The sequence below is a fragment of the Thiomicrorhabdus sp. genome, assembly GCF_041583835.1.
Lineage (GTDB): Bacteria > Pseudomonadota > Gammaproteobacteria > Thiomicrospirales > Thiomicrospiraceae > Thiomicrorhabdus.
In genome coordinates this window covers 1-47318 of the sequence record NZ_JBFHFC010000017.1, presented here as the reverse complement: position 1 = coordinate 47318, position 47318 = coordinate 1, and the positions used below count along the sequence as shown (strand labels likewise).

Here is a 47318-nt window from a genome sequence, read left to right as displayed (position 1 = left end):
TGGGGCGGAATCTCTGGTCGAAGTTACAACCCTATGCAAAAAAGCTTTCTCCTATTGAGTCATTACCTCAGGCATGGTGGTACGGAATGGTTTGGGGTTGGCTACCATGCGGTTTGGTGTACAGCATGCTGATTATGGCTTTGAGTGCGGGTAGTGCATTGGATGGTGCATTGGTTATGCTGGCATTCGGGCTGGGTACTTTGCCAAATTTATTGTTAATGGGGGTGTTTGCCTTTTATTTCACTCGATTGGCGCGTAAAGATTGGGTTCGAAAACTGGCCGGACTGGGAGTGATTTCAATGGGAGTTTGGCAGATCTATTTGGCTGTTATGTTGAAAGTATAAATGCCCGGAGGGTGATCCCCCGGGCAGCAGTTAATTAATAATCCGTGTAATCGCCTTCGGCTTTTACCATGTCTAAAGAGATATTCAAGTTATCCAGTAACGTACCCATACCGTTTAAGATACGGTATTTCGATATTTTATACTCACTCTCACTGCTGACTAAGGTTCTAAGAGCACTAATGTATTCGTCTTCCGTGTTCAGTAGATCTAAAAGTGTTCTGCGACCTAAGCTGAATTGCTTGCGGTAGCCGACCAAAGTTTCGTGCGTAAGTTTAATATGGGCTTGTGTATAAGAGATTTGCTCGCCGATGTATTGATGAGCGCTCCATGCATAACGTAAATTCTCAATGGCTTGTCGTCTTGAGTTGTTACGAATCTCAATCGCTTGATGCATAGCACTGGCAGTACGGCTTCTTTCCGCTTTGTCTTTTCCGCCGTTATAAAGGTTATAACGCAGTCGTAACATAGCTTGAAGATATTCGTTTCTACCTTCGATGCCCGCAAGATTGTGGTCATAGGTTTTTTCGACTTCCAAGTCGATGCGAGGGTAGTAAGCACTCTTTGATAAGTCGTACTGTGATTGTGCTTCAGCGATATCGGCATTAGCGGAACGGATGGTCGGGTGATTCATTAACGCATCACTGATAGCCTGCTCTTCGTTTTCCGGTAGAGTGGCGTCGAAAGTAGGCGGAACCAAGTCACTGTCAGGCATACGGCCTAACACACGTTGAAAACGCGACAGCGTGTCTGAATAGTTGTTCTTTTCAGCCATTAGATTTGATTTGGCCAAGGCAAGACGGGCTTGAGCTTGATCAACTTCCACTTGGTTGCCAATACCGGCTTCTTGTCGTTGAATGATTTGATCAAGGATTTTTTGGTGTGTCTCAACATTGTCTTCAGATAGCTTGACGAGTTCTTTTTCCTTGATCAGGTTGATATAAGCTTCGGTCATATCAAGCGCAATCTGATTCGCTTTAGATAAAACCGTATAGGAAGCAGCATCAAGTCTGTGTTGTTGGCGTTTGATTTCGTTTTCGGTCGCAAAACCTTCAAAGATGTTTTCGGTCAGTCGGATCGCACCTTCTCTTCGAGTCAAACCGTCACCGCCGGTATTGTCCAATCTAGGGTTTTCTTTATCGACTTCTTCATAGCCAAGGCCGGCAGAGAGATCGATACGAGGATACCAGCTACCTTTTGCACCTGTTAATTCCGCTTCAATCGCTCTATACGCTTTTATCTGTTCGCGTACTTCCGGGTTGTGCATAATTGCGTCTTCGACGGTTTCTTGAAGTTCTAAAGCGTAAGCAGGGCTAACTAAGCTTGAAATTGGAAAAACTAAACAGCTCAAAAGAGCTAGATAGGACTTTTTAAATATTGCCTTCTGATTGAAATTCATTTTTTGTCTCCTTTCAGAGATTTATTGAGTTGATTAATTCTTTTACTACTACCCGTAGTTTTACGTTTTTAATTAAAACCGTTCTTAATCTGTCCAATTTTGAACCTTGAGTACCAAGCTTAACCTATCCTTAACGGAGAGTTTTTGAAATATGTTTTGCAAATGTGCCTTTACTGTGCGTTCGGTGATATCAAGTAATTGCGCAATTTCCTTATTGCTCTTGCTTTTTGCAACCCAATTGGTAACTTCAATTTCGCGCTCGGTTAGATGTTGTTTCCATCCGTCGTGAGGCTGCTGGGTATGCGAGACGGATTCAATCATAGCCTGCATAATATTTTGTCCTAACCATATGTTGCCGACTTGAACAGTTTCGATTGCTTGTTTAATTCTGTTTTTATTTGCGAAAGTGTTTAAGTATCCTTTTACTCCCAATTTAAAGAATTTCAAGCTTTCTTCAACGGAAGGCTTGTTACTGAATAACAAAATATCCAATCCTCGCTGTGACAGATCTGAAATTCTTGACTCAATTTCTTCGTCAGCCTTGTGTAATAACAGTAGACATTCGCCCAATGCTCTATTCATTGATTCAATGTCATCAAGGTTGTATAGGATTTCAGGTTCCGTCTCGCATGCACTTAACCATGTTTCAAGAGCACTTGGATTTTGTACATAAATGAGAATTGGTTTCATCTTAAATTTGCTCTTTAATTAAGCAATCCTAAATTTTCTGAATTATTATAGCAAATAATACGTATTAATAAGGATCATTAAATGGGTTTATTTCAGGATTCTCTTAAGGCCAGATCTCTGGCTTTTATAATCGGTTTCAGAATGTAATCAAGCACAGTATGTTTTCCTACTACAATGTCCACACTAGCCGTCATCCCAGGTAATAAATACAGTGGATTCTGTTTGGTTCCCAAATGGTTGTTAACGGTTTGTATTCTTGCAATGTAGAAGCTTTTACCTTCTTCGTCGGTGATGGTATCGGCGGAAATTCGAGTAACAATCCCCTCCAAACCACCATAGATTGCGAAATCATAGGCGGTGAATTTGACCTTGGCTTTCAAGCCCGGGTAGACGAACCCGATGTCAGCCGGCAGGATTTTGGTTTCCAGAACCAAACGGTCGTCATCAGGTACGATTTCGACAATGTCGCTTCCGGGTTGAACGACGCCGCCGATCGTATTAACTAAAATCTGTTTTATAATCCCGTTGACGGGAGATCTTATCGAAGTACGGCTTACACGGTCTTCTAGTGCCGTATTCGACTGTTCAATCTGGCTCATTTCCGCAAGCACATCATTGAGATCTTGGTGCGCTTTGTTCATAAACTCTTCTTTAGCTTGTTTGCGTTTATTTTCCGCTTCCGTAATGATTGATTGCAGACGAGGTATCGAGTTATTAGTGGTTTTCAATTTGGTGAGGGCGTCGTTTTCTTCGCGTTGTGTTTTCAATAGGTCGACTTCAGATGCAATGCCCTGTTTGACCAAGGGTTTTAGCATGTTGATTTCCCTTGTTAACAGAGTGTGCGAGCGTGTTAGTTGTATTTTTTGGCTGTACGCTTCTTGTAGATCGATTTTGTGTTGTTCGATTTGAGCGGCTAAGATCGAATCGCTGGTTTTCAGCTGCTGTTGACGCGATTGATATAAGTTGTATTCACGGTTAATCAAGGCTTGCATCACAGGGTCTTCCAAGTCTTTCTCAGGCTTGAATTGGCTGCCGAAGGCTTCCGCTTCCAAACGTTGAGCCTGCGCTTTTAATTGCATGGCACGGATTCTACTTTCGCCAAACGAGCTGGCAAACTGGGTATTGTCCAGCTTGATGAGCGTATCGCCTTTTCTTACTTTATCGCCGGGCTGGAAAAATATGTCTTCTACAATGCCGCCTTCAAGGTTTTGGATGATTTGGATTTTAGTAGAAGGTACAACTTTACCTTCCCCGCGAACGATTTTATCGAGTTCGGCATAGTTTGCCCAAGTGATCAACCAGATGACAACAAGAAGAATAACCCAGACGACCAGTTGTGATTTTTTAGTCGGTTTTTCCAATGCAGCCTGGCTTAAGCTCGACATGAACTCTAAATCCTGCTGATTCGATTTCTTATTGGGTTTAATCATGGTTTTGGGTTCGTGTTTGTCGTTCATGTTGGATTGCTTTTGTTAATTCTGCCTGTTTTTAATGCTTCCAGTACAGTTTTCTTTTCGCCGTCGGCAATGACTTTACCGCCATCAAGCACCATTAAACGGTCTGTTAATTGTAGTAAACTCATTTTATGCGTGACTACGATAGTGGTATTTTGGATGGTGCCTTTCTTCAGACGGTCAATCATGATCTGTTCGGATTTTGCATCTAATGAATTGGTCGGCTCGTCAAATAGGTAAATGGGGGCCTCAAGAAGTAGTGCCCGTGCAACCCCGATACTTTGGCGTTGTCCACCTGACAATGAACTTCCGCCTTCGTTAATTTTTAAGCTGTATCCGGAAGGGTGTTGCTTAACAAAATCGTCAACGCCGGCAAGACGAGCCGCTTTAAGAATGACATCATCCTCAATGTATGGCGCTCTATATGCAATATTGTCTCGAACATCACCGCTGAAAAGCGTAACTTCTTGGGGAACGTAGTTTATATTGCGTCGTAATTCAGCAGGATCTAATTGGGTAATATCAATGCCGTCGATCAATATGCTCCCCTCAGTTGGTTTATAAAAACCTAAAATGAGCTTTTCTATGGTTGATTTTCCCGAACCTATGCGGCCGATAACGCCCACTTTTTCTCCAGGCCGGATTTTAAAACTGACATGGTTCAGTGCCGGTTTGCTTTCGCCCGGATAAGTGAAGCTGACATCGATAAACTCGATTGAACCTTCAAAATGAGGGTGTTGAATGAAGCGTTTATTGTCAGGGCGTTCAATTTCTTTTTTCATCAATTCGTTGAGCGTGGTGAGCGCAACTTTAGTTTGTTGATATGACGAAGTGAGGCTGGCGAACTGACCCATGGGTCCGATCGCTCTTTGACTGATCATAACCGTGGCGATTAATCCCCCCATAGTGAGATCACCCTCTTTAATGAGATATACACCCGATAAGACGATGACGACCGTGCTCATTTGTTGCATGAAACCGGTCATTCGGCCAATCGAACTTTGTAGCATTTTTGAACGAATGCTGGCTCGGGCGATTTCACCGACGGCCTGTTCCCATTTCCATTGAGAGTGGGCTTCGACGCCTAACGCTTTGATGGTTTCGATAGCAGTTAGGGTTTCGATAAGAACGGCATTCTTTTGACTCGAAGCTTCATAGGAGGCCTCGATGCTACGTTGAATCGGGTTTTTTAGAATGAAACTGTAGATGAGGATAATCAAAATGATGGCGATTGGAACCAGGACGATGCTGCCAGCAATGTAAAAAATGACCGATAAGAAAATAATGACAAATGGCAGGTCGACTAGAGACGCAATGGTCCCGGAAGTAAAAAAGTTACGGATACTGTCGAACTCGCGAAGGTTGTTGGCAAAAGCCCCAATGCTTCCCCCGCGGTTTGCCATTGTCAGCCCAAGGGTTTGTTCAAAGAGTTTTGCCGACATTAGTACATCGCCTTTTTTCCCGGCAACTTCCAAGAAATAAGAACGTAAGAACTTGAGGACGATGTCGAACATGTAAACGACGCTGACGCCGATCGCTAAGACCCACAGGGATTCAATGGCATTATTTGGAACGATTCGGTCATAGACGTTCATGACAAACAGCGGGTTTGCCAGTATGAAAAAGTTGATTACGATGGATGCGATGAGTACGTCTCGGTAAATCGATCGTGCAGACCAAAGAGTGCTCCAAAACCAATGTCCTTTCTTGAATCCGATTAAACTCTCTTCATGGTTTTCATGGAAGGTTTTTTGCGTCAGGTAAATGACATAGCCGATGTAGTCTTCTTGTAAGGTTTCAAGGCTTACTTCCGTACTGCCTTCTTCGCTGTCGGGGAAAATCAAGGTGGCTTGCTGATTTTCAAAGTCGATTTTTTCGAGTAGACAAGCTTGGTTATCCTTGAGTAACAGGATGCAAGGCAGAACTAAATTCGAAATTTCTCCAAGACGTTTCTCTTTAAAACTTGCTGCCAACCCGGCGCGGGCGGCGGCACGTTTGAATAGTTCCGGTGTGATCGTTTCGTCCTGAATGGGGAGGCCGGCTGTTAAAGAGTCTTTAGATAGAGGGTTTCTATTTAACTTACTATAGATAACCAAACAATCCAGGAGGGGGCTGTTGATACCATTAAACGATGTGCCAGACTTTGGATTCATGTCTTCGTTGTCCGTGAAAGCACTGGGTGTGGAGCTGACAGTCATTGTTTTTTTAGTATCCTGTTAGTAATATTCACAACATCCGTGACTTTATATGAGACTACTTAATAATTCAATGGTTATAAAGCCGTTTTTTTCAGTGATGTTGTTTTTAATGTTATTGATTAATAAAGTTATTCGATGGTTAAAGGTGTTGGAGCACCGTAAAAATATCCCTGGAAGAGAGGAACGCCCAATTCCGTAAAGGACTCAAGTTGGGTTTGGTTTTCAATCGCCATGGCAATGACCTTGATATCCAGACTGTTTGCCATCTCGCACAAACTCGAAACATAAGAACGTGTCTGTTCGTCGTTTTCAATTGCTTTACTGAACGCGGAATCCAGTTTGACGAAATCCGGCTGAAGTTCTTGAAGCAAGCGGAAATTGGCAAAGCGGCTTCCGAAGTTGTCTATCCCGATTGCGATTCCAAACTCTTTCAGTTTTTTCATGAAAGCAAGGGTTGTTTCCGGGGATTCAGAAATCAATCTTTCGGTTAATTCAAATGACAAGTTTCCGCAATATTCACTTGATGCTTTCAATGTATCCAAAAGCCAATTCTGTAACTCTTGGTTTTGGATGATCGACCGGGTCAGGTTAACGGATAGGCGATGATTGACTCTGCCTTGTTTAAGGTGTTTAAACACGAGTTTGACGACCAGTTTGTCAAGCTCGGCCATTTTGCCAAGCTGTTCGATCGCCGGCATGAAATAGCCTGCCGAATGAATGGAGCCGTCGATATCTCGAAGGCGAACTAATATTTCTTTGTCATTGATCTTTTGGGCTAAAGAGTAAGTGTTTTGTTGGTACAGCAAGAAGCGTTCTTCTTGGATGGCTTTGTCGATCAAATCGTTCCAGATAGAGTTTTGCTTGCCTTCTTGAGCTTGGTCAGAGTAATAGAATGGAGTATTTTGCTGTTGTTCGCTTGCTTGGACAACGGCATAGTCCAGCGATGATAAAAGCTTCCCTCTGCTGTCGCCAGGATGGTAATCCATAAACGCCATAGAAACGGTGACAAGTGTTTTATCGGCATTGAGTTTACTCAAGCAGTCGGATACATTTTGTGGAATTGCCTCAAGCCCCAAACGGATTTTTTCTTGTGTATCGGAAGGGTTGATAACGACGAGCTCCGTACCGTTTAATCTGGCAAATAACGCTTCCGGTGAGGATAGCTTGCTCTGTAAGCTGTCAGCGATGTTTTTAACAAGTTGGTCACCGATGAGATAGCCGAATTGATCATTTAATTCTTTTAAACCTTGAATTCGAATTAACGAGATAAAACCGGGCGTTGCATCTTCTTTGGGGTCAAGCAGGCTGTCGACAATCATTTCAAAATGACGACGGTTACTTAGGCCCGTTACGTTATCCTGGTAGGCCATTTTTTGCAGCTTTTCAGCCGTTTTTGCGTCGCGTTCAAAGACTTCTTTCATTTTTTGAACCATCGCATTCATAGCAACGACGACTTGCCTGAACTCAATGGTATTCGGCAGGTGCTCTTGTACTAGATACTCTTTTTTAACGATTGCTTCCGCTTGTTTTTCCATCTGTTTTAGTGGCTTAAGCATAAGCTTAAGAGCCGTGACGATAATCAAAATAGCAATGAGGGCCGCGAGTGCGAACCACGTAGAGAGATTGATAAAGGCTTTCCAGAGTTCAATATAAGCATAACCGGCATGACTGGTGACTGTTAAGGTGCCCGTAGGTATCCAGCCCGATTGAACGACGGCTTCGGCGGGAGGTGCATTTAAGTCGATTGTATGAATAAACCAAGCCGGAACGGCTTCCATCTCTTTTGGATTGATGCGCTCGTAAAGTAGGTTGCCATCCATGTCCGTTAGGGTGATATTTGAATAATACCCTCGATCGAATACCGCATTGATCATGGTTTCCATGGTGGAGAGATCGTCCGGATCGGCGTTACTGCTTAACGATAAGCCTAAAGAGGTGGCCGTATCTTGAGCGTGCGAGCTTAACTGATCCTGAAGAAAGTTTTTGGTATTTGAAAGGTTAAGCGCAAATGTACCAATGAGTAAGATCAAAAGCATGGATGCGATAAAGATCATCATCTGTTTATTTAAGCTCATATATGTTTCCTTTCTATCCAGATATCACTCAATATTGTATGAGAGTACGTTTAATTATTTTCCAGCTTTTTCAGTAGAATATTCCACTTTTTCAAGCGCTGAGTGCCGCCTTTGACTTCTTTCCCTTTGCCGCGTTGTTTGGACAGCCAGAGGCCGTCACCGTTGAAGCTGTAGATCGGTACCAGGTCGTTACGTTTCGTTGCCGGGAAAATACGTTTGTTTATGTTGTCTAAGACCAGCGGGATGGACTTAGGCGTTTCAAAATAGGTTAAGACCATGTGGGCCTGATTAAGGCGGATTGCCTTAACGTAGGTCAAATAGAGCTTGCTTTCAGGGATTCCAATGGCTTTAAGTGTGAAGTACTTGGCAATAACGTAGTCTTCGCAATCGCCGGCATCCGTTCCCAGGAACTCAATGGGCGTCGCCCAATAGTCGCTTTGTTTCCAGTGAATTTGATCGGAGACAAACTGTGCTTGGTTGAAAAAGTCATTGACTGCCTTGAGAGCGGTTTTTTCCGGAAGGCCGATATTTTCGTCTACCAGTTTTTGCCACGCAATTAATCGCCTTTTGGCGAGAAGGCCATATTTTTGGCTTGCTTGCGCAAGTTGCTCTTCGGTAAAAACCCGTGACGGGCTTTCTACGTTGGCGCTAAGAAGGCCTGTGACCAGGCCTATAGCTAATATGGATAGGAACCTAACCCCAGTGGTCATAAGATGCCTTTTTGGGGATTAGGTTATTGAGCCTGTATTTAAATTTGAATGCTTTTACAATTGCATTACTTTTCAAATTTTGCAGGTATGCGGGTAGTCGCAGCATCTGGCACGTCACTTCTAGGAATCACTTTAAGTTCAATGCGGCGGTTTGTCTGTCTACCTTCTGCTGTTGCATTGTCAGCGATCGGAGCATCTTCACCTTTACCAAGGATATAAAGTTGATCGTCTTTAAGGTGCATTGCTTTCAGTAAGAATTCCTTAGCACTGTCAGCACGACGCCATGAAAGCCATAGGTTGTAACTCTGTTTACCCATGCTGTCAGTGTGACCGGTTACTAAGATGACTTCAGTGCTTTTCAGTGTTTTTAAGCGACTCGCATTCTGTTTCAGAACACTAGCTTGATCGTTTCGAATTTCCGAAGAATTTGTATCGAAAACGATATTACTTAAAACAAGGACTTCGGGTTTACAGCCGTATTTGTTAACTTTCACGCCTGGAGGCGTGCCAGGGCATTGGTCATCGTCGTTAAAGACTCCGTCACGGTCTTCATCCATGTCCAAAGGGCAGCCTTTTTCGTCTACCGGTGTTCCTAGAGGCGTGTCGGGACAAAGGTCGATTGAGTTTGCAACACCGTCACGGTCATCGTCCGGTTCGCAGCCCATTGAATTTACTTTTACTCCCGGCGGTGTGCCCGGGCATTGGTCGTCTTTATCATAAACGCCGTCACCATCACTGTCTAACTCACATCCAAACGAGTTTACCTGGATGCCAAGTTTGGTGTTTTGGCAATGGTCTAGCTTGTCAGGGACGCCGTCTTGGTCCAAATCTTTATATTGCTTTTGAACTGCGTTAGGATCGTCTTTATATAGAACTTCTATAGCATCCGACGGGTATTCTTTAGTTTCTTCTGTAGTTGAACAACCACTTACCCCGGCCATAAAAGCGAGGATAAGCATTAGGCAAAATTTTGACTGGTTTGGAAAGCGTATCATGGCTAGCTCCGGGGATTTTGTGGGTTATTTTTTAGTGTTCGATAGAATATCAGCGTTAAATGTATGCGAAATTATACGTTCTGTCAAAAATGCGTATCTCATTACTTCGAATCATTCTAACGCAAATATTTTAAGAAGACTAAATAAATTCTTTTATAACACGAGGGTTATTGCTTTGTGCAATTGACTATCGCTTAATACTACCGGATTACCAAGCATACTTCCGCTTCGACAGCTTTGAATGACAGGTGCTATATTTTCCCGGGACAGTCCAAATTCACTCAAACCTTGTGGTGTATAAGTCAGCGCATATTGTTTAAGTTGTTCCACTAATCCGGTTAATTCATGGCCATTTTTTATGTCGGGATTGAGTAATCGAGCGATTTGAGAATATTTATCGAGCGTTTGCCTGCTTTGATTCGATTCTTGTTGTTGAAGTGTTTCGATATTCATCTCGGTGATTGGCGCCAGTAATTTAGCGCAGACGATCCCGTGAGGGGCTTCAAAGAAGGCGCCGATCGGACCGGCCAATCCGTGAACGGCTCCAAGTCCGGCATTGGCAAGTGTTGTTCCGGAAAGTGACGCGGCCAGCATTAAATGGCTATAACCTTGTTGGCGTTGATCTTCGTCATCGCTTTCGATCGCTTCGAACGCCCCCTTGAATAGGGTCATGCCTTGCCAAGCAAGTGCATCGGTAATCGGGTTGGGTTTGAGAGTGGTGTAGGACTCAAGCAGTTGCGTGAACGCATCCATGCCGGTTGCATAAAGTATATCTCTAGGGCAGCTTAGCAACAGTTCCGGATCCAGCCAGGCTTCTTTGGCCAGTAGCTTGTCACTGCGAAAGGATTTTTTGAATTCCCCTAAGCGGGACAGGACGGCGTTTTTTGTGGTTTCGCTGCCGGTTCCAGCCGTGGTCGGTACGGCTATAAACGGGCAGGTGTCGACGTCAAACGCTTTTCCCGAGCCAACGCCTTCCAAATAGTCCATGACCGAGGTTTGGCTGGGAATCAAGCCGGCAATCGCTTTAGCGGCGTCTAGAACGCTGCCGCCGCCGATGCCGATGACCGCTTCGGTATCCGTTTTGCATTGGCTGACGATATAGTCGACTAAATCGGGAGAGGGCTCTCCGGACACAGTGAAGTGGTCAACCAACCGGTTGTTTTCCATGAGCGTGTCGCGAACGATTTGTCCGAACTCGCCGGGTCTGCTTAAAAAGTTTCCGGTAATCAAAACCACTCGACCCGGGTAATTCGTTTTCAAATGTTCGATTAGCTGATGGCGGATTCCCCAGCCGAAATGAATGTGTGGCATGGGGGCGAATTGAAACGGGGCAATGGTTTGAGGCATGAAGTGAATCCGTAAATAGGTTTGGATGAATACTTATCAGGCAGTTTAATCTTTTTTGAGAAACGATTTCAAATTCGCCAAGTGGGCGTTCCCCGTTTCCAAATGTTCCTCTTTGCTGATCACTTGTCCCGGTTTACCCTCCCACTTGAGGATGTCCTGAGGCAGTTCTTCCAGAAAGCGGCTGGGTTCGCAGGCCATGTCTTCACCGTATTTACGTCGTTTGGAAGCGTATGTCATGGTCAGCGTCTGTTGGGCGCGGGTAATTCCTACGTAAGCCAGACGGCGCTCCTCTTCCAAACCGGGAGATTCCAGGTTTTGCTTATGAGGCAGTAGTTCTTCTTCCATGCCGATCAAGAAAACATGCGGAAACTCTAGTCCTTTTGAAGCATGAAGGGTCATCAAGCTGACCATGTCGTGTTCCTTTTCGGATTCGTTACGTTCCATCATATCCATCAAGGTCATGTGAGTGACGATGGTTTGCAGTTTCTTCTCTTCGCCGTCTTCCTCAATTGCTTTTTTGATGATGCGTTCAATCCATAGTACCAGTTCGCGCACGTTGTTGATTCGGCGTTCGGCAGTTTTGACGTTACTCGCGGTTTCGTGAATCCAGTTGTCGTATTCCAAGGTCTCGATCAGCTGGCGTACAAACGAAACGACCTCTTCACCTTCGGCCGCATCGGCCTTTTGAACCCAATCTAAAAGCTGTTGTCCAAAATGCTGGACACGTTTCAAGGCTTTGTCCGAAAGGATGCTGGTCAGACCGAATTCTTGTGTGGCGTCAAATAGACTGATACCGCGTCCGGTGGCGTAGGTCGCCAGTTTTTCCAGGGTAGAGGCGCCGATTTCACGACGTGGAGTGTTGACGATTCGCAGGAAAGCGGCATCGTCGTCCGGATTTACGATGAGTTTCAAGTAACTCATGATGTCCTTAATTTCGGCATGGTCGAAAAAGGACTTTCCGCCGGAAATTACATAAGGAATGTTCTGTTCGCGGAGGGCGCGTTCCATCAATCGGGCTTGGTGATTGCCTCGGTACAGGATAGCGTAATCTTTATTTTTGGTGCGGTGTTTGAATTTATGGACGATGATTTCCGAGACCACGCGTTCCGCTTCCTGGTTTTCGTTGGCGCAGGCGATGACTCGGATGTGGTCGCCCAATCCCATATCACTCCATAACGCTTTTTCGAATACGTGTGGGTTGTTGGCGATCAATTGGTTGGCCGATTGCAGGATACGGTTGCTGGAGCGGTAATTCTGTTCCAACTTGATCAGTTTCAATGCCGGAAAGTCTTCCTGCAGCAACGCCAGGTTTTCCGGCTGGGCGCCACGCCAGGCGTAGATCGATTGATCGTCGTCACCGACCACGGTAAAACGTGCTTGTATGCCGACCAGTTGTTTTACCAGTTCGTACTGCGAGGCGTTGGTGTCTTGGTACTCATCCACGAGTAGATAGCGAACCTTGTTCTGCCATTTGTCGAGTACGTCCGGGTTTTCATTGAAGAGTTTTACCGGCAGGCCGATCAGGTCGTCAAAATCCACGGCATTGTAAGCATGCAGCTGTTTCTGATAGGCTTGGTACAAAATAGCGCGGGCCTGTTGTTGGGCGTCTTCTGCACTTTCCAGTGCTTGCTGCGGCGCGATGTGAGCATTTTTCCAGTTGGATATGTCCCATTGCACACCGTCCAATACTTCTGGGTCGAGTGATTGCTTGTGCATTAACTCTTTTAAGATCTGGCCGCTATCGGCTGCGTCCATAATCGAAAAGTTCGGCTTATAACCCAGTGCTTTGTATTCCTGGCGAAGGATATTCAATCCCAAGTTGTGGAAGGTCGAGACGTTCAAGCCTTTTGTGTTTTCATCTTTTAGAAGTTTGGTGACACGCTCCTTCATCTCCTTGGCGGATTTGTTGGTAAAGGTCACGGCGTAGATGTTGTGCGCTTTATAGTCATGCTTACGAATCAAGTAGGCGATTTTTTCGGTGATGACGCGGGTTTTTCCGGAACCGGCGCCAGCCAGCACCAGGGCTGGAGTCTCTATGTGTATAACCGCTTCATATTGTCGTTCGTTAAGGCTATGCATTCTGGCTTCGGTTCTTCTTTAACTACTTCTAAATCTGTTTAATAGGTTCTGATGCTTTTTGAATTAATAGGTCAGCAGAAAAGGTACAATATGATAATTCAAATCGAGAAGAATTACTTTAGGAAAAAACCAGTATGGCCACCATTCACGAGTTAAAACAAGATCTGCACATTGATGCGAATTTGATGGATAAACCTTTGCGGTTCGCCACCACGTGGGGAATTTTCAGTCCGCGTGAAATCGATTCGGGAACCGATCTGTTTTTGCGTTATCTGGATGTAAAGGAAGACGAAGTCGCTTTGGATATTGGCTGCGGTTACGGTCCGATCGGCTTGGCGATCGCCGCCAATGCACCGAAAGGTGAAGTGCATATGGTCGATAAGGATTTTGTGGCGGTGGAATATGCCAATAAGAATGCAGAGATCAATGGCTTGCCGAATGCCAAGGCTTATTTATCGAACGGTTTGAGTAACGTGCCTAAAGACATCGAATTCACCACAGTGGTATCCAATATTCCCGCTAAGGTCGGTAAGGAAATGTTGAGCATTCTATTGCACGACGTCCATCAGCAACTGGCTCCGGGCGGTCAGTTCGTGGTCGTAACCATCAACGGTTTGCGTCAGTACATTAAGCGTAATTTCATGGAAGTGTTCGGCAATTACGAAAAGGTTAAGCAGGGGAAGGATTACACCATCTCGCGCTGTGTTAAGGAATGAGGAAGAAGCGATAGCTCTAGGATGATTGATGTCTGGGCTTTTGTCAGGGATGCAATATTGAAAAGAGGGGCTTTCATTTTAATGAAGAGCCCCTTAGCTGAGTCTAGCTACAAACAAAAAACAGAATAGTTCTTGCAAGTGCGGGCAGTGTTTTTAGTTTTATTCTTATCTAACTCTAGTCTTAGAAGTTGTAACCAACACCTACGTTAAGCGAGTTTTCATCAACATCATATTCCGAGTCATAAGTAGTGTAAGAAACAGACCCGTAAACCTGGCTATTGATGTCATATTGAAGCCCAAGCGTTCCAAAATAACGGTCATCGGTGAAGTTCGTATTTGAGGCTTTCATTTCACTCCACGCGTATCCAACTTTAGCAAACCCTTTAAGATCTTCGGTAATATTGATTGAGCCTTTAAGGTTTAGTCCGTAAAGATGGTTGACTGCGTATTTGGCATCACCTGGAACATTGTCTTTAGAAAGACCTGTGCCCAAAAAACCTTCAACGGCAAAATATTCGTTTAAATTTTTACCGAATGTAGCAGTTAATAGCGGAATTTCCACTGTGTTGTTTGATGCTTTTATTTCGATTTTGTACAGACTGAAGCCCGCTTCCGCATAAGTACCGGCCATTACGTTGCTAGAATCTTCAGCCATTGCAGAGGAGGTTGACGCAGCTAAAATAGCTGCAGCAATTAAGCTTTTTTTCATTTTATAAACCTTATTATTATTTAATACGTTCTACCTTTTGCATAATTTCGCAAATCATAAGGGATTTTACGTAGAATGTAGAGGGTGTCAACCCGTTGGTTTTTAGGGTTATAGGGGGGTGCTTTATAACAAGGTTGGGTGAGCGCTTTGAAAACACGGAAAAGGGAATGTTTTTATTACCTTGTCATTGTTATAAGCCTTGTCTAGAATACCAAGTGGTCTTATCGGGTATTTTCAATATTTTGGAGTTTGTGTAGTGAGAAAGTCTTGGCTTGTAATGTTTGCGTTTTTATTTGGTATGGTGGCAATCTCTCAGGCGGCAGAAGCCGCCCGTTTGGGAGGCGGTTCCAGTTTTGGATACTCAAAATCCATACCTTCCAAGTCTTATAGCACAGCTCCTAAATCAACCACGACTAAACCGGCGGCAACGACTTCGACGACAACCAAACCCGCCAGCGGCGCTTCAAAGTGGCTGGGGCCTTTGGCTGGATTGGCGGCAGGCGGTTTGTTGGCGGCGATGTTATTTGGCGACGGCTTTGAAGGCATACAGTTGATGGATATACTGATCTTTGCGCTGATCGCTTTCATGCTGTTTAAAATGTTTGCTTCGACTCGCGGACGCCAAGCCCAACAATCCGCGTATAGCCGACAGCCGGAAGATTCATATGAAGCCCGTGCTCAAGCGGATACGACGTACCAGCGTCAATCCCATTCCGATTTCTCAAATCAACCGTCTTATAATCCGCATCAGAGTGAATCGATTATCGGTTCCGCTTTAGGTGAAGGAATTTCCGAACAGGCCGTTACAGTTAATGAAGTGCCTGCTTGGTTTGATGCACAACAGTTTGTTGAGGGGGCGAAAGGTCATTTCGTTACTTTGCAGAAGGCGTGGGACGATTTAGATTTAAGCGAAGTCGAGTCATACTGTACTTCGGAATTGTTTTCAGAGATTAAGCGACAGGCTCAAGGACGAGTACCTGGCGATAATGTGACCGTTGTGGATACTTTGGATGCGGAAATTGCCGATATGGCGATTGACGGCCAATATTTTGTAGTCAGTATCCGTTTCAGCGGTTTTATTCAGGAAGAAGCTAATGCCGATGCTCATGCGTTCCATGAGGTTTGGCATATTCGTCGTGATGCTTCCGATCAAGGTAATTGGTTGGTTGCAGGCATTCAGCAGGTGCATTAGCGAATACAAAATTCATTATCAAGCGTAAGCGAAGGAAGTGGCGTGGTCAAAATAACGAGCTTTGTTTTTGGTTTGTTGATTATAACCAGTGGAATGTTAAGCGGCTGTTCGAAAGAGCCAATTACTTTAACGTCAGCTCAAATCGTTGCCGATCTGGATAAAGGGTCGGGTAACTTTGATCGTGTTTTAATGATTTGTTTCAATCATCCTTTGACGGATACTTATTACCATAAGGTAACGATATTGACGAAAGAGTCGGTGAAGATTTCCGGTGAAGGGGTGTTGCGACCTTTAGCTTCGGATCCCGACAACAAATGTCAGTTGAGAAACATCTATACTTATATTAATAAAGATTCACCGATTGGCGCACGTGAACTGATTCGGGATTATGTGATTCCGGGTAATGTCAGTCAGGTTTTGATTCAGGTTTATGAATCGGAACCGGAAGGCAAAGAACGACCACTTACCGAACGTGTGTTTAAAAATCTATAACATTGCCTTTAACTAAATCAATAGGCCTGGTATGAACGATTGTTTCCGTACCAGGCCTTTTTTAATTGGTCGATAATGGCCTGAGTATCAAAAATATGTATGAATTTCCCCAGCCTTTAATGGACAGTTTGGCTTATTCCTATGGTGTGCCGAGCTGTTCAGGTGTGTATAAACTTCATCCTGAGGATTTTGTGGTTGAAGAGCAAATCGCTTTTGAACTGAGCGGAGAGGGAGAACATTTGTGGTGTTGGGTTGAGAAATGCGGAGAGAATACCGACTGGGTTTTGCAACAGCTGGCTAAATGGGCAGGGGTTTCGCCAGCCCGCATCGGTGTGGCCGGACAGAAAGACCGGCATGCTGTGACTCGGCAGTGGTTCAGCATTCAATTGCCTGGGCTGGCCGATCCTGATCCTGAAGCGCTGGGAATTGAAACTGTCCGAATTCTTAAGATGGTGCGCCATCAACGCAAGCTGCAAACCGGCGGTTTAAGTGGAAACCGGTTCGAATTGGTGATTCGTCAACTTGAAGCCAACCCGGAAGAATTGCAAACGCGTTTACAGCAGATTCAGCAGTTCGGTGTCCCCAATTACTTTGGTGAACAACGCTTTGGTTTTAGAGGGAGTAACCTGGTCAAAGCCACTGATTTTTTACAGGGTAAAATGCAACGTGTTAAGCGCAATCAGAAAAGTTTGTATATTTCCGCAGCACGTTCTTGGTTATTTAATCTGGTGTTGAGTGAGCGGATACGGTTGGGCAATTGGAATCTTTTTGTTTACGGTGACGTTATGCAGCTTGAGGGCTCCACGCGCTGGTTTGCAGAAGACGGTTCCGACGAACTGGCACAAAGGGTCGAATCCGGCGACCTGCATCCTACAGGTCCTTTGGTAGGAAAGGGGGAGTTACCAAGCCGTCAAGCGGTGCAAGCTTTGGAAGAACAAATTATTCAACCGTATGAAGTTTGGATACAAGGTCTGGAGCAACTTGGCTTGAAGCAGGATCGTCGTGCTTTGAGGGTTTTGCCGAAAGAGTTCGAGTGGCAGTGGTTGAATGACGACAATTCGGAAAATAATACAGCGGCGCTAAAGGTAAAATTTTCGTTACCGGCCGGAAGTTATGCGACGATGGTTCTGCGTGAAATCTGTCAGATTCAAGATGCGCAAATCGCTTTAAAGGAGCGTAATCTAAATCGCTCCGGTGATTGAGTCATTTTTTACATGGATGTGGAATAGAAATGCTATGCTTTCTTTGTAAAGTTTGCCGAAAAAACTACTTTTCTAGGCTCAAAAGGTTATAGGGGTTACTTTGTTTCTGAGTAAGTTAACGAAAGTTGTGCGGTCGTTTTTCAGATCGGTTTCACCCGCTTTTATCGTGGGACTCGTTCTCTTTGCGTCCGCGATTTATTTTGGCAGCCAATACCTAAAGAAAAGTTTTTTTGAACATTTGGAAGAAACTTCTCTGGTGACGACCAATGGCGTAACCAGTTCGATTACGGAACGTTTGAACCATTATCAGGCAATGGTTCGTTTTATTGCCGAAAAGAATAAAGAGCAGATTTTGAATTTGGCGTCCGGCAGTCCTAGCGCTAGTGTTCATGACTCTGATCGAATAGCTAATGACGTTGAGGCTCTATTTACTGACGTAAGATTGTTTGCCGTAATTGACGGGCACGGTCAGCCCAAGTTCGTTAGTCGAGGAGGGTCGTTGGGGCCTAAATGCCTCAAGCAGATTAACCGTGAATTAAGTAATTTTGATTTTAAACACGACATTGAACTTCACCGTTATTCAAATGGCCCCCATTTTGATGTGATTGTGAATCTTAAGCGCGGAGAGCAGTACGTTGCTCTATTTGTCAGTTTCTCTCTCGATTATTTTCAACATTTACTGTCGCAGTTTGATAGCCCTGAATTGAAATTGGTATTGGTTCAGGCCGAGGATTTTAAAACCCCCATTTTGACTTCCGGTGATTTCGATAATATTGGAAAAACAGCCTTTTCCGACGATAAATTGAAAAATGCCCTCGCTGTTCAAATGATTGAACATACCCACTGGTTAATGATGGCCTTGCCGAATGACGAGGTCATTGCGAAGCATTCTCGACAAATCGATTATATTGGAATGGGGCTGTTTTTCGCCATTCTATTCTTATTGTCCGCTTTCTTATATTATCTGAAACGGGTGAACTCAGCGCGTTTCCAAGCTGAGCAGAAAGCATCGTACAGTGCTTTGTTCAACGCCGGACCAACGGTATTGTTTGAAAAAGACTTTGAAGCGGGCATGTCGATTGATTACGTTTCGCCGAATGTCTTACAACTCTTGGGTTTCACGGATTCCGAGCTGATGTCCGAGCGAAGCTTCTACGACCTGATTCATCCTAAAGATTTACAGAATTTCAAATATCACATGTTGCAGGCCATTCGCAACCAAGAACCTTCGTTTGAGTTGGAATACCGATTAATGTGCTCGGATTGGCACTATATCTGGGTTTACAGCTTGATTCATATTAATCGAAACGGTCGTGACAGAGTTCAAAAGGTTCAAGGTTATATCACATCGATTCACGCTCAGAAACTTGCCGAGCAACAAGCGACGACGTTGATCGAAAATGCACCGGACGCAATGGTAGTGACCGACGGTCAAGGAAACATTCAAAGTTTGAATAAAATGGCCGAGTCGTTATTCGGGTATACCAAGGAAGAGTTGATCAATCAATCGATGGGACGACTGATTCCGACTTATATGCGTGCGGTGGAAGCGCAATCCGTTCCGCAGATACTGCCGTACCGGGAGTGTGTAGGGGAAAATAGTGATGGACGCGAGTTGGCTCTGTCTTTGAGTATGAGTCGTTTGCAGACTGCCGATGGAGTCGTCATTGCCACCGCAATTCGTGACGTTTCTATTCAGAAAGCGGCAGAAGAACAAATGTTATTGGCGAAAGAGCGTGCGGAAGCATTGGCGCAAGCCCGGAGCCGATTTGTGGCAATGATCAGTCACGAGATCCGTACGCCTATGAACGGTGTTTTGGGGATGGCTGACTTGTTGACGGATACTCCATTAAACGACACGCAGAAAACTTACCTGGAAGCCATTCGTGAAAGCGGACGCTCTTTGGTGACGATATTGAACGACGTGTTGGATTTCTCCAAGCTTGAGCAAGGCGGTATCCAGCTGTATGAAGAGCCTTTCAGCTTGCACGATGTGGTAAACAACAGTATACGCTTGTTGACGCCCTTGGCTAAGGTGGGAGACGTGTCGTTGCAGCAATCGTTCGATCATGACTGTCCTGAATGGGCAGAGGGGGATCCGCTACGACTCAGGCAGATTTTGCTTAATCTGGTGGGCAATGCCATCAAATTCAGCCCTAAGGGGCAGGTGTTGTTGAATGTGTCTTCTTTGAAAGAAGACGACGAATTTCATTACATTCAGTTCAGTGTGCAGGATGACGGAATCGGCATTGCCAAAGAGTTCCATAAGACCCTGTTTCAACCTTTTATTCAGGTAGACGACTCTACATCCCGTCATTTTGGTGGAACCGGTCTGGGCTTGGCGATCACCAAGCAATTGGTTGATTTGATGGGCGGGACAATTCAGGTCGTTTCCGAAGTGAATCAAGGCAGCACCTTCATTGTCGAATTGCCTTTTAAAAAGACAACGGAAGCTGCAGTTAAGGATCATGGCAAGGCCGAAGCATTGCCGGAGGTGGTGATTTCGACGCAAGAGCGTTTGGACACTCGCAGAGAGCGGGCGATTTTACCGGCAGCTCTGCACGACGGTAAGCCGTTCCCCGCGATGTCTTTTGAGCATAAGTCACAGGAAGGCCCACATGAACGTAAACCGCTACAGCGAGTGCTGTTGGTTGAAGATGATCCGACCAACCAGAAAATTGCGGAAGCCTTTATTAACAAACTCGGTCTTGAAGTGGATTCGGTTAATAACGGTCTTGAAGCACTCGAATTCTGGCGTTTGCATCACCATGAGTTTGGTTTGATTCTAATGGATTGTCAGATGCCGATCATGGATGGTTATGAGGCCAGTCATATCATCCGACAGGAAGAGATGCAGATGCATACGGAAAATCCGACGATTATCATTGCGTTTACGGCTAATGCGTATGACGAAGATAAGCAGCGTTGCCTGGATTCAGGGATGGATGACCTGTTAGTAAAGCCGTTGTTTGTGGAAGATTTCAAGAATCTGTTGTACAAATGGTTCCCGGAGTTACAACAGAAGGAAGATGGCGGCAAGTAAAGACGGTCTAAAGGAGTTTACTGAATTACGACCGCCTTTCACACCACTTGCTTTCCTAAGTCGTCGTCTGCCGGGCTAGAGGCGTTTAAGAAGGATTATTTCTTGTAAAGATCGCTCGGGTCGATTAGCGGATTGCTGAGGATTTTAACGTGATCGCCTTCCACCGCAGTATAAAAACAGCTGCGACGTCCGGAGTGACAGGCTGGCCCGGTTTGATCGACTTGTAACAGGATTGTATCGCCGTCGCAGTCCAGAGCCAGGGATTTCAGAACTTGGATCTGACCGGATTCTTCGCCTTTACGCCAGTAATTCTGGCGTGAACGCGACCAGTAACAGACGCGTCCGGTCTGCAAGGTTTCTTCCAATGCGGCCAGGTTCATCCAAGCCATCATCAGTACTTCTTTGCTGTCGTATTGTTGGGCGATGGCGGGAATCAAACCGTTTTCGTCAAATTTAACTTGCGACTTCAGGTTGTTCCAGTCAAACGTATCACCTCGTTTAGCCTTTTCCAATGCTTTGAATGTCGGTGTTGCTGACATAATTCTTATCCTCGTTTGGCGTTGGCGAAAGCGGCGGCAAACGGGTTATTCGTAATTTCTTCTTTGACCGCTTGCGGCTTTTTAAGCATGACTTGAGATTTGCGGCCTTTTACCAGCATGGCTTTGAACAGCTCCACCGTGGCGCGAGCATCGGCCAAAGCGTCATGTGCATCGCCGGGAAACGGTTTTTCCAGAATGCGTTCATAAGCATCGGTCAGTTTTGGTGTTTTATAGAACCAATACATCTTTTCGCTCTGCCAGCGCAGGGCGCCGATGAGATCTTTGCTCAGTTCGGCGGCATCCAGCCAGGTGTTGTAATCCAATTCAAACGGCAACATCTTTTTGGCAGCACTTTTTTCCAAGTAAGCAAAGTCGCTTTCGGTGCTGTATGCCAAAACCACATCGGCATCTTTAAGTGTCTGGTGAATGCTCTCCCAGGCTTCAACCAAAGAAGGTTGGCCTTGAACCATCTCGGTGGTGATGTTGTGTTTTTCGTTTTCTGGAATGTCGTAGCCGGGATTGATCAACTGGTTGAAGAGTTCGTTGCCGTCCATGTCGCAAGCGGAAACCTGGATAATGTCCGCTTCCGGATTGGTGCAGATGTCGGTCGCTTCGATATCGATGCAGACGACGTTTTTACCGTTGAGTTCCTGATCGTGCTCTTTTAGTTTGAACAGTGCATCGTTGCGGCGCTCTTGGATTAACGGAATCACTTCGGAAGAAGTAAATTCTTTTAATAAGGCTTCCAGCTTATTCTTCAGGCGGTTGACCGATTTTTTAAGGGCTTTACGCACTTCGTCATCTTCGCTGCTGCGTTCGATAAACGTGTCGATGTCGATGGTTTCTTCTTTAACCACCAGCTTTTTAAGTGTTTCAGCGACCAATTTTTTGACGTTGAATTCGAAAAGTTCGAGCGGCGGGATAATGATGTCGGCATTGAGTAACGATTTTTCGCCTTTAGCCGGCGAAGCCATGATTTGAACGCCTTTGATGTTTAATCCGTCGGAGGCGGCAACCGCAACAAGATATTCTTTTAAGGGTTGGTTACGTTTATCAATCAGAATCAGCTGTGCGTTACTCATGGATATCTTTATATTTGTATTTTAAAAAGGCTTATTTTACCAGTTGCTAGATGGCTTGGTTGAGCAAATGTGGAAAATCAACCGGCAGGTTGGTTTTTCCGTCAACGTTTTTGCTCGAATGGGTTCGGTTACCTACCTAAACCGGCGCGTAACCGGAGATTTATTTGACGCTTTCAATCTCTGCGACGGCGCCGTCTTGAATCGTTTCGGTGCTGGTATTGTGATCGAGTTTGACCCAATTGATCAGCGTGATGTTGCCCTCGAAATCTTCCACCAATGCGGTGCAGGACTCAACCCAGTCGCCGCAGTTGTAGTAGGTGATCTCCGGGCTGATCTGACGGATTTCTGCATGGTGGATGTGACCGCAAATGACGCCGTCCATGTTTTTGTGCTGTGCCTCTTTGGCGACGGCATTTTCAAAATCGGAAATGAAGTTGACCGCGCGTTTGACTCTGGCTTTGAGGTAGGCCGACAAAGACCAGTAACCGAATCCAAGACGGTGGCGTGCCTGGTTGAACCAGCGGTTAACGTGCAACATGCTTTCGTACAAGAAGTCACCGAACAGTGCGATCCAGCGGTGACACTGAACAACGCCGTCAAATTGGTCGCCGTGGATACACCAGATTTTACGGCCGTCGGCGGTGGTATGAACATATTCGTCGAGCAGGTCGATGTTTCCGAACTGAATGCCCGAGTAGCGGCGTAGCATGTCATCGTGGTTTCCGGTGATGTAGATGACCTTGGTGCCGCGTTTGGCACGTGTCAGTATGCGGCGGATGACGTTGGTGTGCTCTTGCGGCCAGAAAACGCGTTTGCTCATTTTCCAGCCGTCGATGATGTCACCAACCATGATTAGGGTATCGCAATCGTTTTGCTTGAGAAATTCGCTTAGAAAGTTCGCTTTGCAACCTTTTGAGCCGAGGTGAGTATCGGAAATCCAGATGGTGCGATAGCGCTTCGGTTTTTGGGAACCCGAGGAGGTGTCGCGGCTCGCATCGTCACTGTCGTCCGGCAGGCTGTTTAGAATCTCGGCGGTTTGCAGTTGCATCCAGTTCGGGGTATTAGCAGTCATTGTTTCTCTCAAAGCGATCAAAATTTGGGTTAAAGCTCATGCTTTTGCAATAAGCCTGGGGCATATCGGTTCAGTAGTTTTGCAAACATTGTTTGGATGAAGCGTTGGCTGCACGGCAAATGCTTGACGTAAAGCGCGGTATATTCGATCACCGGAGTGCCGCCGCGCTGGCGTTTAAAATGTCCGGCGCCGGAACTTAGGTTTAGGGTTTGTTTGCGTTCGTGCGTCTGTTTGAGCAATACGGCCATCAACAGTCGATAAAGACCGAGCGATTTTGGTAGCTGGGTGTCGTAACCGACGATCGGTGCGGTAATGATGTCGTGTTGGGTAAACAGACCGATACTGGCGACGATACGTCCGCTCTCATCTCGGAAACTGAAAAACTCCACCAGACGGTGAAGATGCAAAAATTCAAAGTACTCCGCCGTGAATTGAGGATTGTAAGCAGAGTGTTTTTCAATGAACAGTTGGTTGAAACAACGTTCGATTTCAATGAAATCCGCACTGCGATGCTGATTAGGTTCCAGCAGGGTCAGCTGCGTTTTCCTTAACAGGCGTTGATCGTTTTTGACGTTATTGCGTTTCCACCAGCTCGGATCGTCTGCCGGGAATAGATAGACTTGGCGAGCCGGCAGCAGGATCCAATCGTTTGCTTGCAGGTGTTGCAACAATTCCGCATTGGTTTCCCAGTTCAGCGATCGAATCGACAAGCTGTGCTGAGGGTTGGCGTACACCAGTTTTTGAGTCATCTCTTGAACGGTGCTTTCCTGCCAGCTTGGTACGGGATTGGTTGAAAACATCCAATTGTTGATGGAAACCGTCTGGTTGATTTTTCCGAGCTGCAGGAGTCCGTCCGCCACGTGGATGACGCCTTTGAAAAACCATTGTAAACCGCGATTGTTGAGCAGACCCAGTTCGTCTCTCGCATAGCGGATATAAGCCGTATAGGGCGAGCAGACGTAACTGTTATCGTATTCGGTTTGATTGCGGGTCACCGGGATGACGCAGCTTTCGATCAGGATGCTTTCCAGCTCGGTCTGCACGTTGCGAATCGCTTTCGTGGAGTGCTGCTGCATCGCGTTGACGCCCATGACGTACCTGTGGGTGAGCGACCACACCATTTCCGAAGACTGGGTTGATATAAGATTGGCTTCCATCGACGTTTATTGCTCCGCGCGGTGTCGATAGAGAAAGACGCCGCCATAAATTCCCGAACGGTCGCTTTGAGTCCAATGGTGATTTTCAATCTCGTTGGTTTCCCAGTTGCGCAATAGTTCGGCAGGCAGTTTCTGCTCAAGCGGCGAATGCGTTCCGGCGGTACGGAAGACCACTCGGGCATTCGGCATCGCGGTACGGTTGACTTGCTCCCAAAGTTCGCCGAGTTGCTGTTCGTCCATCCAGTCTTGCGCATCCAGAAACAGGTATGAGTCCAAGCTGTTGTCCGGCATCTGCTTCAGGCGCTCGGTCATTGATTGGTGGTGTACATGTACTTTGACGGTTTCAGACTGCAACGTATCGAAACGCTCTTTCTCCAGGTAGCGCGGAATCGCTTGGCGTTGATCGATGTCATATTCGCGGTTAAACGCTTGCCATGCAAAGTAGTTGTTTTTTAACGGGAAGTCGCAGGCCAAGTGGCGGGCGCGTTCCTTTAACAGGTCGTGCATACCTTGTCGTGCCGTTTTGGATTCCTTATTCATCTCTTCGAACTGAGCAGGGGGAATGCCCAGGCTGTACATGACGACGGCGCGATGGCACAGGAATTTGATTAGACGGGTGTCGAAAACCGGTGCGACATGCTGATCGAACAGGGTCTGTTGTTCTTCCTGCGTGCGTGCGCGCATCACTTTGGAAATGTCGTAACCCATGCGTTTGCTGATCCAGTGGATCAATCCGATAAAGTTTCCGAGCAGCCCATACTGATAGAAGCCGTCGCAAAACATTTGGATGCGTTTTTTGCCCCAAATATTGGCTTTGCCTTCCCAGTATTCACGGGTTTTGGCATCGAGATATGGCAGGATGTACGCATGATAGCGATCCAGGTTCTTTGGCAGATTGGCTTTACCGAAAAAGTCGAAGAACGATTCCTGGTCCGGCAGATGCCGGGCTGCGACCAGCTTGAGTTTAAGGAGTGCAATGTGCGCTTCGTTGAGGTCGACTACCGTAATTGACGCCGGTTTTTCGGTCAGGTAGTTAAGCACGTTGCAGCCGCCGGAAGAGATGGTAAAAATGCGCGATTCGCTGTTAAGTTTTAAAGCTTGAATGTCCACTTCCGGATCTTCCCATATTTGCGGGTATACCAAACGGTCAAACCAGGCGGTAAACAAACGATCCAGTATTCCTTTACGGCTTAGGATCGAAGTGTTGTTAACTGCCGAGTCCAACAGGTCTTTGGTTTTGCTGGGTTCGATGGAAGTAGGGCTGATGCTCATCGTGATTTACCTTTCATGCCGTTAATGCTGGAAATAAAATTGTCAGCTACTCATCATAGGTAACGTTTTTTACTCATTTATTAAGCTTGTATAACAGCTTGATGAACGTAAACGGCGCTAAGCGGGTGTTTTGTAACAGTTTTATGAAAAAGGGCGGTTAGGGCGGTATGGCGCAGGAATAAAGCGGTGCTTGCTTGAGACAGTCAGCGTAATTTAAAGCTTCCGACCCACGGAAGCTTTGAAGAAAAAGTCTGACGAAAATGGATCGAGTTAACGATTCGAATCAATCAGTTTGAAGATTGAGGTGAGTGTATCGTTTAGTAATTGCGGTGTTTTTTGGAAGGCGTCGATTTCATGCATCGGCGAATTGATGATGCTGAAAATGGCTCTAAATTCCGGCAAGTCTTGCGGCGAACACCCAAGGCTGCCGCAGACGCCAAGGGTCGGTACTTTATGTTTGAGTCCAAGTTCGGCAATTCGCATCGGCAGTTTGCCGAAGCGGGTTTGGGTGTCCATGCGTCCTTCGCCGGTGACGATCCAATCGATCGCATGCTCTTCCAGTAACGACTCGATTTTTAAGTTCTGGTTGAGGATGTCGAATCCCGGCGTGACTTCGGCATTCAACAGGCCGATGAAACCGGCCGCCATGCCTCCGGCAGCGCCTGCACCGGGAATGTCTTTGGCCTGACGCCCGGTTTTGTCGGCAATGACTTGCGCCCAGTTCGACAAACCGCTTTCCAAGGCGTCAAAGTTTTGTTCGGTCACGCCTTTTTGCGGTCCGAATATGGCGGTGGCACCGTCTTTACCCAGTAATGGATTGGTGACGTCGCAAGCCAATTGCCATTCGATTTCATGCAGCGAAGAAGGGATTTCCCCGATTTGCGCCAGTTGTCTTAAACTTTGGCCGCCTAGATTGATCTCTTTGCCTTTGTTATCCAATAGCGGGATTCCCAATGCTTGAAGTGCACCGGCACCGCCGTCGTTGGTGGCGGAGCCTCCCAGTCCTAAGATGATTTTTTTAGCGCCCAAATCGATAGCGGATTTAATCATCTGTCCGGTACCGTAGGTGTGGGTTTGCATGGGGTTGCGTTCTTCTTGGCGTATACCGGGCAATCCGGATGCCTGTGCCATTTCAATCATCGCAGTTTGGGTTTCCGGCTGCCAGGCGAATTGTGCTTTGGTTTTGCGGCCTAATGCGTTGGAGGCCCATAGGGTCTGTTTTTCGGCGAGACCGGCAAACACGAAGCTGTCAACAAAGCCTTCGCCTCCGTCCGACATAGGGCGGGCGATGACTTTGGAATGTGGATGGATTTCCTGAATAACCTGGGTGGCGATCTCGCAAAACTGAATTGCGCTGAGTGAACCTTTGAAACTGTCTGGCGCAAGCAGAACATTTAACGCTTTGTTCATGGATTGTCCTATGGGTCTTTGGTATTGGATGTGGTCAGCGCGCGACGTTGCGATAGAAGCTGTTGGCAGACCTTTGGGCGAGGTCTTTTATACGGTTGTAAGCCGTTTCAATTAAATTCTACCTTATCAAAGAGCGCTATTAAAAGACAGTGAAAATTTGAATGAAAAAATTGGCGTGCGGGCGTAGTCCACAATGATTTGCCGCGTTAGCCTCGTTCGATTAAGAAGCGGAGAGACGCAATGATGGTGCTCTGTTCGCGGTGTCCGGTTAATTGTGGATGGTTTGCCTTATGGCCATGGGTAAGGAGCGACGGGTAGCCCGGCTTTTTCGATTTCATCGACGACTAGGCGACGGTAAGCGACAACGTCTTTGATTTCGGTTTTTCTAAGTTGTGACACTTCGGCGGTATCAAACGGTTTGAAGTTTTCCGGTAATGATTCTCCGCCCCAATGTCGCATGATGTAGTTCATGACTTCGGCAATTTCGCTGTCGGTCAGGCTGGAGCTGATAACTCCCGGTACGTGCATGAGATACTGTCGTCCCATGGAGGTGGTTGAAAAGGAGGCGACATAGTCTTGAAAATTGGGGATTCCGCCGCGTTCGCTTCCGGTTCCGTCTTGGCCGTGACATCCTAAGCAGCGTAGCATGTAGTTAGTTTCCGGATTGTAGGTGACGGCATTGGCGTTAAGGCTGAAGGTTAGTAAGAGTAAACTCAGTAGTTTGGGAGTTTTATAACGCATATAGATGATGGTCTCTTTCTATTGGTTGTGGATTAAAACCGATGCGAAAGTAATCGCATCGGTAATCTGTGTTTGAAGCCCTTTCCGACATCACCGGCAAGACGCCGATGATGCCGTGAAAAGAGGGAGGGGGTTATGCGCCTTCGGCAATCCCAACCAAGATGGCAACGGTACAGTGGTAACCTTGCGAGCTGTTTGCCATACACCAGTTGATGTCGTTGTGCAGACCCATGCGGTAACCCGGGCGTTCACGTTCGCTGATAACACACTCGGTACCGTTACAGATTGCTTTACCACAGCAGTCGTTATACGAAACCAGATAGTCTTTACCGTCATTCGGGTTGTGACAAGTCCCGACCCAAGACACTTTCGACGCTTCCGCACCCGGAGGGCAGCTGGTTAAGGTTCCGCCACACTCGTTACAAAGCGTTCCGTCGATTGCACAGTAGCGCCAGTAGTCGCAGCTGTGTTGATCGTTTGGATCGGCTTTTTCCTCTTCTTCGGCGTAGGCCATTCCAAAGTTGCGGTCAAAAGGCAGTACCGGAAGCATGGCCGTTCCTAACATTGCGGCTCCGGCCTTCGCTAAAAAGCTACGGCGTCCGCTGGTTTGAGCAACTTTTCGGCTCATGTCTTCGGTTCGTTTATCTAAGCTGCTGAACAGCAAGTCGATTAATTTCTTCATACATTAGTTTCCTTATTCATTTTTTAAGAATGTTTCATATCAAGGTAGCCTTGAATAGACGGGATGTTGGCGTCATGAGCGTTAAACAAGCTCTCCAGCTGTTCGCGACTATTAATCAGGCCTTTTGAACGGATGATGCCGTTTTCGTCGATCAAGACTGCGAAAGGCAGGCGTGAAACGCGATAGGCCAATCCCAGTTCGGTCGACAGAACGTAAGGAAAATCGTTCAGTTTAGTATGTTCGATAAAGCGCTGATGTTTCTCCGCCTCACCGTCGCTGGCCAGGATAAGATCCATCCATTCCTGTTCGCTCTCTTTAGCCGAGCGCAGGATAGGAAGCATTTTTTTACATACCGGGCAGGTAGGCGATAAGAAGAAGATCAGTTTTGCTTTGGTATTTTGCGTGCCGATTTCGACGCTGCCGCCGGTCAAGCTTGTTAGGCTGAAGCTCGGGGTCGTGTCACCGACTTTAGGGCCGGAATCGTTCACCATCGCACCCATAGGGGCAATGCGTTCGAAGAGAATGCCGATTTGTCTTGAAAGAACAAAAAACGCAAACCCGAGGACGATTACGGCTGCAAATAAAAAGAAGACTGCAAAATAAAGAGCTGTCATGAAAATATCCTATATTTTTTTTGATTTAAGAAAGATGAGGTTGGCATTGGTCTGTTCGAATAAGCTGTACAGTGTCCACAGGAAAATTCCCGCCGCCATTGCGATCAGTATGTCCGGAGCGCTCATGTTTTCAGGGATACCCGCTAACGGCAATGCCGCTGCAAGTACCAAAAGCGCATTTCTCCAGATCAATACCGGTCCTAATAGCTGTGGCGCACCACCGCAACCGCATTCAATGCTGGTACGGCCGCGTAACAGATTGATACCGATGGCAATTGCATACACAATAAACAGTGCAATCGCCAGCATCAGTCCGTAGTCGCGCAACGAATTCACCAACATCATTCCTACCGAGGCCAACTCTAGGCCGACTAGAGCCGCAGAGAAGGGTTTGATCAGTTTTTCGGGGATCAGTTCGTAATCGGCAACGAATCCCTGAAATTCCAAGAAATCAAACGCCTTGTGCAGTGCGGCTTTCAGCATCAATAAGATGATGAAGACCAGACAGGCCAGATTGAGGTATGGGATAATTTCGCTCATTTGTCCACCGTCAGGAAAGTTGTCCAGCTGGCACGATCGTCAGAAGCGGTTTTCGAAAGGACAAACTTTTCCGGATCGGTAACGGTGAACTCGTCAACTGTTTCGTCTTCTTCGTTGGAACCGAATACAGTAGGCGTTTTTTCCTGGTTTACGGAGATCGCAACCAGGTTTTCAGCAGGTGAACGACTGACCAGTTTGCGGGTTTTTAGGTTGTATGCCCAGATTTCTTTTGAGCCATCTTTATGACTGCCTTCATAAGCATCGGGGTGCATGATCATAAATAAAGTGTCGGTCGGTGCATTATAGGCTGTGACTTGGTATCCGCCCGGTGCCCAGTTGCCTTCCACGCCTTTTGCAACTTCAATGGTTTCCAGCAGTTTTGCCGATTCGCCACTGTCGTCCACCACATACAGGTTTCCGTTGAATGAGGTGAAAATCAATTTGCCGTCTTTGGCTCGTTGCGCGTGAACGTATAAGGCGTCATTGTCGACGTCAAATACTTTTTCCGAATCGGCAGAACTGTATTTGCCGTTTTTCATGGTAAAGGTTTTGATTTTTCCCGTACCGCACAAGGTAGAGAATTTATTGCCTTTCTCCGCAGGGAAGATTCCGTAGCATCCTGGAACCGGTAGTTCAGGAAGAACTTCACCTTTGGTGATGTCCACAATGGTGACCGAAGTTGCCGGAGTGGCATTCTGAATGTAGACGTAGTGATCGTCCGCACTCTTTTCAATCAAGCCGCTCATACCGATCGCTTGTACCGCTTTGTTCGGAATAATGATCTCTTTAATTGGCGTCAAAGTGGCGACGTCAAAAATCTGCAGCGCGCTTTCGACAGGGCCGTAGGTGTAGCGTTTCATATAGTGTGAAAGAGCATAGACTTGCTTGCCGTCGCTTGAGGAGACGATTTGCGAAGTAAGTCCAAGGGCTAATTCGCCTTTGTAACTTAGGTCTTCTTGTCCGTAGACGTGAATCTTACTTGCGCCGTCCCAGCTGGCTTCGTTAACGAAGACGTTGGGTCCCGGAGGGATGGCTTTTTCGACTGTAAATATTTCGCGTTTGAATTCCGTTTCAGCTGAAGCGGTTAGAGATAAGCACATTAGTGAAGTGGCTGCGGACAGCCCTAGTGCCAGAGGGGAAAGGTTTTTTAACATAAAATGTTCTCTTGGTTGAAAAATCTTCGACCACTTAACATTTTGTGTGCCAATTTTGCGTACCCCTTTAATTTAGGGGGTAAGAGGGTGGTTATATTTTCGTATAGTGGAATTTGCGTATAAATGTGGTGCAAATATCGCTTATTTTGGTGCGATTTTGGTTATTTGCCGGGAGGGAACGTTCATCCCGGTTTTGGAGGAGGGGATTAGGTTATTTTAGGCCTTCCATTTAATCGAACAGCCCATTGACGGAATCTGTTCTAAAGGACCCTTTCCTGTCCCGGCGACCTGTTTCATAGCTTCCAAAAGATCTCTTCGAACGCCTTCGGGTGCCGTTTCTTTACGGGATTCATCCAGTCGTCCGCGGTACTGTAGTTTCAACTCTGAGTTGAAATTGTACATACGAGTGACATACAGAGTAGACGTTCGTGAGCCCTTTGCCCTTCTGGTGTTTATTTGATTTCTCTATGTCTATGGAATTTGGTTTTTTTTTCTAAAATTTAGGGTTTTTATGTCTATCGTTTTAATATACTGTTTTTCATATTGTATAAGTTAATTTGATTAGATAGGTAGGTGCGGATTGACAAATAAAATTCCAAATTCTGTCATCGGTGCTGTTTCTACAGTAATCGCAGACTTTTATTACAGTCATTCAGTTCTCAATTCTTTATTCATGGAAAGTGGTGCTCTAGGAGATGTGCCAAAAGGAAATTGTGAAACTAAATGTAGTAAATGGTTAAAAAGGTGTAATGAAGATCCAAATATCGATGCTTTTGAGGTTCTTGGAGGGGTAATTCAGGGGTTTATGGATATGGAACCTTCAGATTTGGTTCCGTAAATTGAAAATGGACAAGAACGGATAAAAACGAGTCTTGCACGAAATCAACTTACATATCAGTTGAATGGTTATATTGTTTTGGCAGGTTCAAGTCCAGCCACTAAATCTCTTTCAGATTATTTTAAAGCGGGTGATTTTGGATCTGTCGAGGCTGAATTTAAAAGGGCTATATCGCAGATAGATAGAGATCCTCATGCTGCGATCACTGCGGCTAGTTCAATCATTGAAGCACTTTGTAAAACATATATTGAGACTAATGAATTAGATATGCCATCTAAACAAACAATTGTTCCGTTATGGCGAGCTGTTAAGCAACATCTTGGTTTAAATTCTAATCAGACATTGGCAGAGGATCAAAACAGGATCTTGCAAGGACTTTCATCAATTGTGGACGGGATTGGAGCTTATAGGACTCATATAGGGTCAGCACATGGTAGAGGACTTCAACCTCCTTCTATTCGTCCTCATGAAGCAAGGTTGTCTATGTGTTTTGCCTTCTATCTTCAAGTTAACCTTTTCAAAGGTTGAATGTTTAATTGGACGTAATGCTTGGCTGAAAAAGATGTTTCTTAATATTATTTGGCAGAGTCATCCAATTAAAAGATGGTCGGACTTCTAAAGAAAAAATGGCAGTAAAGCAGCTTACAATCTAGCAATCACTGATCAGCAAAAATCTGAAAGCTCAGTAATATATACTTCGAACCACTTACTTTTCTTTAGATCTTTCTTGTTCTTTTCGAAATTTAATAGCTTCAACTGGATCAGGGGTGTCAATTTGCACGTTAGTGTCTTCATATTCGTGTACGAGAGTCACTAAGTCTTCAAGTTCATTACCATCTTCTGTACCAAGCTCTGCATCAAACAACTCTTCTATACGCTTTAACGCTAATTTGTGTTGTTCAGAATTTTTAATGGATTTAATTTTCGCCATCATTAATCTCCCTTGATTTTTAAGACTATTATTGACTAATTACGTGGGCCTAGTAAACGCACTTTAAAAACAAATTCATGGAGGTTGTTTTCTCATTTTCATATATTGTAAGGATTGATTCCATCGCATAGGTCTTAATGATAGGGTATTGTTTGAATGGCCCAGAGACACTGTTGCAGAAAAGGTTGGTGTCGTATTATCAATACGAATCTGAAATTCAGGGAAGAGTCTAGTAAATTAGTGGCGATTCAAGCCTTCGTAAATTCTATACGCTCTTTAAAACTAATATAATACGCTTCAATTTAAACGAATTTCTTTAAACATTTGATCTTGCTGAAGTGCTGAACTTCTTCGGTCTCCCATGTCAATCAGGAAGTCGAGAATCATTAAATACTTCTTGGCCAAACTTGATTCTAGTTGTCCATCTCTGTATGCGAAGTAATGGACTAGTTCTGCAATTCTTGAAGGGACCAATTCCCGGTTCCATTCATGTATGAAATTTGCATCTTTTGTCAAAATCGAAAGAATTTGATCGGCAAATTCAGCAACAGGATAATGCTCTTTAGACCTCTCACAAAGAGTCAAAAAAGGGCTTATAACTGAAGTTGCCCAACCAGCGGAGCGAATGAATTTATCAACAATAGGTAAGATAACCAGAATTTCAGACCAATTTCCATTGACGAAACGTCTAGACAAATCAGCTCTTTCAACGGAGACAAACATCATGCTTCTAACAAGCTGTGGTAATTTAAAACCGCTCAATTTCCCAGCTCTATAGGAACCTCTTCTAAATGATTTACTTTCCAAAAGTCGATCAAGTGAATGTTGAATATGAAGAATAGTTTCTGGGTGAATCTTTTCAGCATCATATATATAGTTGCATATCGCTGTTTCGATTAAAGGGGATAAAAGAACCCAGCAAATATCTTCATCCAATTTAAGAATTGGATCTAAAAAACGGTTCTTAAAGTCTTGGAAAGAAGTGAGCCCTGATACGAAACCTAAACTCGAAGATAATGTAAGCGTCCATTCATAATGAAGAGTAGATTTATTTCTTCTTCGGACTGTTTTTGCCCATGAAGGAGCATTTTTTTCAATAGTCCAATCTAGATGTTTTTGAAGAAAATCTAAAAATAGTTCATTAGCTTCACTATTCAAAATTTGTTTAACAGGCATTAACTGAAAAATTTTTGCGGCATACTTTGAGCGCCAATGTGACAGTGGCTCTCCCCAAACCTCACTTACGTTATTTAAGTCTTCATCATCAAAGTACTCATAAGCAGGGTAAATTGGCGGCTCTGCATTTAAATTAACTTTTACCCAAGCTGGCGGAGGAAGTGGTAAGTTTAGCCATACCTTATCGCCGGTATACTGCTGAATTGCTTCATTAAGAATACTCTGGGTTTCTTCACTTGAATGATATGGGCTTCCAAAATGTTTTGATTCACAGGAATTATAGTGACACAGCCTTAAAGCTAAACGAATCCCGCACCAAGTTAGCTTAGGGTTGCTTTCCCAAAGCATGCATATCTGACTAAGGGCTGATATTGATACAATTTCTAAAGGATGGCTCACTAGCCTAAGCAAGCGTTCAACAGTATCATTTTGCTCCGTTCCCTCACGAATTTCTGATACAAGTCCATGTGCTACATAAATAGATGGATGCCATGAAATATCAGATTTTGGTGACCAATAAGCACCAAATGTTTCAGGGAAGAGCTCGGCACGAATCAGCACATCACGTGCCCACTCTAAAGATTCGAGTGAAGTATTATTCCGATGAATCAATACTAAAGCGGCTGTGGCAGCTACAGCGCCTCTTCGAACATCAATCAATTCTTCATCAACATTTACTGTTCTAGAAAATATATTCGCCGTATCCGCTTCTTTGGCGATTCTAATCGCATCATTCAAAGTAAATGATTCTGATAATACACCCTCTTCGAAGTATCTTGCGGCCCATGCCCAAAGATTACTTTGTTGAAGCCAACTAATATTCTGTTTTCTTTTAACAATGCTCTCTGGACTAGAAGCTGAGGGACTTACATGCACGATTTCTAGTAAATCAGAATTTTCTTCTGGTTTATATGCATGATAATTTTCAATGACTACCAACTCTTCAAATTTTTTGGCTTCTTCCAGTAACTCGCTTTCAATTTCAGGTTGGTTAATATCCTCTTCGTATTCAAAAGGTAATTTATTTTTGAACTGTAGTACGTTATTTTTGACACGATCACTTAAGGCTTTATCTCCCGAGAAAATTGCACGTGTAATTAAGGAGCTAAGAGGTTTTTTACGAACTGTCTTATTATTCAAGGCATCTACAGCTATGAAATGCTCTTTTTCATGTGGTTTAAAGCCCATTAAGTTTGATTTCATTGATGAAGAGATTTCCTGGTGCCATCTATTTTCATCTGCAGAAAGCAAACGTTGGGAAGTAAATAAGGGGGCTAATGATTCTGATGTTGCATCAGATTGTATAGCAATCATTGCAGCAGTTCCGAGTATTGCTATGGACTCATTATCTTCTAGAATTTTTTTTAAAAGTTTATTTATATCCGTTGTCTTATCCAGTTCTTTGAAACACCATTCCTCTAGTGCTAAAAACCCTGATTCAATGATATTGGGACCAAAATAACCTCGACACCATAAGTACTCTCTGTTTGATCCCCAGAAACGTTGTGTTCCCCATGGGAAATTTATTTCCAGGGGAATTGGAGTTCCATTACCTTCATGTGAATACTCATGTAACTGCCGCCAAGCTGAAATTGCATGATTACATAACTCACACAATAAACGAATGGCTTCATCTGGTGCTGATTTAAACAGAGAGTTGAATGGTTCTCTAAGCGGAGAAGGTGGAAAGAAATTTTCCAAATGATCATGAATGGCAAGACTATCCCAGTCTTGCATGCTGAAATTGCTGATAATCCCCAATCCTGAACGAAAAGATAGTGCTTGCTGTTCTTTCCTTGTCCTTTCCTCTTCAGGTTTTGCTAAAATTTTTTCTATCCTTTCTAGATCTTTTTTTTCTTCCTCTTTTTGTCTTTTAACTCTGTCATGAGGTAATTCCATCTTAAAAGATAAAAGCGTAAGATCGACTAACAACCTAGGATGGGTTTGACTCAATATTGGGGAAAACCCCACAATTTCGTTAAATTCATCTTCGCGTACTTTTTTTGAAATAACACGATTCAAAAAAGCACTCGTGATATCAGGGTGCGCTCGTGAAGACATTAAAATAAGTCTAACTAGTGAGGATTTAAATGAGGTTAAATCTGAAATTCCTTTCCAAAATGTCGTATCTGGATCAGACTCAGAGAAATAATTAATTGAATTTGTAGAAAGTAGCCAACTATCACATTGCGTAAGAATTGATTCTGATACAGGATTTGAAATACCGGCTAAAGCGTTTTGCCATACCTCAAATATAGATAGTATTTCTGGAAATAAATTGGAAGGGAGGTTATCAATATTGGACAGAGTGAAATTGATAAGTCGGCTCCAAGAGGCAAAATCAGAAGGCCAAGCTAGTAGGTATGAATAATGTTGGCTATTGATTTCAAAAACCGAATTGGAGGATAGGTTTAAATTTGGAACTGTTTTTTCAGCTTGGAACCATACCAGCACTTTTACAAAAAGTTCGTAGTCATTTTGAAAAGCCAGTTTGGAAAATAATTTTATGTGACTTGTAAACTCAGTTGTTCCAAGTGGGCCTAAAAGCCATGATCTGAGCCATTGTGTTCGAAGACTAATATCTTCTTTTAGCACTTTTAAATAAACCTGCCAAGACTCACCTTCAAAGTACTCCCATTGGGATAACAATTCTACTGTTCTTGCTAATGCGGGAGCCTCTCCACAAGCTTTAATTTCATCTATCCATTTTGAACCTTTGTCCGTTAAAACATAGAAAAAAGACCATTCAAAAAAAATATCATGAGAAAAGCGAACACTGACGCCTTTTCTAGCAGGCTGAACAATGCCGTCAGAAATTAAGTTGCTTAGTTGATTTATTGATGAAAGATGACTATTCCTAATAGGTTCACCGAAAGAACGAGCATTTTGGGATGCTAACTCAAGAAGCACTCTCTGACGTTCAAGCGCATTTTGACCTCCTTCATTAAAGCCACCATGCACCCACCAATGTTCTATTAACTCTCTTTCGGAGCCAGGAGTATATTCTGTCCCTTTAACCGCAGAATTAACTGTAAATCCTTGGCAAAGCACTTTAGCAAAAAATGGTCTGCGAACAATCTCACTTACTTTTGAATTCCCAAATAAAATAGGCCTTAAATTGGGTTGTGCATTCGCTAATTCATCAGCCTCATTATCGGTTAATTGACCTACAGTTAAGGTTTCAAATTGTAAGTGGTCCAGAAAACTGCCCAACCAGTTTCGAAGGACTTCAACCCCTGTGTCTCTTAAAGAAGCAACTATTCGCCAATTATCTAACAGCTTTGATTCAGAAATAGTACGAATAAGGTCTAAAATTATTGGCTGGTGTACTCTTTTAATTCGGTCAATAGCATCAATGAACAATATGGGGGTTCCAGTGGCTCCTATTTCAACCAATAAGTGTTCTAAAGGAAGATTACTTAAACCTATGGTTCTTGCATAGGTAATCCAATTAAAACCATCAAGTTGTTCTCCCTTTATAAACAAAACAGTCCCGTCTTCAAGAGCTTTTTTAGCCCGTTGCTTCACTAAGACGGACTTTCCTGATCCTGGAAGGCCTCTTACTTGAACGAGTCTTGCTTTAGACAATAATCTACCTAGCTTCTCGTAAAGCTCTGTTCTCTCAAAGGTAAAGCCTCCTATATCATCTGAAATCAAATCCATCGAGCTTTTAGCTAGCTCTTTCAATATTTCTAAGTCAGCTATGTATGAAGTTCCGCCTTTTAACTGGGAAATTTCCGATATAACTCGAACGAGTTTCGGACGGTCAATGACCCCCGACTTTCCAGCAGACAAACGAGCCTGCTGGACAAGTCTAGACCAAACTAATGGAGCCTTATGTGATTCTGATGGAATAAGACAGTCTCGAATGAGATTTAATGCTTGGGATTTGTGAGTTGAACCTTCATGAATAAAATCAAACTGAATAAGAACAAAGTGACTCAAAAACTGATGAAGCTCTTCGCTAGATACTTGTGAGCTTTTGACTTCATTTAAGAGAAGTTCAATCTCATTTTTTACAGAGGTTATAGTTGAACTCGCACTTCCACTTGAAGAGAATCTTTGCTCGAAATGTTCAAAACTAGTGCTTTCTCGAGCCCATTCGCATAATGTTTGTAACGCTCTTTTTTTTGAGTCTGAAATGGTGCCTACAGCGGCGCCACACCGATCAATATTGATACGAAAATCAATTTTTGAGAAGGTATTCCAACTATCTCGAATAATATCTCGAAAATCCTTATTCGTTTTAGAAGAACTTATAGTCAAGGAACGCTTCGCCTGTAAACTAAGTCTCGACTTATTACCATCGATAGTTTCAGAATCAACGATGATATCATCAAGAGGTTCACCAAAATCACGTTGTTGGACTGATACACAGGTTACTGTTTTGCTTTCTGTTCCTGGAGCATATGACTCAGAAAGTAATGCGCTAAGGTAAAAAGCAGCAATATCTCCTTCAAAAGTAAAACCTTCGCCGCCAGCTAATTCTGGGGATTGAGCCATACAACATCCTTAATTTTTTATGTAATATTTAATTACCTAAAAGTTTTTTAAGCAGCTAAATAATTTCATTAAATTAATCAAAAACTTAGCTTCAAAGATAAATAACAAGATTTAGTGTACTAAATTCGTATTATAAAAATAATACCCAAGGTATTTATAGGATAAATTGTTTATGCTTACCTATTGTTTGGATTTTAGGAGAATAATGTGGAAATAGAGTTAGAGGAATTCCTCTTCAAAGAAGAAAATAGTCGAACAAAGGAATCATTAGTAAATTATCGGCTGTTTTATGATCTCAAGTTGGCCGCAGCTTTACGAGGTTATGATCTAAGTCTGTATACGCCAGATGTGGATAGGGATGGATTTGATATTATTCTTGACGACCAGGATAGTGTAAGAAAAATCCAATTAAAAACTGTACTGAAGAATGCAACAACGTCAACATGGCGTATACATAAATCAATGCTTCGACCAGATGTTGAGTTTTGTGAATATCTTGGATTTGAGCCAACCCAATCAGGAGTAGGCGTTCAAGGTGGAGTTATTTTAATGGAGCTAAACCCTCTTAATGACTCAATGGAAATACGTTACTACTATACGGATGTGTTTGTTATTACCGCACTCTATCTAGATATCGTAAATCGAACCCCTAAAATACGTTCAAAAATCTTTGATTCCTTTTATCAAAATATCAGAGATGGCTCTTCAAATGAAAAGATGCCTGTGCCAAAGTCATTATTTGTAGAAGCGAAAAGCCCAGAGCACCTTTTAGGTCTTATGGCCTTACATAATAGAATCAATCATGGGTGGTGGCATCATTTAATAAACATTGGAAAGGACCACTTTTTTCAGCCTATAGATGATTCCGATTTGCCTGCCCCAAAAGACAAACTAAGAGAAGTAATTGCTGACGAACTAATTGCCCTTACTAATGGACTTAAAAATGCAAATACTAACAAATCATCGTTCCTGCGAACTGTCAAACGTTGTACAAAAGAGGAAATAAAATGGTAAGCCTAACAACACCTGTTTGTGACTTTGATGCAGATGCAATTGATTTTGACCTACTTGATGTTTATGGAGAACGTTGGACACTCGAAAAAGCAAAAGGGGGAAACGGACTATTAGTGATGTTTATTTGTAATCATTGCCCATACATTAAAGCAATTCTTCCAAGGTTGGTTGAAGACACTAGGAGATTAAAAGACGAGTATGGGGTTAACTCTGTAGCAATAATGTCCAATGACCAATCCTTATACGAAGAAGATTTAACCGAAAATATGATTCGAATTTCGGAAAAAATGGAATTTTCATTTCCGTATCTAATCGATGAATCACAAGAGGTTGCACAGCGATTTCAAGCAGTATGTACCCCTGACTTTTTTGGATACTCATCAACAATGAAATTACAATACAGAGGTCGTTTTGATGCATCACGAAAAGAAACAGCACCCGAAGGAACTCGAAGAGATTTATTTGAAGCAATGAAGCAGGTAGCACAAACAGGAAAAGGGCCACTTGAACAAATTCCATCCATGGGGTGTTCAATTAAATGGAAAGAGGTGTTATGAATTGTATAGGACTTAGGGTAGAGCCCAAAAGTGTAACTTTTGCTGTTTATGATTCAGGTGAAGGAGCAATCACGAATATTGAGAAACTAAATGTTCCATTAGCTTTAGAAACGCCAGAAAAGCTAAAGTTTATTCGTTCAAATATACTTGATATTTTTAGAGAATTTGAAATTACTAGAGTTGGTATAAAAATTACAGAACCTACTTCTCAGCACTTGAATATATTAAGGCTACAAATAGAAGGTGTAATACAAGAAGCGATCGCAAGCAGTGGCGTTGACTATTATTACACCGGTCATATATCAACAATTTCGGCAAAATTAGGTTTTCCTCGCGCTAACTTTAAGAAGTACATTGAAAATGAACTTGAATATGATGTTGAGAATTGGGGAGAATTAATACCAGTACAAAAAGAGGCAGTCTTCGCGGCGATGGGAGCGGCTTTATGATTCAGCCTTATAACAAAGCGGAAGTTGTATTTGATATTCTGGAGGAGATCGGCTTTGAGGGGAAAAACTCAAAAGTTTATATAGCCTATGACCATCACCTGGGTGCAGATTTAGTCATTAAGAAAGTTCAAAAAAAAGCTTTTAATGGCCAAGAGGAACTCTTTTTTGAAGAAGCTAAGACTTTATATTTAAGCTCGCATCAAAATGTTGTGCCTGTGCACTATGCTTGTAAGGATCCAGACCATGTTTATATAGCACTGCCATATTTTCAAAAAGGGTCGTTAAAAGCTAATATGGCACAGAAAGTTTTCACTGTAAGAGAAATTGTTAGGTATGCATCTCAATTTCTAAGTGGACTCCATAACATACATTCCAAAGGGCTAATTCATTTTGATTTGAAGCCTGACAACATCCTTTTATCGAACAATAATGAAGCTTTAGTATCTGACTTCGGCTTGGCAAAGCATACAAATGCTCTAGGGTTGGCTTCTCCGGATGGTTTTTATAATAAACACGTTCCTCCTGAAGTATTGGTTACAACAGCGTTTACTAATGCATTTGATATTTATCAGGTTGGGCTCTGTTTGTACCGGATGTGTAACGGTGAACGTGATTTTGAGCAACAGTTTGCAAAATACGCTAATCCTGATAAGACGCTGAATATAGCAGAATTTACAAAAGATCTTAGAGCAGGAAACTTTCCTGATAGAACTCATTTTCTCGAACATATTCCTGAGAAGTTAAGAAAAGTAATCAGAAAATGCTTGGCTGTGGATCCGGATGAACGTTATGATACAGTTATTGATTTAACTAATGATCTTTCAAGTATTGATGGAAATGAGCTGGATTGGCAGTTTAGTGAGAATGGTCAGGTCAGACAGTGGGATAAGCATAGCGACAACCGGGTCATTTCTATTACGGTTGATCAGAACAATAAAAGCCATGCTACAAAGACCATTGGCGCTAGAACAAGTAGGATTGTAGACCATTGCAAAGACAATTTGACTAGGCAAGAGTTGCGTCGTTTCTTAAGGGAGAATTGAAATGAATACTAAAGTTTCTCTTAATAAAGATTTGTTTGTTACCAGGTCTGATCGTTCAAGAAAAAATAAACTTTCCTTTAAAGAAAGAATGGATCGGTCAGGTGCTTGGGTAAATACCGAAGAAATTCTAATCAAGGAAGTTAAACCTGGTTTTATTACTATAATTCATGCAAATAAGTAATTGTCAAACCATTTTGATTCATTATTGTCTTGTGTGAGTACGTACTTTTTTCATTTTTTCTATCTCATATAGTAGCTCTTCAATATAGCCCTCTTGGGAGTCTACTATGTTTGATAGTTTATCTCTTTGCAGTTGACAATCTTTTAAGCGCTCTTTGTCGGTTTTACGTTTTTTATCGTTTGCGTTTTTAACGCCGTCGCTTTTAATTTTTCTTCTAGAAATTTCATCTTGAATTTCAAGAATCAAACTTGGATAACGATCTTTTTTCAAAGCAGTTGGGTGATCGCCAGCTTCCTTAGCTACATTTGCTTGACTTAGTTTTGTTCCTTTAGGAAGACGATCAGGTTTATCTGCTTTTAAGCGTTCAAAAGATGCTCTAAATTTTTCCTCGGCAGTTTGGTACTTAATTTCGATTGATGACACTCTGGTAAACCTCTATTGCGTAAATTTCTTTTTTCAATGCACAGTATTTTGGACTTGCTTCATCAATCAATTTTAGTGATTCCTCATGCTGTTGTTTGAGTCTGATTAAATGCTGCTCATTGGATTTGCTGAATATAGCCTCAGCACATATGTTCGCTCCGTCACCTCCTGCGCATTTTGAAACAGACTCAATTCCTCCATATTCACAAGATCCATTTTTAAGGCAAAACCCTAGTAACGTTGGTCTGCAGTTAATTTTTTCATTTTTAATTAGTTTGATAATCTTATTTTTGTCCCTTTGTTCTAATAAGTTGACTATCTGGACATCGATATTAAGTCTGGAGTGAGGCTTAATAAAAGAAGTTTGTATTTCATCTGTAACGATAGTTTCGAGTTGTCGGTATAACGCATTGTATTTTTCTGAGAGTACTACGCCGGCTGCTTCTGAACTAAAGTGCAATCGAGTGTGGTTTTTTGTGTAGTGATATTGCATAGCCCTATCTCTATGCTTTAATTGATATTGAATAGTTGATTCAGAAACATTAGCTTCAGCAAGCCTAACGGCAACAGTTCTACGAAATTGATGATAGTTGAATTGCCATGGAGAGCCTATTTTGAACCATTTTTTTCTTGTTAGTGAAGGTGTAAGCGCTAGTGCAATTCGATAATCCTCTTCAGAGATTTTTATTTCATTAGCATCAAATATTTCATGTAAGAACGTTTCACTAAAACTACGGACATTTTTGATCTTTGTTAGGTTTGTATGTTTTGGCGCCCATGGCTCGTAAGAGGGAGTAAATAAGAAAGGGTTGCTTTTTATTTCTGTTGGAAGACTTTCAGGGGCAAATAACATTCTTAAATTAGATAATGACTTTGCTACTGTAAATGCTTTCTCTACTGACTCGCTAGTTGGCCATCTTGCCTCATTGTTGTCTTCTGTTTTGGTGGTTTCGCCAATAATCATTGCTAAACGACCATAGACTTCATCTTCATCGAACTGAAAGGCATCACATCGTATAGAGCCACACTCATTTCTTCGCATCAATGTGTAATTTAGAATAAATACCATAGATGCAGATCGCCCTATTGTAAAAAGCTTACTGAATTGAGTTATTTCGAAATTCCCTGTTTTTTTGTCTTTGGCTAGGTATTTATCCATTAATGGATAAATGCCAAAGTTTTTAGCAAATGTTTCGAAGTTTCCTTCATAAAGTACTCTGATATTTTTGTGTATGCTCTTGTATGAAAAGGGGGTTCGATAACGATCGTTTATTTCAAGTTTTAAATTGTGAGAATAGGCTTTTGCTAACCAATTAAATGCATTTGTAATGCGGTCTTGATGCTCTATAAAGTCGCCTAAGATCTTGTCTATACAGTTGATGGTGTAATTCCATATGCGGGGTGGTATTGCTGCGTTTTGTCCTTGTAAGTAGTGAGGGTTGAAAGTGCAAAATGTTGCAATTCCTTTTTCATCAAGAACGCACTTTCCCCATTCATCTTTAATGGACAATAATTTATTTAGATATGTCACGCTGGGATTAAAATATGATGGTGGCATTGTTTGAGCTATTTTTTCAATTAACCGTGGAAATCTGGAGAGATTTGTCATAGATACGCCATTTTCATAGCAAATAGCAGCAATTTTCTGAAAGATTATATAAATTGGGGTTACGCTTTTATGTGTGCGCGGAAATAAGACGTAGTGGTAAATCCACAAAAACATGATTTCTTTAAATTCCGCATTGTTTTGGTCATCATGTTTATCAAAATACATTACGGAACCATTGAAAGGTCTTAAGTCCCACGAATCATCCCCATATTTGGAAACAGTTTTTCCTTCACTATTAACTGAGATAACGAAGTCCTCAGAAGGAGGCATTGTCGTTGGTTTAAAGAAGTTTGATGAAGCATTTATTAGTGTAGTTTTGCCTCTGAATTGTAATGCTTCAATTAGCTTTTTATTCATTAAAGTAGATTCCCGTCTAATAATTCAATTAAAACTGACCAATCCGGATGGAAACTCCCTTCATCTAATCTCTCTTCAGCTTCTTCAACCCATGAGCTGTGATTTGTGTCAGTTGAGATTTTTCTGAACCAATGAATTTTTTCATTAAGCCTCATTACGACGAGGTCAGATGGTTTCTCTTCACTCGTCAATGAGATAGACGATTCGATTATTTTTAAGTGTCGGAAACTGAGTAATGACCATACGTAATCAAATTCATCTAAATCTCTAAAATGTTTGCACCATAAGCAGCCGGAAGGGTTTGTACAGTTGGGATCAACAATGATTTTAGGTTTATTCTCTGTTGCTTCAGGAATTCCACCACAGGGACTATTGATTACAGAAGCGGTTAGGTTGTTATGCTGGATGGGATCATGCTGATTCCAAAAGCGTGTTATTTCTAATAGGGATCTTTGAAGAGAAGGCTGGTCGTAATGCTCTCGAAAGGTTTGTTTGAGATGGGAGGCTTGTTCAGCAGTTAAGTTTTCATCTCCACTTTTCCTATACAAAAGATTTAAAAAAGTAGGTCTTAAATTTCGACCTGTGAACCATGGAATATTGTGTTCTTTAAATAATTTTCTAATGTACTTGTACTCATCTACACTATTGCTATATCCATGGGTTTTGTGTTTTTTACCGCCTGTCGGGCCAATTATTATAGGAAATAACCAGTCGTCCCCTTTCATTGGGTAGTCCTTTACAAAATCATCTCTAAACTCTAAATAGGCCTCGAACATTGGTTTGTATGATTTAGGGATTTCTAATATTACATTTCCGCCTTTTCGGGCTTTCCATTCTCGTATTTGATACACATCTCCTAAAGGTTTGTAGTCGTATTTGTGTCGTTTTAAATTTTTGGCGACTATAGTGTTGCAATTTGTCATTGCTAGAAATACCAAAAATTCGGCTCTAATTCGTGAATTGAAAATAGAGTGTCTTCCAGATGATTTTATATCCCTGCTTGGTTCTCTGGCTTTCTTGGCTTGTGTGACCAATGCATTTATCGTGCTTTTTGCTCTTTGGGGGAACATTTCTTTAAGTTCTTCATATGAGTGGCGTACCCATATTTCTGATTTAGGGAGTAGGATTCCTCGAAAAAATATCTGATTGTTGTGAACTACCCCGTTTCTTATTTGAACTATGGTGGGTAGAGTGCCCAAAATTTTGTCTTTGGTTATTCCAGTGCATATGTCGAAGAGCACACTCCCAAATTTAAATACCTCACTGAGGTTTTGTTGATCTTGAGCCTTTCCGAGTAATTTTTTTCGAGTGCGGGGTATGGATGTTGATAGGCGAGTTTGTTTGAATAATGGAGTTCCCGTATGGTTAATAATTTTTCCAAAAAAATTTCCAAGAAGGTTTAGATGTTCATAGATGGTATTTTTGGAAGCTTTATTTTTCGTGGTTTCGGTGTGAGTCTGTACAAACAGATGATCAGAATACGTTAAATAGGCTTCTTTAAGTTTGATGACGGAAACCTCTTTAAAAAGAGTAGAACCGTCGCAATATATGAAAAACTTTTTGAGTACGGATATTTTATTTTGCACCGTCTCTAAGCTGTTGTGACCAGATATTAGGGAGGATTCAAGTTCCTCTTTTATTTTTGAGAGTAGATCAATTCTTGAAGGTATCAGTTCATAATACTTTCCCGAATTAAGATCTTTTGTAAACGCTGATGAATTAACATCGGCACCGCCTAGAAAAGCAAATCGCTTTAATTCGAATCTGGTTTTGTGATCTTCGACCAAATCGTGTCGAATTCTTAAATCTGGTAATTTGTTATTGTTCATAGTTCACTAGCTGCGCGATAAGCTCATTTGTATCTTTGTGTTGTCCAGTAAAAGCGAGAAAGAATTCATCAAAAAAAACTTCCTTCACAGATTTTTGTTCAAGGAATTTTATGTATTGCCAAGTGGTTCGCTCATGCTTGTGCAACATTGCGTCCTGGACTATTGCGATAGCATTGGTATGACTCAAATTCTCAAGGGCAATTGTCATCATCATCGTGCCGTATGTAGCCCTTGATTGATGAAATTTAAAATTTTTAAACTGACTTAACCCTTTTTGAGCCATCTTGTTTCTTAAATCAGAAATGAGTTTGGTGAAGGAGTTTTCAGAATATGGATTCCCCATTTTTGTGATGAAGATTAATTCTTTATTTTCTGAGACGGCATTGACTCTTCTGAATAAGGCACGTTCCGAATAGTAATAATCAATCAAAGCTTGTCTTAGAGCTTCAGGCATTAATACTTGACCAGACACATCGTATTTCGTTCTAACTCTCGTTCCTGGGCCAACATTGATTCTCACGAAGTTTGGTGTTTGAGGGTCCTCATAGTAGTTTTCCAGTACTTCAATATTCAGAGTTCTAATCGTCTCGCTTCTTAAGCCGACGAAGAAGCCGAGCAAGAGCATTAAATACAACTCTTGCATTTCATGCATTTTCAGAAAATTTAGAAGAACTTCTCTATTTTCAGTTGTAAGCGGTAGCAAGCCACCTTCAACTGTAAGGCCACCTTGTCTTCTGCAAGGAATTGACAGTTCACTTGAAGTAACTGACATTGTTCGATTAAATCCGACGGAGTTATGGAAATGAAGTATTTGGGTTTTGTCTTGCCAAAGAGGTTGATTTGTTTCTATCAGGTTTTCAACTTGAGCATAGCGATAAAATTGAATAACGGATGCCATATTCGCTTTAGCAGTTGTACATTGCATTCTTCCGCTCCTTATCTGATCCATCAGGTAGCCGCGGTAAATAAGTAAGCAACGCTCTTTTTTTTGTTTTGGGAACTGCTTCCAATGCAGATCATGCTCTTCAAGCCAGTTAACGTAACTGTTTATGTGTCGCATTAATCTGGTGATAGTTTTCAAAGAATTACCATTTGAACCATGGAATTTGTCTAATGCCCAGTGATTAACTTCTCTAAAAGGCTCACCATTCTTGAAGAAAATGTGAGGAAATTTATCTATTGTTTTTGACGAAGGATGAGAAATCCATTTTGAATTAACTCGTACCATTGCTTTATATTTTATATCTTCAATTACTGACACAATTAATATCCCTACTTTAGTTAATCTCGAAAATCTGTGGTCTATTTCGGACAAGGTAATCTTCATCCAGTGCCGCACTATTGAGCGACAAATAACGTCCATTTTCATGTCTGCCATAGCCACCATGAATATGACCAAATAGATGGGCTTTAATATTCAGATGTTCTAACCGTTTAGAGAGATGCCGGCATCCCAACTTTCCGGGTGACACAGGATCACCCGTTTCATCTAAAACCCCATAC

Annotated in this window: 40 protein-coding genes and 2 pseudogenes; 13 read left to right on the top strand and 29 right to left on the bottom strand. The window is 43.1% G+C overall.

The window, feature by feature from the left end:
- A partial coding sequence (locus tag ABY044_RS09015; protein ID WP_373020038.1) for a sulfite exporter TauE/SafE family protein occupies positions 1-344 on the top strand: 344 nt, incomplete at its 5' end.
- 34 nt (positions 345-378) lie between these two features.
- On the opposite strand, the gene ABY044_RS09010 is transcribed toward ABY044_RS09015, so the two are convergent.
- The 9 genes from ABY044_RS09010 to rep form a co-directional block, all read right to left on the bottom strand.
- On the bottom strand, positions 379-1740 hold the full coding sequence (locus ABY044_RS09010) for a TolC family outer membrane protein (protein ID WP_373020037.1): 1362 nt from the start codon (positions 1738-1740) through the stop codon (positions 379-381).
- Between the two features lie 84 nt (positions 1741-1824).
- A complete protein-coding gene (locus ABY044_RS09005) occupies positions 1825-2430 on the bottom strand; it encodes a response regulator transcription factor (protein ID WP_373020035.1) in 606 nt (201 codons plus the stop codon).
- 92 nt (positions 2431-2522) lie between these two features.
- On the bottom strand, positions 2523-3887 hold the full coding sequence (locus ABY044_RS09000) for an HlyD family type I secretion periplasmic adaptor subunit (protein ID WP_373020033.1): 1365 nt from the start codon (positions 3885-3887) through the stop codon (positions 2523-2525).
- On the bottom strand, positions 3884-6082 hold the full coding sequence (locus ABY044_RS08995) for a type I secretion system permease/ATPase (protein WP_373020031.1): 2199 nt from the start codon (positions 6080-6082) through the stop codon (positions 3884-3886). The genes ABY044_RS09000 and ABY044_RS08995 overlap by 4 nt, the downstream gene beginning before the upstream one ends.
- Before the next feature lie 128 nt (positions 6083-6210).
- The gene (locus ABY044_RS08990) at positions 6211-8157 is read right to left on the bottom strand and encodes an EAL domain-containing protein (RefSeq protein WP_373020029.1); all 1947 of its coding nucleotides are present in this window, start codon (positions 8155-8157) and stop codon (positions 6211-6213) included.
- 50 nt (positions 8158-8207) lie between these two features.
- Positions 8208-8867, bottom strand: a complete 660-nt coding sequence (locus tag ABY044_RS08985) for a transglutaminase-like cysteine peptidase (protein ID WP_373020027.1) — start codon at positions 8865-8867, stop codon at positions 8208-8210.
- Positions 8868-8932: 65 nt separating this feature from the next.
- Positions 8933-9862 carry an OmpA family protein gene (locus ABY044_RS08980; RefSeq protein WP_373020026.1) on the bottom strand — a complete coding sequence of 310 codons (930 nt, stop codon included), beginning with the start codon at positions 9860-9862 and terminating at the stop codon, positions 8933-8935.
- A gap of 153 nt (positions 9863-10015) precedes the next feature.
- Positions 10016-11209, bottom strand: a complete 1194-nt coding sequence (locus ABY044_RS08975) for an iron-containing alcohol dehydrogenase (RefSeq protein ID WP_373020025.1) — start codon at positions 11207-11209, stop codon at positions 10016-10018.
- A gap of 45 nt (positions 11210-11254) precedes the next feature.
- A complete protein-coding gene (gene rep, locus ABY044_RS08970) occupies positions 11255-13288 on the bottom strand; it encodes a DNA helicase Rep (RefSeq protein ID WP_373020024.1) in 2034 nt (677 codons plus the stop codon).
- A gap of 134 nt (positions 13289-13422) precedes the next feature.
- On the opposite strand from rep, the gene ABY044_RS08965 reads away from it, so the two are divergent.
- Positions 13423-14004 (top strand): class I SAM-dependent methyltransferase, encoded by a 582-nt coding sequence (locus ABY044_RS08965; protein WP_373020022.1) that lies wholly within the window; start codon positions 13423-13425, stop codon positions 14002-14004.
- Positions 14005-14185: 181 nt separating this feature from the next.
- Here the strand turns inward: ABY044_RS08965 and ABY044_RS08960 are convergent, their stop codons facing one another.
- A complete protein-coding gene (locus ABY044_RS08960) occupies positions 14186-14713 on the bottom strand; it encodes an outer membrane beta-barrel protein (RefSeq protein WP_373020020.1) in 528 nt (175 codons plus the stop codon).
- Positions 14714-14969: 256 nt separating this feature from the next.
- On the opposite strand from ABY044_RS08960, the gene ABY044_RS08955 reads away from it, so the two are divergent.
- The 4 genes from ABY044_RS08955 (at position 14970) to ABY044_RS08940 (ending at position 20642) form a co-directional block, all read left to right on the top strand.
- The gene (locus ABY044_RS08955; RefSeq protein ID WP_373020018.1) at positions 14970-15905 is read left to right on the top strand and encodes a Tim44 domain-containing protein; all 936 of its coding nucleotides are present in this window, start codon (positions 14970-14972) and stop codon (positions 15903-15905) included.
- A gap of 42 nt (positions 15906-15947) precedes the next feature.
- A complete protein-coding gene (locus ABY044_RS08950) occupies positions 15948-16397 on the top strand; it encodes a hypothetical protein (RefSeq protein ID WP_373020017.1) in 450 nt (149 codons plus the stop codon).
- Positions 16398-16492: 95 nt separating this feature from the next.
- On the top strand, positions 16493-17599 hold the full coding sequence (gene truD / locus ABY044_RS08945; RefSeq protein ID WP_373020016.1) for a tRNA pseudouridine(13) synthase TruD: 1107 nt from the start codon (positions 16493-16495) through the stop codon (positions 17597-17599).
- Positions 17600-17855: 256 nt separating this feature from the next.
- Positions 17856-20642, top strand: a complete 2787-nt coding sequence (locus ABY044_RS08940) for an ATP-binding protein (RefSeq protein WP_373020015.1) — start codon at positions 17856-17858, stop codon at positions 20640-20642.
- Between the two features lie 95 nt (positions 20643-20737).
- Here ABY044_RS08940 and hisI read toward each other — a convergent pair whose 3' ends face one another.
- The 12 genes and pseudogenes from hisI to ABY044_RS08880 form a co-directional block, all read right to left on the bottom strand.
- Positions 20738-21181: a phosphoribosyl-AMP cyclohydrolase gene (gene hisI, locus ABY044_RS08935; RefSeq protein WP_373020013.1), complete on the bottom strand. Its 444-nt coding sequence runs from the start codon at positions 21179-21181 to the stop codon at positions 20738-20740.
- 5 nt (positions 21182-21186) lie between these two features.
- A complete protein-coding gene (locus ABY044_RS08930; protein ID WP_373020011.1) occupies positions 21187-22263 on the bottom strand; it encodes an exonuclease domain-containing protein in 1077 nt (358 codons plus the stop codon).
- Between the two features lie 160 nt (positions 22264-22423).
- Positions 22424-23335: a UDP-2,3-diacylglucosamine diphosphatase gene (locus ABY044_RS08925; RefSeq protein ID WP_373020009.1), complete on the bottom strand. Its 912-nt coding sequence runs from the start codon at positions 23333-23335 to the stop codon at positions 22424-22426.
- A 29-nt stretch (positions 23336-23364) separates the two neighbouring features.
- Entirely contained in the window at positions 23365-24492 is a 1128-nt protein-coding gene (locus ABY044_RS08920) for a GNAT family N-acetyltransferase (protein WP_373020007.1), read from the bottom strand.
- Positions 24493-24498: 6 nt separating this feature from the next.
- Positions 24499-25764, bottom strand: a complete 1266-nt coding sequence (locus ABY044_RS08915; RefSeq protein ID WP_373020006.1) for a DUF3419 family protein — start codon at positions 25762-25764, stop codon at positions 24499-24501.
- A gap of 270 nt (positions 25765-26034) precedes the next feature.
- Entirely contained in the window at positions 26035-27174 is a 1140-nt protein-coding gene (locus ABY044_RS08910; protein ID WP_373020004.1) for a glycerate kinase, read from the bottom strand.
- Between the two features lie 288 nt (positions 27175-27462).
- Entirely contained in the window at positions 27463-27915 is a 453-nt protein-coding gene (locus ABY044_RS08905; RefSeq protein WP_373020002.1) for a cytochrome c, read from the bottom strand.
- A 133-nt stretch (positions 27916-28048) separates the two neighbouring features.
- Positions 28049-28597 carry a methylamine dehydrogenase light chain gene (locus ABY044_RS08900; RefSeq protein ID WP_373020000.1) on the bottom strand — a complete coding sequence of 183 codons (549 nt, stop codon included), beginning with the start codon at positions 28595-28597 and terminating at the stop codon, positions 28049-28051.
- A gap of 23 nt (positions 28598-28620) precedes the next feature.
- Complete coding sequence (locus ABY044_RS08895; protein ID WP_373019998.1) at positions 28621-29211, bottom strand: redoxin family protein; 591 nt, start codon at positions 29209-29211, stop codon at positions 28621-28623.
- A 9-nt stretch (positions 29212-29220) separates the two neighbouring features.
- The gene (locus ABY044_RS08890; RefSeq protein WP_373019996.1) at positions 29221-29751 is read right to left on the bottom strand and encodes a MauE/DoxX family redox-associated membrane protein; all 531 of its coding nucleotides are present in this window, start codon (positions 29749-29751) and stop codon (positions 29221-29223) included.
- Positions 29748-30905: an amine dehydrogenase large subunit gene (locus ABY044_RS08885; RefSeq protein WP_373019995.1), complete on the bottom strand. Its 1158-nt coding sequence runs from the start codon at positions 30903-30905 to the stop codon at positions 29748-29750. The genes ABY044_RS08890 and ABY044_RS08885 overlap by 4 nt, the downstream gene beginning before the upstream one ends.
- 216 nt (positions 30906-31121) lie before the next feature.
- A pseudogene (locus ABY044_RS08880) lies at positions 31122-31289 on the bottom strand (thioredoxin family protein); the annotation flags it as partial.
- Between the two features lie 196 nt (positions 31290-31485).
- On the opposite strand from ABY044_RS08880, the gene ABY044_RS08875 reads away from it, so the two are divergent.
- Both ABY044_RS08875 and ABY044_RS08870 read left to right on the top strand, forming a co-directional pair.
- Positions 31486-31743, top strand: a complete 258-nt coding sequence (locus ABY044_RS08875; protein ID WP_373019994.1) for a hypothetical protein — start codon at positions 31486-31488, stop codon at positions 31741-31743.
- Between the two features lie 78 nt (positions 31744-31821).
- On the top strand, positions 31822-32271 hold the full coding sequence (locus tag ABY044_RS08870; RefSeq protein WP_373019993.1) for an abortive infection family protein: 450 nt from the start codon (positions 31822-31824) through the stop codon (positions 32269-32271).
- Positions 32272-32449: 178 nt separating this feature from the next.
- On the opposite strand, the gene ABY044_RS08865 is transcribed toward ABY044_RS08870, so the two are convergent.
- Together ABY044_RS08865 and ABY044_RS08860 are read right to left on the bottom strand one after the other, a co-directional pair.
- Positions 32450-32677, bottom strand: a complete 228-nt coding sequence (locus tag ABY044_RS08865; protein WP_373019991.1) for a hypothetical protein — start codon at positions 32675-32677, stop codon at positions 32450-32452.
- 294 nt (positions 32678-32971) lie between these two features.
- Positions 32972-38353: a hypothetical protein gene (locus ABY044_RS08860; protein ID WP_373019989.1), complete on the bottom strand. Its 5382-nt coding sequence runs from the start codon at positions 38351-38353 to the stop codon at positions 32972-32974.
- Between the two features lie 207 nt (positions 38354-38560).
- On the opposite strand from ABY044_RS08860, the gene ABY044_RS08855 reads away from it, so the two are divergent.
- Genes ABY044_RS08855 through ABY044_RS08835 form a run of 5 tightly spaced genes read left to right on the top strand, consistent with a single transcriptional unit; the run spans position 38561 to position 41597 of the window.
- Positions 38561-39367 carry a hypothetical protein gene (locus tag ABY044_RS08855; protein WP_373019987.1) on the top strand — a complete coding sequence of 269 codons (807 nt, stop codon included), beginning with the start codon at positions 38561-38563 and terminating at the stop codon, positions 39365-39367.
- On the top strand, positions 39361-39924 hold the full coding sequence (locus ABY044_RS08850; RefSeq protein ID WP_373019985.1) for a thioredoxin family protein: 564 nt from the start codon (positions 39361-39363) through the stop codon (positions 39922-39924). The genes ABY044_RS08855 and ABY044_RS08850 overlap by 7 nt, the downstream gene beginning before the upstream one ends.
- Positions 39906-40373, top strand: a complete 468-nt coding sequence (locus ABY044_RS08845; RefSeq protein WP_373019983.1) for a hypothetical protein — start codon at positions 39906-39908, stop codon at positions 40371-40373. Before ABY044_RS08850 ends, ABY044_RS08845 begins: the two co-directional genes overlap by 19 nt.
- The gene (locus ABY044_RS08840; protein WP_373019982.1) at positions 40370-41416 is read left to right on the top strand and encodes a serine/threonine-protein kinase; all 1047 of its coding nucleotides are present in this window, start codon (positions 40370-40372) and stop codon (positions 41414-41416) included. The genes ABY044_RS08845 and ABY044_RS08840 overlap by 4 nt, the downstream gene beginning before the upstream one ends.
- Before the next feature lies 1 nt (position 41417).
- Positions 41418-41597 carry a hypothetical protein gene (locus ABY044_RS08835; RefSeq protein ID WP_373019980.1) on the top strand — a complete coding sequence of 60 codons (180 nt, stop codon included), beginning with the start codon at positions 41418-41420 and terminating at the stop codon, positions 41595-41597.
- Positions 41598-41618: 21 nt separating this feature from the next.
- On the opposite strand, the gene ABY044_RS08830 is transcribed toward ABY044_RS08835, so the two are convergent.
- From ABY044_RS08830 to ABY044_RS08810, 5 genes and pseudogenes are all read right to left on the bottom strand, one after another.
- Complete coding sequence (locus ABY044_RS08830; RefSeq protein ID WP_373019978.1) at positions 41619-42020, bottom strand: hypothetical protein; 402 nt, start codon at positions 42018-42020, stop codon at positions 41619-41621.
- Positions 42001-43986: a hypothetical protein gene (locus tag ABY044_RS08825; RefSeq protein WP_373019976.1), complete on the bottom strand. Its 1986-nt coding sequence runs from the start codon at positions 43984-43986 to the stop codon at positions 42001-42003. The genes ABY044_RS08830 and ABY044_RS08825 overlap by 20 nt, the downstream gene beginning before the upstream one ends.
- Positions 43986-45815, bottom strand: coding sequence for a hypothetical protein (locus tag ABY044_RS08820; protein ID WP_373019975.1), 1830 nt, complete (start codon positions 45813-45815; stop codon positions 43986-43988). Before ABY044_RS08820 ends, ABY044_RS08825 begins: the two co-directional genes overlap by 1 nt.
- Positions 45805-47076: a hypothetical protein gene (locus tag ABY044_RS08815; RefSeq protein ID WP_373019974.1), complete on the bottom strand. Its 1272-nt coding sequence runs from the start codon at positions 47074-47076 to the stop codon at positions 45805-45807. The genes ABY044_RS08820 and ABY044_RS08815 overlap by 11 nt, the downstream gene beginning before the upstream one ends.
- Before the next feature lie 16 nt (positions 47077-47092).
- Positions 47093-47318 (bottom strand): annotated as a pseudogene (locus tag ABY044_RS08810) (hypothetical protein); the annotation flags it as partial.

What these genes read in the sequence shown, in the direction of transcription:
- ABY044_RS09010 (WP_373020037.1), bottom strand. Translation starts at nt 1,740, where the DNA reads ATGAATTTCAATCAGAAGGCAATATTTAAAAAGTCCTATCTAGCTCTT.
- ABY044_RS09005 (WP_373020035.1), bottom strand. Translation starts at nt 2,430, where the DNA reads ATGAAACCAATTCTCATTTATGTACAAAATCCAAGTGCTCTTGAAACA.
- ABY044_RS09000 (WP_373020033.1), bottom strand. Translation starts at nt 3,887, where the DNA reads ATGAACGACAAACACGAACCCAAAACCATGATTAAACCCAATAAGAAA.
- ABY044_RS08995 (WP_373020031.1), bottom strand. Translation starts at nt 6,082, where the DNA reads ATGACTGTCAGCTCCACACCCAGTGCTTTCACGGACAACGAAGACATG.
- ABY044_RS08990 (WP_373020029.1), bottom strand. Translation starts at nt 8,157, where the DNA reads ATGAGCTTAAATAAACAGATGATGATCTTTATCGCATCCATGCTTTTG.
- ABY044_RS08985 (WP_373020027.1), bottom strand. Translation starts at nt 8,867, where the DNA reads ATGACCACTGGGGTTAGGTTCCTATCCATATTAGCTATAGGCCTGGTC.
- ABY044_RS08980 (WP_373020026.1), bottom strand. Translation starts at nt 9,862, where the DNA reads ATGATACGCTTTCCAAACCAGTCAAAATTTTGCCTAATGCTTATCCTC.
- ABY044_RS08975 (WP_373020025.1), bottom strand. Translation starts at nt 11,209, where the DNA reads ATGCCTCAAACCATTGCCCCGTTTCAATTCGCCCCCATGCCACACATT.
- rep (WP_373020024.1), bottom strand. Translation starts at nt 13,288, where the DNA reads ATGCATAGCCTTAACGAACGACAATATGAAGCGGTTATACACATAGAG.
- ABY044_RS08965 (WP_373020022.1), top strand. Translation starts at nt 13,423, where the DNA reads ATGGCCACCATTCACGAGTTAAAACAAGATCTGCACATTGATGCGAAT.
- ABY044_RS08960 (WP_373020020.1), bottom strand. Translation starts at nt 14,713, where the DNA reads ATGAAAAAAAGCTTAATTGCTGCAGCTATTTTAGCTGCGTCAACCTCC.
- truD (WP_373020016.1), top strand. Translation starts at nt 16,493, where the DNA reads ATGTATGAATTTCCCCAGCCTTTAATGGACAGTTTGGCTTATTCCTAT.
- hisI (WP_373020013.1), bottom strand. Translation starts at nt 21,181, where the DNA reads ATGTCAGCAACACCGACATTCAAAGCATTGGAAAAGGCTAAACGAGGT.
- ABY044_RS08930 (WP_373020011.1), bottom strand. Translation starts at nt 22,263, where the DNA reads ATGAGTAACGCACAGCTGATTCTGATTGATAAACGTAACCAACCCTTA.
- ABY044_RS08925 (WP_373020009.1), bottom strand. Translation starts at nt 23,335, where the DNA reads ATGACTGCTAATACCCCGAACTGGATGCAACTGCAAACCGCCGAGATT.
- ABY044_RS08920 (WP_373020007.1), bottom strand. Translation starts at nt 24,492, where the DNA reads ATGGAAGCCAATCTTATATCAACCCAGTCTTCGGAAATGGTGTGGTCG.
- ABY044_RS08915 (WP_373020006.1), bottom strand. Translation starts at nt 25,764, where the DNA reads ATGAGCATCAGCCCTACTTCCATCGAACCCAGCAAAACCAAAGACCTG.
- ABY044_RS08910 (WP_373020004.1), bottom strand. Translation starts at nt 27,174, where the DNA reads ATGAACAAAGCGTTAAATGTTCTGCTTGCGCCAGACAGTTTCAAAGGT.
- ABY044_RS08905 (WP_373020002.1), bottom strand. Translation starts at nt 27,915, where the DNA reads ATGCGTTATAAAACTCCCAAACTACTGAGTTTACTCTTACTAACCTTC.
- ABY044_RS08900 (WP_373020000.1), bottom strand. Translation starts at nt 28,597, where the DNA reads ATGAAGAAATTAATCGACTTGCTGTTCAGCAGCTTAGATAAACGAACC.
- ABY044_RS08895 (WP_373019998.1), bottom strand. Translation starts at nt 29,211, where the DNA reads ATGACAGCTCTTTATTTTGCAGTCTTCTTTTTATTTGCAGCCGTAATC.
- ABY044_RS08890 (WP_373019996.1), bottom strand. Translation starts at nt 29,751, where the DNA reads ATGAGCGAAATTATCCCATACCTCAATCTGGCCTGTCTGGTCTTCATC.
- ABY044_RS08885 (WP_373019995.1), bottom strand. Translation starts at nt 30,905, where the DNA reads ATGTTAAAAAACCTTTCCCCTCTGGCACTAGGGCTGTCCGCAGCCACT.
- ABY044_RS08865 (WP_373019991.1), bottom strand. Translation starts at nt 32,677, where the DNA reads ATGATGGCGAAAATTAAATCCATTAAAAATTCTGAACAACACAAATTA.
- ABY044_RS08860 (WP_373019989.1), bottom strand. Translation starts at nt 38,353, where the DNA reads ATGGCTCAATCCCCAGAATTAGCTGGCGGCGAAGGTTTTACTTTTGAA.
- ABY044_RS08850 (WP_373019985.1), top strand. Translation starts at nt 39,361, where the DNA reads ATGGTAAGCCTAACAACACCTGTTTGTGACTTTGATGCAGATGCAATT.
- ABY044_RS08845 (WP_373019983.1), top strand. Translation starts at nt 39,906, where the DNA reads ATGGAAAGAGGTGTTATGAATTGTATAGGACTTAGGGTAGAGCCCAAA.
- ABY044_RS08840 (WP_373019982.1), top strand. Translation starts at nt 40,370, where the DNA reads ATGATTCAGCCTTATAACAAAGCGGAAGTTGTATTTGATATTCTGGAG.
- ABY044_RS08835 (WP_373019980.1), top strand. Translation starts at nt 41,418, where the DNA reads ATGAATACTAAAGTTTCTCTTAATAAAGATTTGTTTGTTACCAGGTCT.
- ABY044_RS08825 (WP_373019976.1), bottom strand. Translation starts at nt 43,986, where the DNA reads ATGAATAAAAAGCTAATTGAAGCATTACAATTCAGAGGCAAAACTACA.
- ABY044_RS08820 (WP_373019975.1), bottom strand. Translation starts at nt 45,815, where the DNA reads ATGAACAATAACAAATTACCAGATTTAAGAATTCGACACGATTTGGTC.